The following is a 55,829-nucleotide window of genomic DNA, read 5'->3' on the forward strand; positions in this document are numbered from 1 at the left end:
TGGAGCGTCTGACTTATTGCTGCGATATTTTTGAGACGGGCAATGATTCTTACCGGATGAAACACCGCTCATAGGGTGGCTCAATTTTAGACCACAACTGTGGCTCAGTTTTGGAATGGAATTGACAGCCTGACAGAGTCCGGCAATATTGCACCGTTTGAAAAACAAAAGCGGCTATCCCGCAAAACACGCCGGTTTAGCGCATGCGGCTTCATGTATCAGGTATATATTTCTTTTGAATGAGTGATTGGATTTCACCATAAAAACGCCCCTCAAACCGGTTAAGCCCCCCGGTTGAGGGGAAATATTTTTCAGACGGCCTTTCTTCTCTTCTATCAGCGGATAATCCCGCGCGAAGAAGTGTCGAAAAAGTTTTTAAACACTGCCAGCTCGGGCGCGGTTTCGGCCATTTTCAACACTTCGGCCTTGGCTTCTTCCAAACCCAAGCCCTGGCGGTAGAGGATTTTATACACCTCTTTTACGCGGGCGATTTGTTCGGGCGAAAAACCGTTGCGGCGCATGCCTTCGCTGTTGAGACCGGCCGGCTCGGCGCGGTAGCCCGAAGCCATCACATAGGGCGGTACGTCTTTATGCACGCCGGCGGCGAAAGCAGTCATGGCATAATCGCCGATTTGGCAGAATTGGAACACCAGCGTGTAGCCGCCCAACACCACATAATCGCCGATGGTAACGTGCCCGGCCAGCGAGGCGTTGTTGGCGAAGATGGTGTGGCTGCCGATTACGCAGTCATGCGCCAGGTGCACATAGGCCATAATCCAGTTGTCGTCGCCGATGCGGGTTTCGCCGATGCCGGTAACGGTGCCGGTGTTGAAGGTGGTGAATTCGCGGATGGTGTTGCCGTTGCCGATAATCAGGCGGGTGGGTTCGCCGCGCCATTTTTTATCCTGCGGCTGGGCGCCGAGGCTGGCAAACTGGAAGATTTTGTTGTTTTCGCCGATGGTGGTGCAGCCTTCGATTACGGCATGCGGCCCGATTTCGGTGCCTGCGCCGATCTGCACATTCGCGCCGATAACGGTGTAGGCGCCGACTTTAACGCCGGAGTCGAGTTCGGCTTTGGGGTCGATGAGGGCGGTGGGGTGGATGAAGCTCATGCGGGCTTTCCTTTATTGCAGGCCGTCTGAAAACTGTTTTTCGGGTTTCAGACGGCCTTTTGGCGGATTACTTACCGACTACGCGTTTGGCGCACATAATCACGGCTTCAACGGCAACTTGACCATCGACTTTGGCCACGGCGTTGAATTTGCCGATGCCGCGTTTGTTGGCAATCAGCTCCACTTCAAACACGAGCCGGTCGCCCGGAACCACTTGGCGTTTGAAGCGGGCATTATCGATACCGGCGAAGAAAAAGAATTCGTCTTCTTTGCGGCCGCCTTCGCTCAAAATGGCCAATGTGCCGCAGGCCTGTGCCATCGCTTCGATAATCAGCACGCCCGGCATCACCGGCAGCTCGGGAAAGTGCCCCTGAAACTGCGGCTCGTTCATGGTAACGTTTTTAATCGCCGTGAGGCTTTTCATGCTCTCAAATGCAATGATGCGGTCTATCATCAGAAACGGATAGCGGTGCGGAATCAGTTTGTGGATGTCTTTGGCTTCGAGCGGGAGTCGGATTTCCATGATGCGTTATTCCTTATTGATTATCGGCAGGCTTGGGTTCCAAAGCCTTTTCAAGTTGTTTGATGCGTTGGTTCATTTCGCTCAAGCGGCGGATATGGACGGCGTTGCGCGCCCATTCTTTATGGGTCTGCATCGGATAGGGGCCGGCGATGTGTTGGCCGCTCTCTTTGATGCTGTGGGTGATGCTGCTGCCGCCGCCGATGGTGGTTTTGTCGGCGATTTCGATGTGGCCCACCGTGCCGACACCGCCGCCGATGATGCAGTAGCTGCCGATGGTTACGCTGCCGGAAATGCCGGTTTTGGCGGCAATCACGGTATGGCTGCCGATTTTGCAGTTGTGGCCGATTTGCACCTGGTTGTCGATTTTGGTGCCGTTGCCTACCACGGTGTCGCTCATCGCACCGCGGTCGATATTGCTGTTGGAGCCGATTTCCACATCATCGCCCAGCGTAACAGCGCCGGTTTGCGGAATCTTAAACCACGAATCGCCCGCAAACGCCAAGCCGAAGCCGTCGGCACCGATAACCGCGCCGGAATGGATTTCCACACGGTTTCCCAACGTGCAGCCGTGGTAGATAACGGCGTTGGGGTGGATAATCACTTCATCGCCCAGTTTGCAGTTGTGTTCGATTACGGCTCCGGCCAGAATGCGGCAACCTTGTCCGAGCACGGTATCGGCGCCGATATAGGCGTGCGCGCCGATTTCGCATCCGGCGGGAACGGTGGCACTTTCTTCGACAACGGCAGTCGGGTGGATGAGGCCGCTGGCTTTTTCAAGCGGCGAAAACAGCCGCGCCACTTTGGCAAAATAAAGATAAGGGTCTTGCGCCACAATCAGGTTGCGGCCTGCAAATTCATCGGCGGTTTGGGGCGACACAATCACAGCGCCCGCCGCGCTTTCGGTAACATCGGCTTTATATTTGGGGTTGGCCAAAAAGCTGATGTGCGCGGCAGACGCATCGGCCAGCGGTTTTACCGCACTGACTGAAACATCGCTGCCGCGCCATGCTCCGCCCAGCTCGGCGGTAATTTGTGACAAGGTGTAAGAAACGGTATCCATTCAGAGGGCTGCCTTTGCGGTTGAAAAAGCCGGAGTTCCGGCAAAACGGTTTTCAGACGGCCTCTTGCTGTGTTGCACATCCATGCCTTTGAAAAGAGGCTGCTGTATATATTGATGCCGGCGGCCGGGTTGGGTTGCCTGAGCCGTATCTGCATTCGGGCGTGGCGGGGTTTCGGCCGTCTGAAAGCATTAACGGGCGTTCATGGCTTTGATAACGCGGTCGGTGATGTCGTATTTGCTGTTCACATAGATAACATCTTTCAAAATCAGGTCGTAACCTTCTTTTTTGGCCAAATCGATAATCACGCGGTTGGCGTTTTGCTGCAAGGCGGCAAATTCTTCGTTGCGGCGCAGGTTGTATTCTTCGGCTAATTTTTCTTGCTGCAGGCGGAATTTCTGCACCAATTCGCCGAGCTGGCGCGCGGTTTTCTCGCGCTCGGCTTCGGTGAGTCTGTCTGAAGCAAGTTTTTTCTCCAAAGCCGCGCCTTCCTGTTGGATTTTTTGCAGGGTTTTATGTTTGCCGCTGAATTCTTTTTCCAGCGTTTTTTGAATTCCCTGAGCCTGTTTTGATTCTTGATACAGCCGTTCGGCATTGATAAAGCCGAGTTTCTGCACGCCTTCGGCGGCCGCGCTGCCCATCAGACCGAAGCCTAATACGGCAGCGGCACACCAGTATGCCCAATGTGGATTCCGGTTCATAATAAAGTCCTTTTTGCCCATCGCTTGAAGCTGAAAAGGCACCACCCGGCGGCCGGGGTGTTTCATGCTTCAGGCTTAGAATGTGGTGCCCAGTTGGAACTGGAAGCGTTGGATTTCGTCGCCCTGTTTTTTCTTAATCGGATAAGCATAGCTGAATTTCATCGGACCCAGGGGCGACAGCCAAGTCAGTGCCGCGCCGGCGGAATAACGCAGCTCTTCTTTAAAGGTGGATTTATGGGCGGCACCCGCACCGTAAACGTTTTGGGTGGCACCGTTGGTGTAATAGGCATCGCTGCTGCTATCGTTATAGGTTTTGCCGTCCCACACGCTGCCTGCATCGGCAAACAGGCTCAAGCGCACGGTGCGGGAATCTTTGATGCCGGGCATCGGAAACAGCAATTCGGCGCTGACATTGGCTTTTTTATTGCCGCCGTAGCTGATCATGTCGCCGTAGCGGTCATACACTTTCGGGCCGAGTGTGCCGCTTTCAAAGCCGCGAACCGAACCCAAACCGCCGCCGTAGAAGTTTTCAAAAAACGGCATTTCTTTGGTTTTGCCGTAACCGTTGCCGTAGCCCACTTCGCCGCCGAGCATCAGTGTGAGGTTTTTATTGAGCGGGAAAAACCAGGTTTGGTTGTGGGTTAGGGTGTAATATTGCAAATCGCTGCCGGGCAGGCCGATTTCGCCGTTTACGTTGGTGAGATAGCCCCGCGTGGGCCACAAGGCATTGTCGGTTTTGTTTCGGCCCCAGCCGATATTGCCTTTGTAGATCCAGCCTTTGAATTTGCCGATACCGTTGGTGCCTTCGCCGTGTTCGTTGATGAAGTCGCGATAGCGTTTGGGCGCGCCGTCATACGTATTTACCGTTAAATGCTCTGCCCCTAAGCCGAGATTGATCCGGTCGTATTCGGTAACCGGAATGCCCATGCGCACGCCGGTGCCGAGAGTCGTGGTTTTATATTGCTGGGCACTGGAAGAAGACTCGCGCGGGTCGTAAACCCGGCCATAAAGATCGTAGCCCATGCTTACGCCATCGGGCGTGAAATACGGTTCTGTAAACGACAGTGAGGCACTTTGAGTGGTTTTACTGCGCGATACGCGCGCTGAAACGGATTTTCCTGTGCCGAACAGGTTGTCTTGAGCTACGCCTGCCGACAATACCAAACCGGTATCCTGCACCCAGCCCGCACTCAAATCAAGCGAGCCGGTGGAGCGTTCTTTAACCGACATATCCAAATCCACTTGATCGGGCGTGCCTTCTACGGGCTTGGCTTCAAACTGCACATCATCGAAATAACCCAACAGCTCCACGCGCTCTTTGGAGCGCTGCAGCTTGGAAACGTCATAGGGTGCGGCTTCCATCTGGCGCAGTTCGCGGCGCACTACTTCATCGCGGGTTTTGTTGTTGCCGGAAATATTGATTTCGTTCACATAAACTTTGCGGCCGGGATCCACTGCAAGCACGAAATCCACTACGCCGGTTTCGGGATTGGGCACAGGCTGCACATTGATTTCGCTGAAAGCATAGCCTGCGCTGCCCATGGCCGTCTGCATCGCCTGCAGGCTCTCAACCATCTTCTGCCGCTCGTAGCGTTTTCCCTCTTTCATTTTCAGCATTTTATACAGATTTTCTTTCGGCACTTCGCGGGTGTCGCCTTCAATCTGCACTTTACCCCAACGGTAACGCGGGCCTTCATGCACCTTCACATGAATGGTTTGGCGGGTTTTGTCTTCGTTGGTTTGGATATAGGTGTCGATGACGCGGGCTTCAAAATAACCGTTGTTTTGGTAGAAATCGGTTACTTTTTCCATATCTTGAGCAAATTTCTGCTCGTTGAAACGGTTGTTGCGGGTGAGCCAGCTCATGGCGCCGGTTTCGCTCAGCGACATTTGGCGGCGCAGTTTGCGGTCGGAATATTGTTCGTTGCCTTCAAATTCGATATCGGTAATTTTTGTGGTGGCACCCTCATCGATTTTCACATCGATGGCCACGCGGTTGCGCGCCAGTTTGCTGACGGTAGGAGTGATTTGCACCGACTGCTTGCCGCGGGTGATGTATTCCTGTTTCAAACCGGCCAGTGCTTCGTTGAGCTTGGCTTGGTTGAAAGGTTGCGATTGAGCCAAACCGAAGGCATCGAAGTTTTTCTTGATGGCTTCGTTTTGCAGCATTTTTGCGCCGGTGATATTGACGCTGCTGATGGTCGGGCGCTCCACTACGGTGAGCAGCACCTGACTGCCTGAGGTTTCTACGCGCACATCGTCAAAAAAGCCCGTGGCATAGAGATTTTTGATGATTTCTTCACCTTTTGCATCGGTGAAGTTATCGCCGATTTTCACGGGCAGATAGTTGAATACCGTGCTCGGTTCGGTGCGTTGCAGGCCTTCTACACGAATATCCTGAATGGTAAAGTCGGCCATAGCCAGCGGCGAGAAGCCTATCAACATCAAGGTTGCAGCAATCTGTTTCAATTTCATAACATTATCCAAACAAACGGGTTATATCGTTAAAGAAAGCCACCATCATCAGCATCAGCATGAGGGCAAGACCGAAGCGCAGGCCGGCGGCCTGTATGCGCCCGCTCAGCGGTTTTCCGCGTATCCATTCGGCGGCATAATACACTAAATGCCCGCCGTCCAAAACCGGAATGGGCAATAAATTCATGATTCCTAAGCTGATACTGACCAGCGCGAGAAATTCGACATAACTTTGCAGGCCGTATGAAGCGGTTTTGCCCGCTACATCGGCAATGGTTATCGGGCCGGAAATATGGCTCAAAGATGCTTGTCCGGTCAATAATTTACCGAAGAATTTCACCATCATTGCCGAATAATCCGCAGTTTTCTGCCAGCCCATCCCAAAGGCTTGTGCTACCGTGGGGGTGTATTGGCGGCGGATTTTTTCTGTCCATGCTTCATCGCTTTGCGGCGCAACGCCTGCTTTGCCGATTAAGGTGTGGTCGGCCAATTCTTCCGAGTTGGGGCGCAGGCGGGTTTCAAATGTTTGGCCGTTGCGCAGATATTGTATGGTCAGGCTTTTGCCGGGGTTTTGGCGGAACAGCGCCGACCAGTCCGACCAGTAATGCAGCCGTTTACCCTCGGCAGCCACCAGCGTGTCGCCTTTTTTCAGCCCTGCGGCGGCGGCCGGGCTGCCCGGCAGCACTTCGGCCAGTGTGTTGGTGATTTTAAACGGCAAGAGGCCGATATGCCCCTGCTGTTTGACCACCTGCCCGGCATCTGCGGTGCCGGCAATGTTGATGGTGCGCACGGCGTTTCGACCGTTTTGGGTTTCCACTGCCACATTCACTTCGGCCGATTCGAGATTGAGCACGATTTCGTTGCGGGCGGCCGACCAATCGTTCACCGCCACGCCATTAACCGACACAATCTTGTCACCCGGAACGAAGCCCGCGCGGGCGGCGATGCTGGCCGGCTCCACTGTGCCCACATACGGGCGCAACTCGGTGATGCCCATCGAAAAACTCAGCCCGAACAACAATACTGCCAGCAGCAGATTGGTGAGCGGGCCGGCCGCTACGATGGCGATGCGTTTGGTGGGGTGTTGTTTGTCGAAAGCATAGGGCAGGTCGGCTTCGGCCACACCGCCTTCGCGGGTATCGACCATTTTCACATAGCCGCCCAGCGGTATCGGTGCGATGCACCATTCGGTGTCGCCACGCTTTTTCTTTAAAAAAGGTTTGCCGAAGCCGACCGAAAAGCGCAGCACTTTCACGCCGCACAAGCGCGCCACGATATAGTGGCCGAACTCGTGCAGGCTGACCAAAATCAGAATGGCAACGATAAAAGCAAGCAGTGTTTGCAAGAGAAACTCCCTGTTGATGGTGGTGTTTATGTTTTCAGACGGCCGGCCGTCTGAATATCTGCAGGCAGATTCCGTTTATTTCCGGCACGCCTCGCGCACGGCCCGTTTGGTTTTCGGCTCATCTCCCACTTCATAGAGCTTAATAAGCGGTCATACCTTCGGCATCGCTGTAGCCTCTGTAAATATCCGGGGGGTTGTTGCAAATCAGCAGTGCATAATCTGCGCCGGGCAGCGGCAGGCCGTGGCTGTCTCTAATAACGAACTGCTCGCCAAACGGGCCTGCTCCCGCGCGCGGTCTCAATACCCAGCCCTCTGCCGGCATTGGGTGGTCGAAAGCGAAAACCGCCGTGCGCCCTTCTGAATCGGTGATGCCTTGAAATACATTTTTCTCCTTTTTAACGAAAGGCAGTGTTTCGCTGCGGTGGGAAAGCGCATAAGCGGTATCCCCCATATGGGCGCCGTAAAAATGTTCCATTTGGAAACGGTAGCGGTATTTGCCCGAACCATACACTTCGGCATCTGAAAAGTCTTCGATGATACGGAAGCTCCGAGGGCTTTTGCTGCTTTCGGTGCCGGCAGGATCCGGTGTGTCTGCGGTTGTTGCTGTGCAGGCGGCAAGCATTGCCGGCATGAGGATAGAAGCCAATATTTTGAGTGTGGTCATGGTTTGCCTCTGCAGATAATTTCAGACGGCTTGTTTCAATCTGCCGATAAAATCCTGCGCTTGGGCGCGCGTTTGCGCATCTTGTGCCAGCAGGCTCTCTATATCGTTGAGGCCGTCTGAAAAGCCTTGTTCCAAACAATATGCCACGGTGCGGGCGATGTCGGTAAAACGGATTCTGCCTGCCAGAAAGGCGGCTACGGCTTCTTCGTTGGCGGCGTTCAACACGCACGGCGCGCCGCCGCCTGCGTGCAGGGCATCGTAAGCCAGCTTCAGGCAGGGGTAGCGGGCCAAATCGGGTTGGCAGAAAGTTAAGGCCGACAAGGTGGCAAAATCCAGCGCGCCTGCGCCCGATTCGATGCGTTCGGGCAGGCCCAGGCAATAGGCTATCGGCGTGCGCATATCGGGGTTGCCCATCTGCGCCAGCACCGAGCCGTCGCGGTAGCGCACCATGCTGTGAACCACGCTTTGCGGGTGTACCACCACTTCGAGTTTTTCGGGCGGGCAGTGAAACAGCCAATGCGCCTCAATCAGCTCCAGCCCTTTGTTCATCATGGTGGCAGAATCCACCGAAATTTTCTGCCCCATCACCCAATTGGGGTGTTTCACCGCCTGCGCGGGGGTGATGCGGTCGAATGCGGCCAAATCGGTATCGAGAAACGGCCCGCCCGAGGCGGTGAGGATAATCGATTCGATGCCGTGTGCGTTCAGACGGCCTGAATAATTCTGCGGCAACACTTGGTAAATGGCGTTGTGTTCGCTGTCTACCGGCAGGATTTTCGCACCGCCGGCACGGGCGGTTTCCATAAACAGCGCGCCCGAAACCACCAGCGTTTCTTTGTTGGCCAGATAAATGGTTTTGCCCCCGGCTGCGGCTGCCAGCGCAGAAGGCAGCCCTGCCGCGCCCACGATGGCGGCCATCACGCCGGTAACTTCGCCCGCACCGGCCACATCGATCAGAGCCTGCGCGCCGTAGAGCACTTTGGTGCGGCAGCGGGCGGATTTCAGCAACTGCTCCAGCAGGGCGGCGTGTTGGGCATCGGCCGCCACGGCAAACTGCGGGTTGAAACGTTGGCACTGCGCGGCCAGCTTGTGCACCTGTTTGTGCCCGGCCAGTGCGAAAATGCGGAATTTTTCAGGGTGGCGCGACACCACATCAAGCGTGCTTTCGCCTATGCTGCCGGTGCTGCCCAAAATGGTTAAAACTTGTTGTGTCATGGTTGGGTTCGTTTGGGCTGGCCGTCTGAACACGCGGTGCACCCCGCCCTGTGTTGGTTTCAGACGGCCTAAACCGTTCAAAATATCAAAATAACGGATTGCAACCGGCCGCCCGATTTTCAGGCGGCCCGGCGGCGGGTTTGCGCGTTGCGTGTCGGGTCGCAAACAGCACGGAGGCAGTATAGCGGGCGCAAGCCGCAGCAGGGCAGAGCCGTTGAGTGGATTTTTCATTTCCGGTGCCGGGCGGCAGGCAGCAGGCAATAGGAGCTGGTTTTGCTGCCGCTTGGTCGGCTTGCCCGGCCGTGCCCGCAGTCGGGGGTACAACGGAAATGAAAGGGTTTGCTGTATCCTGTTCAGCCGAACACGGCCATCATGGCGGCATACACGCCCAACACGGCAATCAGGCTGTCTATGCGGTCAAACACGCCGCCGTGGCCGGGCAGCAGGCTGCTGCTGTCTTTGATGCCCGCCGAGCGTTTGAACCAGCTTTCGAGCAGGTCGCCGATTATGCTCACGGCGGTCAGCAGCCAGCCGGTGAGCACGGCGCCGAACCATGAAACATCAAAAGCCAGCCAGCCGGCGCTGTTCACACAAATCATATAAACGGCCGCGCACAATGCGCCGCCGAGCGCGCCTTCCCAGCTTTTGCCGGGGCTGACGGCGGGGGCGAGCTTGTGTTTGCCGAAGGCCTTGCCGAAAAAATAAGCAGCGATATCGGCCACCCACACCAAGCCCATCACGGCCAGCAGCGACAGGGCGGATTCGGCATCCGGCCGCAGCGATACCAGCGCAAACCAAAAAGGCAGCATCAGCATCAGGCCGGCGGCGTAGGCTTTCCAATCGGCTTTAAGCGGCCATTTTTTATACAGCCACAGCGGCACCAGCAGCAGCCAGAATGCCAGCACCGCCAGCCACGAAATCACGGGAAGCTGCCAGCCGCCGGCATAGGCTGTGGTGCCGAACACGGAGGCAGCGGCGAGATAGTGGTGGTTTTGCGCTTTTGCCATGCCGCTCATGCGGGCGTATTCCCACAGCGCCAGCAGGGCAATCAGGCCGCTGAAAGCCGCCCACAGGCCGTCTGAAGCCCAAAACAGCATGCCCAGCATCAAGGGCAGCAGGATCAAAGCCGTGATCACACGTTGTTTCAGCATTATTCGCTCCGTTGTTGTTCGGGGGGAAGCTGCTCGCTGGTGCGGCCGAAACGCCTTTCGCGGGTTTGGAAGGAGCGTATGGCGGCATCGAGCGCGGCATCATCGAAATCCGGCCACAGGGTGTCGGTAAAATACAGCTCGGCATAGGCCATCTGCCACAGCAGAAAATTGCTGATGCGGGTTTCGCCGCCGGTGCGGATAAACAGATCCGGCTCGGGCGCTTCAGAGAGCATCAGGTGTCGGGCCAAGTCTGCTTCGGTTGCTTCGGCCGCCCCCCCGCTTATCAGCTTGTTTACCGCCTGCAGAATATCCCAGCGGCCGCCGTAGTCGGCTGCCACGGTGAGGGTGAGCCCGGTGTTGCCTGCAGTTAAGGTTTCGGCTGCCGCGATTCCCTGCTGTATGGCTTTGCTGAAGCGGCTGCGGTTGCCGATAATTTTCACGCGCATATTGTTTTCGTGCAGGCGCTGCCCCTGTTTTTGCAGTGTCTGCAGAAACAGCCCCATCAGAAACGACACTTCGTCTTCGGGGCGGCGCCAGTTTTCGGTGGAAAACGCAAACACGGTGAGATATTGCACGCCCGATTCTGCACACCGCTTCACCATGTTTTCCAACGCATTAAGACCGCGTTTGTGCCCCATCACGCGGGGCAGTAAGCGTTTTTTCGCCCAGCGGCCGTTGCCGTCCATAATCACGGCGATATGGCGCGGGATGCGGGTGTGCTCCAAAACCGTTTGCGTGCTGCTTTTCATATGTGCATTCCTTACGGAAGAATCGAGGCGGGCAAGGCCGTCTGAAAAACAAAAACGCTAAAGAATGCCGGTGGTTTTCAGACGGCCTTCGGGTTAAATCGCCATCAAGTCTTCTTCTTTAGCCGCCAGCATTTTATCGACTTCGGCGATATATTTGTCGGTGAGCTTCTGAATCTGCTCTTCGCCGCGGCGGGCGTCGTCTTCGGAAATTTCTTTGTCTTTGAGCAGGCGTTTGAAATCGTTGTTGGCATCGCGGCGCACGTTGCGGATGGCTACGCGGCCTTCTTCGGCTTCGGCGCGCACCACTTTGATCAGGTCTTTACGGCGCTCTTCGGTGAGCATGGGCATGGGCACGCGGATAACATCGCCCATGGCAGCGGGGTTCAACCCCAAATTGGAATCGCGGATGGCTTTTTCCACCGCAGCGGCCATATTGCTTTCATAAACTTTTACGCCGATAGTGCGCGCATCGAGCAGGGTAACGTTGGCCACCTGGCTCACCGGCACGGGGCTGCCGTAATATTCCACCTCCACCTGGTCGAGCAGGCCGGTGTGGGCGCGGCCGGTGCGCACTTTGGTTAGATTTTCGCGCAAAACTTCAAGCGAACGCTGCATTTTGGAGTCGGCTGTTTTTTGAATATCGTTAATCATTGTTTTACTTTCAAGTCCAATAAAATCAGTCAGATGAGTGTAAAGTCCGTTGGCAGCCCGCAGCCGGGGCGGCCTTTGTCGGAGAATAACGGGTGATGGTACCGCGCTTGACCGCTTACGACAAGTTTGTCGGGCGGAAGGAGAGCGCAGATTGGCTTTCAGGTGGCCTGAAACCTTTGTAAACTCAAAATCTTGATAACCTAAAAAATCATTTCAAAGGTTTATTTGCCGTTTGGGTGGTGTTTTGCACCTTTTGCAAAGGCTTCTGCCGTTGCCTCCAAGATTTCGCCCCTTGCAGCTTTCAGGCAGAATTGAATTATAGTGAATCTGCTTTATTTTCGCTGAAAGACAATAGGTTGCAGACAGCACCGATAGCAATGAAATGGGCAGCAATCGGTTTTAAACGTTGTTCAGATGGCAGGGCTCCGGCTGATATGTTGGCAGTCTGTTCGTCTAAAATATTTGGGGAGCTCAATTTGCCTCAGCCCCAATATTTTCAGACAGCCTTTATCGGTTATTTATCATAAACCACACGGAGTCGTTCAGCGGTTTGCAAAGCAATTCTTCTTGAACTAAAGCTTAGTATTCTATTCTATAACGGAAATAAAGCAGGTTCACTATATTTCAGAGAAACTGATTCTATTGCAGCTTCGGTGGTTTGCCAAACTGCTTTTTATTTTGGGCCGGCCGGGGTGGGGCAATGCTGCATTGTTTGGTGTTGGGGTATTCGGAAAACCGTTCCGGGTCTGCTGTTTCAGCGGAACACTTGCTCATATTCGGTCGTTTGAAACCCTGCATAACAGCGTCCGTTATGGCAGAGAACGGGCCTTTTGATGATGCTGGGGTGGGCCGTCATCAGCCGCACGGCACCCTCTGGTGAGTCTGCTTCTGCCTGCTCGGCGGTGCTGAGTTTGCGCCAGGTGGTGCCGCGCTTGTTCAGCAGGGTTGCAAGCGGGATATCCCGCAGCCAGCTTTCTATCAGTGCTGCATCGGGCGGTGTTTTTTTGAAGTCGGAAAATTCATAGTCCACACCGTTTCCGGCCAGCCATGCGCGGGCTTTTTTCACGGTGTCGCAATTGGGGATGCCGTAAACTATAGTCATGGGTTTTCCTTAAAGAGTGTTCAGACGGCCTGATTGTAAAACCACTGCGGGGGTTTGTCATGCGGCAGAAAACAGGCTATGCTTTTCGAACCGGATAATCAATAGGAGCCACGCTATGTATAAAACCGCTTTTGCCGCTTCTGCCGTGCTGTTGTTGGCCGCTTGTTCGGAACCGCAGCCCGACAAGGCAACCTTTGAAAAAGCCATCAACCGGTATTCGGCGGCGCAAGGTATGTGTATGCCTTTGGTTTTGAATGTGGAAAACGGCATTTTAACGGGTGCGGCCGCAGTGGGCGAACCGCTGGTGAAAATTGCCGAACGCGATTCGGAAGGCCGTAAAATCAATGAATCGGCCTTCAGGCAGATGCGCCTGCTCGATAAAGAGGGCTTTTATAAACAGGGGCGGGCCGAAACCGTGCCTTCTCCCGAAAACGGCCGTGAGATTAAAGTGCAGGTTTATGAATTGACCGACAAGGGCAGGGCGCAGGCGCGCCCCGGCCCGGACGGCGTACACTTCTGCATCGGCGCGCTGAAAGTGGTGAAGGTGAATTGGTTCACCGAGCCGACGCCTGCCGATGGTGTAACTGTGTCGAAAGTGTCTTATGAAGCGCGGCTGGAAACTGCCAAATGGGCCGAGCGGTTTATGCGCGAAGGCGGCAGTGGCTGGAAACACCCCGACACTACGCGAAATTTGGCGGCCACTATGGTAAAAACCAACGATGGCTGGCGCGACATCCGCGAGCTGCGCTGAAACACGCTCTTTCGCGGTCGGCAGCGGCGGGCTTCGGGCTGCGGGAAAGTGCGTATTGGCGAAGGCCGAGGTTCTGCAAAAACACCTTAGGCCGTCTGAAAGGTTTAAGGGCTGAAACATGATTCCTGCACAGGCGGGAATCCGATAAAAATATCGAAGGATTGACTCAACAAATACTTGAATGCCGAATGCCGCCACTCCTGCCTGAACGGGAATGGCGGCAAATAAATTTCTTATGATGTTTTTTTGAATTTTGAAAAGTTTTTAGGCCGTCTGAAAACAGCGTTGTGCAGTTTTTCAGACGGCCTTCAACCGTTTTTTCGGCACAGGGCAGCAAGCCGGAGAATACGGAGACAGCAGGAAACGGGTTTGCCGCTTGGGCCGGCCAAACTGTTTTTTGAGCTGTGGCGCAGCAACGCCGTAACGGAAATAAAGTGGCTTCGCCATGCCGGTTTGCGCCGAAAAAGCCGTCAAGGATGCCGCCCGCAAACAAAAAAAGCTGCTCTGAATGATTCAGGGCAGCTCCGAAACACATGGCGGGCATACGGAATATTCGCTTTTTGTCAGATATATTTCAGCAAATCTAAAGGCTTGTCGATGGTCATATCATACGGCCACAGAGCGGTGTCGTCATCGGCGGCGATATAGCCCCAGTTGGCCAACACGGTTTTCATGCCGGCGTTTCGGCCTGCCTGCATATCGCGCTCGGCATCGCCCACATAGATGCAGTTGCCGGGATTCACGCCGATTTGTTGGCAGGCATACAACATGGGCAGCGTGCTGGGTTTGGCTTCGGCACAGGTGTCGCCGCTCACTACCACGGCGGGCGCAACGGTGAAACCGAGCTTGGGCACAAGGCGGCAGGTGAAGGTGTGCGGTTTGTTGGTGATGATGCCCCAACGGATGTCGCGCTCGTTGAGTTTGCTAATCAACTCGTTGATTCCTTTGAATAAAACGGTTTCTTTGTCGAAGCAGCGTTCGTATTCGGCCAGGTATTCCTGCCGCCAGAAGCCGTGTTCGGGGTGGGTTTTGCTGATGCCTGCCCCCATCAGAATCAGGCCACCGGCACCGTGGCCGGCAACGGGGCGGATTTCGGCCATGCTTTTTTCGGGCAGGCCGCGCCGGCGCAGCAGGGTGTTGAGTGCGCCGCCCAAATCGAGCGCGGTGTCGGCAAGCGTGCCGTCCAAATCAAATAATACTGCTTCGGTTGTCATGGTGTTTTCCTGTTTGGGGTGGTGTGCGGACGCTGCGTAGGCTTGTGCGGCAGTTCGCCGCCTGAGGCAGGCCGTCTGAAAACATGCGGCCGGCGGCCTGTTTTTTCAGCTAATCGGCGCAGCCGCCGCTGCACGGGTATGCAGTCAGGCCGAACAACCCTCATTTTTCAGACGGCTTGAGCCGTTATCCGCCCCGGTTGAACTGCCCGCCGTTCCCGCAGATAAAAGCATTTTGGCTGTCGGAACTGCCGTTGTGCGGGTGCGGCCGGGCCGAACCGTCCTGCATTGTTCAGACGGCCTGAATCTGTGGCTTATTGCGCCTGATGCTGTTCTGCCAAAACAGCGCGAATCAGTTCTGCCGCGCCATCGTCGGCCAGTTTTTTGGCAACGGCGCGGCCGAGGGCATCGGCATAGGCCGCAGGTGCTTCGGCTTCGGCCTGCAAAATCACCGAGCCGTTGGGGTGGCCGACCAGCGCGCGCAGGCTCAGCAGGCCGTCTGCTTCGGTGCAGTAGGCGGCAAGCGGCACTTGGCAGCTGCCGTCCAACGCGCGGGCGAGTGCGCGCTCGGCAGTAACGCAGGCGTGGGTAACGGGGTGGTTGAGCGGGCGGAGCACTTCGAGCAGGTCGCGGCGGTGTGCGGCAATTTCTATGCCCAATGCGCCCTGGCCGGCAGCGGGCAGGCTTTCGGAAGGCGGCAGAATCAGGCGGATGCGTTCGTTTAACCCCAAGCGCTGCAAGCCGGCGGCGGCAAGGATAACGGCATCGTATTCGCCGTTATCCAGCTTGGCCAAACGGGTTTGCACGTTGCCGCGCAGGGGTTTGACGGTTAAATGCGGAAAACGGGCGCGCAGTTGCGCTTCGCGGCGCAGGCTCGATGTGCCGACAACCGCACCCGCGGGCAGGTCTTCCAATCGCCCGAAGCGGTTGGAAACAAACGCATCAAACGGGTTGGCGCGCTCGCCGATGGCCGCCAGCGCAAAACCGGGCGGCAGCTCCATCGGCACGTCTTTAATCGAATGCACGGCCAAATCGGCGCGGCCGTCTTGCAGAGCCTGCTCCAACTCTTTGATAAACAGCCCTTTGCCGCCGATTTTCGACAGGGTTTTATCGAGAATCTGGTCGCCGCGCGTGGTCATGCCGAGAATTTCCACTTCGCAATCGGGATAAAGCTGTTTCAGACGGCCTTGGATATGCTCGGCCTGCCACATGGCCAGCACACTTTCGCGGCTGGCGATAACGAGTTTTTTCGGGGTCATGGTTTGCTTTGAAAAACGGGTGAAACGGGGCGCATAAGTCTAACACAAACTCTCCACCGCCACCGCCTGATTGTAGCGCCCCAACGGCCCGAAACCGTTGCCGTTGTTTTGGGCTTTGGTGAGGATGCGGCCGTTGATGCACACATCGTTCAGGGTAACGTTATACGCACCCGAATGTTCGCGTTTAGTCTCCACATTCTTAATCAAACTGTAACCGCTGATAATAAAATAAGTTTTTTCGGAAGTAACAAATTCTGCCTGCTCGAATGAAAAATGAACTGTTCCCGTCATTTTTACTGCGTTATCGCTGTTGCTTGCTGCTTGGTACGGCGTTACAGCCGTCGCAGACGAAGAAGCGGTTGCGGCATTTGTTTGTTGCCTTACTGTTGGCTTGCTGCCTTCCTCAGCTTCTGTTTGATCGTACCCACTACAGGCAGACAAGAAAATCAGCACAGAATAAAGAAATTTTTTCATGTTCAATTGTTGTTAGTGATTTATAAAAAATATCCCGCCGCAAATCAATAAATCGGTTTATTTGATTTTCGGCGGGCTAAACCTTGAAGTTATCATTTGCAGCAAATTCTCTTACTCCGCTATGAGACTTATTGCCCTATGGATGTAGAGGGATGTGCTATAATTATTGATAAATCAGGACAGATCTCACCAACCGGCCCCAATTCCCCAAAACAAACCTCTTCCCAATCCTCTTCTGTCTTCTACATTAGAGCTTACCGGTCTCATGCGATAAATATAACCGCCTGAAATTTTTTCATATCAAAAATATTTAATTCTTTCATAACTATGAATCCTTTATCTAAAGTGAAATTTATTTCAAAAACAAAAATATCATGAAAAATACATAACATTTTATATTTCATATGATTTACCCAGTTAAATCATACTTAACATAAGGACAAATCCAAGTGTTCAAAGTTTCAAAAAAAATTAAAATACCAAATAATTATTGCCGATTTTTTTATCAACCATCATGAAACGCGCCAAAAAATATCCTTTTCTCAAATTGCAGCGGCAGCGCTTCTCACTGCATTTCAGCAACCAAAGCGGCATCGCCGCCCTACCGGCCGAACACGATTTCTACCGCTGGATCTGGCACGCGCTGAAACACCGCTTCCGCCGCGCCGAAATCGGCCTGATCCTGCTCGACAAAGAAGCCGCCCGCACCTACAACCGCGACTACCGCGGCAAAGACTACGCCACCAATGTGTTGAGCTTTGCCTTCAACGAAGGCGAAATCTTTCCCGAACAGCTTTCAGACGGCCTTTACGGCGATTTGGTGATTTGCCCACAAGTGGTGCTGAAAGAGGCCGCGGAACAAGGCAAAACGCCCGGACAGCATTTCGCCCACCTCACCCTGCACGGCACGCTGCACCTGATGGGCTACGACCACATTGACGAAGCCGAAGCCGAAATCATGGAAACACTTGAAACCCGCCTGCTGAATCAGTTAGGATATCCCAACCCGTATGTTTGATTAGGATTGAACACTAAAATGGACGACAGCCAGTCGAAGCCTTCTTTTTTCGAACGCATCATCTCCCGCATTTCGGGCGATGCCCCCGATTCCGCCGAAGACGTCGTCAGCCTGCTTCGCCAGGCGCACGAGCAGCAGGTGTTTGACAGCGAAACCCTGCAACACCTTGAAAAAATGCTGGATTTTTCCGAGCTCGAAGTGCGCGATGCCATGATTACCCGCAGCCGCATGGATGTGATTAAGGCCGGCGAAAGCATGGAGCGCATCATCGCCTACATTATCGAAACCGCCCATTCGCGCTTTCCCGTTATCGGCGAAGACAAAGACAACGTATTGGGCATTCTGCACGCCAAAGATCTGCTGAAATATGCCTTGAATCCCGAGCAGTTCAACCTGCAAAGCATCTTGCGCCCCCCTGTGTTTGTGCCCGAAAGCAAACCGCTCAACACCCTGTTGAGGGAGTTTCGCGAGCAGCGCAACCATATGGCGGTGGTGGTGGACGAATACGGCGGCATTTCCGGCCTGGTAACGCTTGAAGACATCATCGAACAGATTATCGGCGACATCGAAGACGAATTTGATGACGATGAAAGTGCCGACAATATCTTCCCCGTTTCTGCCGAACGCTTCCGCATCAACGCCGTTACCGAAATCGAAGACATCAATGAATATTTCGGCACTGCCTACAGCAGCGAAGAAGCCGACACCATCGGCGGGCTGGTGATTCAGGAAATCGGCCACCTGCCTGTGCGCGGCGAAAAAGTGGTGATAGGCTCCCTGCAGTTTACCGTTGCCCGCGCCGACAACCGCAGGCTGCACACGCTGATGGCAACTCGGGTGAAAGAATAGCCTGTTTGAATTTTCCGTTGGTATGAAAGGCCGTCTGAAACGCTGTTCAGACGGCCTTTATGCGTGCGCGGCGGCCGCTTTGCTTCAGATTAAGCCGGAAAATCCCCCCCCTCGACCGCAACACCGCCGTTGCTGCCTGAGCGGGAATACGGTCGGGCAGGCGTTTCAGACGGCTTAAGCGAACGCGGCGGCAATCCACGGCGTTGGAAAAGACTCTGCACCAATGAAAAGCGTGCCTCGCGACAAGTATGGCCGATGCAGGGAAAGCCCCCGCATTTTCTCAAGCCGTGGTTGGGCAACATTCAAAAACACCAAAGGAACACCAAAGGAACACCAAAGGAACACAAGGCTTGCTGCCGTTATTGCTGCCGGCGCGGGAATACGGAAAGGATGGTGATGATGGCGTTGAAGCCTTTCAGACGGCCTCAAAGTGTTTTATAAAGGGCTTCGGCCGTCTGAAAATGTTGAAACGGTGAGATACATATTTTTTGGATACCGCGCGGTACGGCGGGGTTGGGAAACAGGGCGTTTCGGGCGGCCGGGGCAGGTTTGCCGTTCGGTTCAGACCCGTGATAACGGCAAAGGCGTGATAACGGGGCAAGACGTGAATGGAAAAGGGCGCAATCCTGCGCAATACAGGATTGCGCCCTTGAAAACCGTTTGGTCAAACCGCCCGGTTTTAGGGTTCAGACGGCCTTGTGCCGGCAGGAGTGTATCAGCCGCCCAACAGCGCGATATCGGCCACCGCGTTCATTTGAGAGGCCAGCTGGTTGAGCAGGTTGAGGCGGTTTTGTTTCACGGCGGCATCATCGGCCATCACCATCACGCTGTCGAAAAAGGCATCGACCTGCGGTTTGATGGCGGCCAACCCGGTTAAGGCCGTCTGAAAATCCTGCGCGGCCAGCGCGGCATCGATTTTCGGCTGCAAGGCTTGCGAAGCGGCAAACAAGGCCTGCTCTTCGGCCTGCTGCAACAAGCTTTCGTTTACTGCACCCGGTTGGGCATCGGCTTTTTTCAGCAGGTTTTGCACACGCTTGTTGGCAGCGGTGAGCGCGGCGGCTTCGGGCAGTTTTTTAAATGCTTCCACCGCTTGCAGTTTGGCGGGAAGATCGTTGAGGCGGTCGGGTTGCTTGGCCAGCACAGCGGCCGCCACGTCTTGCGGATAGTCGTTTTGCAGCAGCACCGCCAGCCGCGCCTGCATAAATTCGGCCACTTCGGCGAGCGTGTTACCGGCCAGCCTGCCGGCGGGGAAGGCGGCATAAGCGGCTTGCAGCACATCGCTGATGCTCAAATCGCTGTTCATCAGCATACGCAGAATGCCCAGGGCGGAGCGGCGCAGCGCGTAGGGGTCTTTATCGCCGGTGGGAATCAGGCCGATGCCCCAAATGCCGACCAGCGTTTCCAGCTTGTCGGCCAGCGCGGCGGCGGTGGCAATTTTGCCTTCCGGCAGTTGGTCGCCGGCAAAGCGTGGCCGGTAATGCTGCTCGATGGCGTTGGCGGTTTCTTCGGTTTCGCCGTCCGAAAGGGCGTAGTATTTGCCCATTGTGCCTTGCAGTTCGGGAAACTCGCCCACCATTTCGGTGACCAAATCGGCTTTGGATAGGCAGGTGGCGCGCTCGGCGGCATCGACATCGGCGCCCAGGGCGGCGGCAATATGGCGGCTGACGGCGGCGAGCCGTTCGATGCGTTCGGCCTGGCTGCCCAGTTTGTTGTGGTACACCACTTGCGACAATTTCGGCAAACGGCTTTCGAGCGTGGTTTTTTGGTCTTGCCTGTAGAAAAACTCGGCATCGGCCAGCCGCGCGCGCAACACGCGCTCGTTGCCGCGAACGATATGCGAAGGGTCTTCGGCCTGCAGGTTGGAAACCAGCAGAAAGCGGTTGATTAGTCTGCCATTTTTATCCAGCAGCGGAAAATATTTCTGGTTTTGCTGCATGGTGAGAATCAGGCATTCCTGCGGCACGGCGAGAAAATGTTCTTCAAAACCGGCTTCCAGCACCACCGGCCATTCCACCAGCGCGGTAACTTCTTCCAACAAGGCATCATCGGCGGCCACGGTGGCGTTCAAGCGGACTGCCTGCCGGGTTAAGGCCGTCTGAATGGCGGTTTTGCGCTCGGCAAACGAAGCCATCACCCTGCCTTCGTTTTTCAGTTGCACGGCGTAGCTGTCGGCATCGGCCAGCACAATCGGGCCGTCTGAAAGAAAACGGTGGCCGAGGGTGAAGTTGCGGCTCTGCAACCCCAACACCGATACGGGCACGGTGTCTGCGCCGTGCATGGCCACCAGCCCGTGCACGGGGCGCACGAAGGTGTGTGTGCTGCTGCCCCAGCGCATCACTTTGGGAATCGGCAGCTTTTTCACCGCTTGGCTGAGAATGTCTTCCAGCAGTTCGCCCAAAGGTTTGCCCGCTTGGGTAAACTCGTGGGCATAAACATTTTGTTTGCCGTCATGGATGATTTTCAAGTCGGCAATTTCCACGCCGGCCGAGCGGGCGAATCCTGCCAGGGCGGGGGTGGGGTTGCCGTCTTTCACGGCGTGGGCGGCGGCGGGGCCTTTTTTTACCACCAGCCGGTCGGCCTGCACGGTTTTCACGTTTTCTACCTGCACGGCCAGGCGGCGCGGTGAGGCATAGGCGGTGTAGCCGGCGCTGCCGTCTGTTAATTGCGCTTTTTCCAGCCCTTCGGCAACGGAGGCGGCAAAGTGGTTGCCGAGATTATCGAGGGCTTTGGGAGGAAGCTCTTCGGTTAAGAGTTCGATTAACAGGGTTTGGGTCATTGTTGTTGCTTTCTTTTTGTGTTTGTTCGGTTAAGGGTTTCAACAGGCTTTCAGACGGCTTGATTCAGCATGTGCATCATCAGGCGGATTAAAGTTTCTTTTTGTTTGGGGTTGGATTCTGCCACCAGCAGCGTTAAAGCTGCCAGCTCGGTGTCGTTAATCACGGGGTTGCCGTGTTTGTCCGCAACCTGCCGTTGCGGTGCAGAAAATCGGCAAATCAAAAGGCATTACTGCGCTTGTTGCTGTCTGCAAACGGGTGGTTTTTCACAACAAAATACAATAAATGCGCGGCCTTGCCCTCCATGCCGGGACAGGCTGCTTTGCCGAAAACGGTTTGTGCCGGATTGCCCAACAGGGCTTCCAGGCCGTTGCCGCGTTCGCGGGCGAACAATTCGGTGGCTTCGCCCCGCTGTATCAATTGCATTTTTAACCTGCCACAGCATGCTGCGTCCGGCTGCGGTCGGCAGAGTGCCGCCATTTTCGCCGAGCCGCTTGCTCAGCAGCCCTTCATCATATTGCTGCAACCACAAAAACATTTGCGTGTAGCGGCTGACAATATCCACCAGCCCGCGCCCGCTTTGTATGGTTGTCGGGCGATGCGGCGGTTTTCTGAATCAGCGCCAAAGCCTGATGCAGCTCACCGGCATTCTGCTGCAAACGCTTTTGGTTGAGCGTGTAGCCCTTGGGCAGATAGTCTTTCAGACGGCCGGTTGCCCAACGGCGGAACGCAACGCCGTGCGGGGACTTGATGCGGTAGCCCGCCGAAATAATGGTTTCAAGGTCATAAAAGGTAACCGGCCGGTCGGCAGAAGCAATATGCATTTTTTGCATATTGCTTTTTCACTGATTTCACCTTTGTCAACCGCATTGTTGATATGGCGGGAAATCACAGATTGGTCTCTGCCGAACAGTTGCACCATCTGCGTCTGCGACAGCCAAACGGTTTCCTGCCCGAAGCGCACTTCCACATGGGTGTGGCCATCGGGGGTTTGGTAGATTTCGATGGGGTTGTTCATAAGCGTTTTTATAGTTTGCGGATGTGTTTTTCAGACGGCCTTAAGGTATGTTTTGGTCTCGGCCTATGCGGCCGGTTATGATGCAGGCCGTCTGAAAATGCCGTTAGCTCACTCGCTGTTTTCTAAACAGTTTTCTCACCGACTGCTCCAAACAATACAGGGGGCTAAACAGCAGCCAAGCCGGTGAAAATATTATTTTGAATAATTCTGCCTCTGCTCCTGCTGTTGGGGGAATAATGTTGCGTTTTTTCGGCCTGCCGCGCATTGCCCAATTGATTTTTTTACCGAAGCGGATGATTTTCCAAGTGTGGGAACGGTAAATATCGACCAGGTGTTGCGAGGCCGGCAAACTGTTTGCCGGGCTGCCGTTGAAAATAGGATTGACTGCAATGGTGTCGATTTCTTTTACCCACCAGCCGAAGTGTTTTACTTTTAGCCGGTACAATTGGCGGTCGGCTTCATGCCATGCTTCTCTTTTCTGCATGGCTTCGTGTGAAGTTACGGCACCGCCCGATAAGATCGTATTGCTGCCGTCTGAGCGTATGCAGTATTCCGCACTGTGCCCCGGAACACGCAGCGGTTCATGCCTAAAGGCCAGGCGCAGTAGAAATTCATAGTCTTCATTTTTGCACAGCTGCTCATTTACTGTGCCGAGACCGCCGGCCCTTTCCCTATCCAACACAAAAGAGTGAATTGGGATAAAGTTGTTTTTCATATGTTCGTGAAACGAATACTCTCCTTGATAGAAAGGATAGCTGCGTGATATCAGTTGCCCGTCTTTGTTGAAATCTGCCCTGACAATGCCGCTGTAAGCCCAAGCAAATTTGCTTTTTTGCAATGCCTGAACCAGCTGTTGGTAATGATGGGGATAAACTTTGTCGTCATCGTCCAAAAAGGCCAGATATCTTCCGGTAGCGGCTTCCATGCCCATGTTTAAACTGAGCGAGCGTGCATCGGCTTCCGATACATGGTGTAAAAAGCGGATATTGGGGTAGTATTTTTGCCATTTCTCAATCAGCAGCCGGGTTTTTTCCAACGAATCTGTTCGGGTTTTGCATTGGGAAACAATAATGGGTTCTAAATCATGATGTTGCTGGCCGGATAAAATAAACAGGCATTTATCTAAAAAATGCTCGCGCCCGGGCATGGTGCGGATAACGACAGAAACGGTTTGATTCATGTTCAGCTCCACATAGGCTGCGCGAAATGCAAGCCGTTATTGAAATCGGGATTGGCTTTCAACACTTCTTCAACCGAGTGTTGCGGGATTTTTTCAAGCTGCTGCAACAAATCTTTTTTGCTCAAATCCACATATTTCATCCATATATTCAAGGCTGTGTTTTGAAATTTTTCGGCACGCCATTTATGTGCGAGACAAGTGGCGGCACGCCAGATTTCCGACTCTCTCGACTGCCTTTCCATGGCATAGTGGAAAAACAGCGCATCGGCGCAGGTGTAGCAGTGGAAACCTGCCGCTTTTGCCCGCCACGATAAATCCACATCTTCGCAATATAAAAAGAAATCTTCGTCAAAACCATGTATTTTTTTATAGATTTCATTGGGAATCAGCACACATGCGCCCGAACACCAGCCGGTCAGCCCGGTTGCAGGGTTGAATGTTTTCGGGTGCATGATCGGCTCCTGTATGGCTTCGACCAAGCCGTGCCAATCGGTTTTGCAGGCAAAGGCAACCAGTTTTTCCAAGCCTTGATCGTGCAGAAAACCATCGGGGTTCATGCAGAGATAGGCGGTAGAGTGGGGGGATGTTTCTGCAAAAATGCGGTTGTGGCCGCCGCCGAAGCCAAGATTTTCGCCTTCGTAAATTTTAACCGGCCACCCTTTGGCGGCAGCCAGGGTTTCCATCTCTGCCACGAGCTTTCTGCTGCCTTGGTTGCGGATAAGCACCTCGAAATTTTCTGCGCCGTAGGTTTGGCTGAAAACCGCTTCCAAACAGCGGGAAATTTCGGAAACGGGGTTGTTGTAGGCCAATATGCCTATGCTGATAAACGGCTTCATTTGATTCTCTCCTGATGCTGAAAGCCAATGTTGCAAAACGCAGGCCAACATATCGTGCTGTTCTGCAGATCTTTTATTCCCGGCCTTTGAATAATACCGATGCAAACCTGCCCGGTGTTTGAATGAGCAGCCGCAAACCCGAGGCCGTCTGAAACGCATGGTGTTAAGGGTTGCCGGCTTGTTTGGGCATATTGCTCAATGCGGCGTAATAGCCGCCTTTTTTCATTAACTCTTGATGCGAACCTTGCTCGATGATGCGGCCTTCGTCCATCACAATGATGCGGTCGGCCTGTTCGATGGTGCTCAGGCGGTGGGCAACGATGATGCTGGTGCGGCCGTGCATCAGGCGCTCGAGGGCTTGCTGCACGAGGCGTTCGGATTCGTTGTCCAGCGCGCTGGTGGCTTCGTCAAGCAGCAGTATCGGGGCGTTTTTCAAGATGGCGCGGGCAATGGATACGCGCTGGCGTTGGCCGCCTGAAAGCTGGTTGCCGTTGGCGCCGATGGGTTGGTGCAGGCCGTGCGGCGAGAGGTTTACCAAGTCTTGCAGGTTGGCGGCGTTCAGCGCGGCCAGCACTTCTTCTTCGCTTGCTTCGGGGCGGCCGTAGCGCACGTTGGCCAAGAGGGTGTCGTCAAACAGAAACACGTCTTGCGACACCAGGGCGAATTGCGCGCGCAGGTTGGCCAGGGTGAGGTCGGCGATATTGGCACCGTCCAGCCAAACCGCGCCTGCGCTCGGCTCCACAAAACGCGGCAGCAGGTTGACCACGGTGGTTTTGCCGCTGCCGGAGCGGCCGACCAGCGCCACGCGCTCGCCGGGGCGGATGTCGAGATTGAAGTTGTCGAGCGCTTTTTTGCCGTCTGCGCGGTAGCGCACATCGATGTTTTCGAATTTCAGACGGCCGGTAACGTTGTGCAGGGTTTGGGTGCCGGTGTCTTTTTCGGGTTCGTTGTCTAAAAACTGGCACACGCCGTCTGAAGCCAGAAACATGGTCTGCATGGGAATGCTGATGTTGGCAAGGTTTTTAATCGGACCGAGCATTTGCAGCATGGCCACGATAAAGGCCATAAATTCGCCGATGGTGGTGTAGCCGTTTTGGCTCTGCCACAGGGCGATGAAAATCACCACTGACAAGGCGAAAGAAGCGATTAATTCGCTGAACGGCGAGCGGGCGGCGGTGGCCTGGGTGATTTTTTTGCCCAGCCTCACGATGGTGTTGTTTACTTCGGCAAAACGGCCGGCGGCCTGCTCTTGACCGCCGAAGAGTTTTACCACGCTGTGCCCCTGGTGTACTTCGTTTACCACGTTGTTGAGTGTGCCGATGCTTTGCTGGGCGGAGGCGATGATGTGTTTGAGGCGGTTGCGGTAGTAGCGCGAGAGCAGCGAGAGCAGCGGGAACATCAGCGCCACAATCAGGCTGAGCTGCCAGTTGAGATAGAGCAGCACACACACCAGGCCGATAACGATTAACGTGTCGCGGGTGAGGGTGATAAACACATTGCTGGCGTTGCTGATGGATTGTTCGGCCATCTGAACCATGTTCATCAACACATGGCCGGAAGGTGTTTCTTGATGGAATTTCGGCGAGAGCAGCAGCATTTTGGCAAACATGTCGCGGCGCACATGGCTGATGGCCATCACCGAAACCCAAGTCATCAGATAAGTGCTGGCGAAGCGGCAGATGCCGCGTATCATCACCAAAACGATAAAAAACACCGGCACGACCCACACTTTGTCGGGCGTGCCCCAAATCATATAGGTGAACTGCATTCTCCAGTTTTGCAGGGCGGCGATGATGCCGGTGGCGGTGGAGGGTTCGGGTGGGGCGGTGGGCGGTGCGAAGCCCTGATTGACCAAAGGCGCGATAAAGGCGGCCAGATAGCTTTCGGTGGCGGCCACACCGAAAATGGCGGCCAAAGCCCAAATGATGCGGCCTTTATAGGGGCGCACATATTTCATCAGCCGCATAAAGTTATGCGAATCTTCTTTGGTGAAGAGGCCGAAGGTGAGTTTTTCTATCATAAAGTCCGGGCCGTTTGAAAAATGTTGCAAGGCGTTTTCAGACGGCCTGTAAGCCTTGCGGCCGTCTGAAAACCCTGTTTTAAGCGGCTTGCCGTTTCAGCAGCGGAAAGCCCAGCTTCTCGCGGCTTTCCACAAATTTCTGCGCCGCAGTGCGGCTTAAGGCGCGGATGCGGCCGATATAGGCGGCGCGCTCGGTTACCGAAATCGCGCCGCGCGCATCGAGCAGGTTGAACGTGTGGCCGGCCTTGAGCACCAACTCGTAGGCGGGCAGTGCCAGGCCTGCGTCTGTTTCAAGCAAACGTTTGGCTTGGGCTTCGTAGCCGTTAAACTGCTCCAGCAGCCACCGGGCATCGCTGTATTCGAAGTTATAGGCCGACTGCTCCACTTCGTTTTGGTGGTACACATCGCCGTAGGTAACGGTTTGGCCGCCGGGCGTGAGGCTCCACACCAAGTCATACACGTTTTCCACGCCTTGCAGATACATGGCCAAACGCTCGATGCCGTAGGTGATTTCGCCCAACACGGGCGAGCAGTCGATGCCGCCCACCTGCTGGAAATAGGTAAACTGGGTAACTTCCATGCCGTTGAGCCATACTTCCCAGCCCAAGCCCCATGCGCCGAGGGTGGGGTTTTCCCAATCGTCTTCCACAAAGCGGATATCGTGCACTTTGGGGTCGATGCCCAGTTCGCGCAGCGAATCCAGATATAAATCCTGAATATCGGCCGGCGCGGGCTTTAAGGCTACCTGAAACTGGTAATAGTGTTGCAGACGGTTGGGATTGTTGCCGTAGCGGCCGTCTTTGGGGCGGCGGCTCGGCTGCACATAAGCGGCAAACCACGGCTCGGGGCCGAGTGCGCGCAGGCAGGTGGCCGGGTGGCTGGTGCCCGCGCCCACTTCCATATCGAAAGGTTGGATGATGGTGCAGCCTTTGCCGGCCCAAAACGTTTGCAGTTTGAAAATGATTTGTTGGAAGGTGAGCATGATGTTTGCCGAGGTTCGGATGATCGCAAAAGCGGGCATTTTACTGTGTCGGCAGGGTTTTGTGTAGGCTTGCGGCGGTGGCTGCTTTACACGGATTTTCAGATACCTGGCGGAAGTTGGGCTGCGGCGCGGCGGTGCCGTTTCTAACCGGGCGGCACCACCCCTGCGGTTTGCAGCCCTGTGCCAACCATAAATTTTTCCGCTATAATGCCGCAGGTTTTATAGCTATTCATATTTAAAGGAAAAGCAAATGTCGGACAACAACGGCCACAAAGAACAGCGCATCGGTTTATGGATTGCAGGCAGTGCGGCGGCACTGTCGGTATTGTCGGTTCTTTTTTACGCTGTTTGGGGTTGGGAGAACGGCAGAATCGAAGGCTCGCCGGGCTACGGACAAGAGGCCTCGGCGGTGGTGGTTGAAGAAACCGTTGCGGCAGCTTCCGCGCCCGAAATGCAGGATTTTGAAACTTCTGAAGTTTTGGCCGCCGAACCTGCCGGTGAAGCCGAAAGCGGGGCTGCCGCATCCGGCACCGCTGCGGAGCAGATTTTGGCCGATACCCAAACCGCTGCGGCAGGAGAAGGCGCGCAGGCCGTGGTTGAAAACGGTGTGGTGAAATTCTACTTTGCCACCGGCAAGGCCGATTTGGCGGCCAATGCCGAAGAAGCCCTGAAAGATGTGCTGGACGGCGCGAAAGAGGGCAAAAAAGCCGTTATTTCAGGCTTTCACGATGCCACCGGCAACCGCGCAAAAAATGAAGAACTGTCTAAAAAACGCGCTTTCGCCGTGCGCGATGCGCTGCTGGGCTTGGGCGTGCCCGAGTCACAAATCGAGATGCGCAAACCCGAAAACGCCACCGGCAGCGGCAACAATGCCGAAGCCCGCCGTGTGGAAGTGGTGCTGGAATAAGCCGTTGTTTCTTTTTGAAAGCCTGGGTTTAAAAAGCCCGGGCTTTTGCTTTTTGGTTTTCTTTTCGGTTTTTCAGACGGCCACTGTTTATTTGTCCGGCTTGGCGGGCAGGGTTTCCCTTTGGGATAGTCGGTCGGGGCACGTTTGCCGCCGCCACAGACGGTGCAACAGGCATCGCAGGCGGCGGGGTGGATTTATATGCCCGTTTCAGACGGCCTTTTGTGCTGCGGTTGCATATTCTGCATCCTGTCTGTTTTTTGCGAAGCTGCGGATGATAAAAGCACCCGCCATGCCAAACTGACGGCAGGGCTGTTTTCAGACGGCCGGGTCTGCTGTTTTTTGATGTTTCACACATTCGGCGGCATATTGCTGCCCCCAGCGGTGCATGGCTTCGATAACGGGCATTAATGTGAGGCCGAACTCGGTGAGGGAGTATTCCACTTTCGGCGGCACTTGCGGATACACCTCGCGGTGTACGATGCCGTCACTTTCCAGCTCGCGCAACTGCAGTGTGAGCATACGCTGGGTAACGGCAGGCATCAGCCGCTGCAATTCGTTGAAACGGCGGGTTTGGGTGTTTAAGTGATACAGAATCAACACTTTCCATTTTCCGCCGACAATATCGAGCGTGGCCACCACGGGGCAGCAGGTTTCGTGTTCGGGCGCAGGTTGTTTCATATTGCTTCCTTTGGAGGGTGGGTTTTACAGTATAAAAAATGTGCGTACTTGTATGAAAAATTGTATTTCGTATAATACGCCTAACGAAACAAAAAGCCTATAAAAATTTATGGGCATGAATGAAAAACCCAAAGGCCGTCTGAAACGGTTTCAGACGGCCAAACCAAACGAAAGGAGCGCATTATGCGTATCGCCGAATTAGACCGCATCAACGAATTGGCCCGCAAAGCCAAAACCGCCGGCTTAACCGAAGCGGAGCTGGTCGAACGCGCAGCGTTGCGCCGGGCCTATATCGATAAAGTGTGCGGCCAGCTCACCAATATGCTCTCCACGCTGACCGTTATCGACACCGAGGGCAACGATGTTACCCCCGCCAAGCTGCGCGAAGCACAGGCTGCGGGAATGCAGGTTCAGTAACAATCGAATAAATGATGATTTAACCTACCGAAAGGAAACCGAAATGCGTAATGTGAAACAAATCTACCGTGCCGACAGCCAACACTGGGTGGGAGACGGCTTTCTGGTGCAGCCCCTGTTTTCCCACATGGGCGAAGACCGCGGCACCGACCCGTTTCTGATGCTCGATTATGCCGCCCCGCGCGTGTTCGAGCCGGGCAGGATTTCCAGCCCGCGCGGTGTCGGCCAACACCCGCACAAAGGTTTTGAAACCGTAACCATCGCCTATCAGGGCGAGGTGGCGCACCGCGATTCCAGCGGCGGCGGCGGTGTGATTAAAGAAGGCGACGTGCAGTGGATGACTGCCGGCGCGGGCATTATCCACGAAGAGTTCCACTCAGAAGCGTTCAGCAAAAACGGCGGAATGTTTGAAATGGTACAGTTGTGGGTGAATCTGCCCGCCAAAGATAAAAACACCCCCGCCCGCTACCAGCATCTGGCCAAAGACAATATCCCCGTGGTGCAGCTTCCCGATCAGGCCGGCCACCTGCGCCTGATTGCCGGCGAGCATGAAAACGTGAAAGGCGCGGCCGAAACGTTTACCGAAATGAACGTGTGGGATGTGGTGGTGAATGCCGGCAAAGAAGCCGTTATCAACGTGCCTGCAAGCCACAGCCTCTCGCTGGTGGTGTTGCGCGGCAACGCAACCTTCAACAGCAAAGAGCAGGCGGGTGCAGGCCGGTTGGTGAGCTTTGAAAAAGACGGCGGCGAAGTGCGCATTGCCGCAGGCAGTGAAGAAGTGAAAATCCTGCTGCTCTCCGGCGTGCCGATTGCCGAGCCGGTGGTGGGTTACGGCCCGTTTGTGATGAACACCGCCGAAGAAATCCGCCAAGCCGTGAGTGATTTCAACAGCGGCCGCTTCGGCAGCATTCATTAATATCCGGCCATCAAGAATATTCAGTAATTAAGAATATCCGGTAATCTAGGCCGTCTGAAAACCGTATCACCGTTTTCAGACGGCCTTTTTATGGCAAAACCGCACAGAACGTTATCGGGCATCAGGGCGCAGGCCGGGCGGTTCAAACGGCACAAGCTGCTGCTTTTCTGTGTAAACAGTTGCTTTGTTTTCGGGGGTATGGGTGGGCCATTGCGTGAAAGTATAGGTTGCCTGCCATTGATAATAGGGTTTGCCGGTGTTCCGATAGGAAGTTTTCAGTATCTGGGTTTCTTCATCCTCCTGAAAACAGGCCTTTACCGTCAAACTGTAATAAAAGGGAATATCTTTTAAGGCAACTTGATGGCTGCCGTCTGAATTGAGTTGGACGAAATCTGCTTTCTCTTCTGTGGCGGAGCCGCCCGAAAACCAGTCGGAAGCCCCTTTGATAAGCGCAACCGCCCATTGCCCTCTGCCCAGCGGATAAAGCGCGGGGTGGATAGACAGGCGGGATCGCTTGCTGCCCGGGTAATTTCACTGCCGTGAACATAATCGGCAAAATCCCACCGTTGTTTGAGTTGGTAAGCCGAGCCTTTCGTGAAGCGGGCAAGCTGCGGGGTGTGGTCGATAAAATAGTATGCTTCCGGCGATTTTCGTTTGAATAACCCACCTGAATCTTTATCGCATTTGGGCAGTTGCCGGCAAACTTCAGCCAGCTCGGCGGGTGAAACCGCCATTTTGCTTAAAATTTCTGCTTTTATTTCTTGTGCCGCAAGCGGTGGAGAAAGCAGCAATGCGGCGGCAAACCAAGATTTAAACGCCATATACATTCCGATGCTTTCATTTTAGGTAAAAGTGGCGCGTATTGCGGCAGTTTTCATGGAACTGCGCCCAATCGATCAAAAGCGGCAATCCAAAACACCGGCAGCCGCAGGCAGGTTCCGCTTCTTTTGGACAGCAGAATACTGCTTTTGCCCTGTTCTTTGTCGTTCGGCGCAATCGGTACGCCGGCGCACATACAGTCCGGCCGCTTTGCCATACTGCCGAGGTTCGCCGCTTTACATTTATTTTTCAAGCAGCTGCCGTGCGGCAAAATGCATCGGCGTTTTATCGTTTTCTTTGGAAAACCGGCTTGGTTTCAGCCCGGCAAACCCATTGCGTGTTTGATTAAGCGGCGTTTCAGCGGCGGCGCGGCATTCACCAGGTTCAGCCCCGCATTGCGCAGCAGGGGCAGGGCGGGGAAGGTTTGCGTGCCGAACAGGCGCAGCAGGGCATCGCAGCCGAGCTGAATGGTGCGCACCGGCTCCAAACGGTTTTGCGCATAGCGTTTCAGCAGCTGGTGTGCGCCTGCATCAGGCGCGTGGCGGCTGATGCGCGCAAACTCGACCACATCGCCGAAGCCCAGATTCACGCCCTGCCCCGCCAACGGGTGCACGGTGTGGGCGGCATCGCCGATCAGCATCACGCGCTGCGCCACGGTGGTTTCGGGGCGGCGCATCACCAAATGAAAGGTAAACGCGGGCGAGGGTGCGGTGAGTTTGCCGAGCACGCCGCCGCCTTTTTCGGTTGCGGCGGCGGCCAATTCTTCGGGCGGGAGCGCAGTCAGCCGCTCAGGTTTGCTTGTGCTCCAAACCATAGAAATATTACGGCCGGGCAGCGGCAGATAGGCCAGCACATCGCCGCCCGCAAACCATTGGAAGGCAGTGCCGCCGTGGTCGAGCTCGGTGTGGAAGTTTGCCACCACGCCGTGTTGGCCGTAAGGCGTTTCTTTAACGGCAATCCCAACCTGCGCGCGCACCCAGGAATTTGCCCCATCGGCGCCGACAATCAGCTGCGCGGTGAGTGTTTTGCCGCTTTGCAGGGTGAGCGAGGCCGTCTGAACACCGGCAGACAGCGATGCGGCGGCTTCGGTAACCACGGGGATGCCGAGCGCGCGCACCTGCCGCCACAGCGCGGCCTGCAGCCCGCGGTTTTCAATAATCGAAGCAAGCTGCGGCACGCCGGCTTCGGCGGCCGAAAATTCGATGCGCCCGCTGTTGTCGCCGCGCACGTCCATACACCGCACCGCCTGCACGCGCTCTTCAGACGGCCACGCGCCGAGCGACTGCAAAAAGGCGCGGTTGGCAGGGTTGACGGCATAGATGCGCGCATCCCAGCCGCTTTTGGCGGCATCATCATCAACAGCGGGCGGACGGGTTTCCAGCAGGGCAACGCCGCGCCCCTGCTGTTTGAGCGCAACCGCTGCCGCCGCGCCGACCAAGCCGCCGCCGATAATCACAATTTCGTAGTCCATAACAGATTGATGCAGATAGTGGGGTTGTCCGATTATACCCGTTTCAGACGGCCGCAGGCTTGTGCAGCCATACCTTGAACCGTCTGAAAACCTTTTCAGACGGCCTGAAGTGTGGAAAAAGCCGGCTTGTTTGCACCTGCGCCGAACGGCTTTTGTTTTGCCGTAACGATGGTTTCGTGATTTTCGATGGCGGCCGGAAGCCGCGCGGCGTTGCCGTGCCTTTGGTCGTTTCAGACGGCCCTCAAAGCCCTAAAGCGGGTTTTCAGAAAAAAATGAAAAATGCAAACAACGCGGGGGGCTACCCTTGGGGCTTTTGAAAAACAGCCCTAAAGCCGTCTTGCGGAGAAATGGCTGCGCGGTGCCTGCCCGTTTGGCGCGGCTCTGTCTGCCGTGCGGCGGTGCGGATACCGCCGGGCTGCTTTATCGAAGCATTCGGCCGTCTGAAAGCCTTATCGGCGTTGTGTGATGATTTCGACAAACAGTTTTTTAAACAGCGGCTGCATGTCTTCGGGAAGCTGCATAAACAGAAGCCCGGCCGGCATTTTCTGCCAGTCGGGATCGGGCGGGTTGTTTTGTTTGGCCAACTCTTCGGCCGGCAAAAAGATTTGCGAAACGGGGCAGCCGAAAGCCTGCGCCAGATATTGGAGCATGGCGGGGCTGTAGCCCTGGTTGCCGTTTTCAAGGTTGGAAAATTGCTTTTCGAGGTGTGGGCAAAATCGGCAAGCTGTTGTTGCGTCCAGCCTTTTTTCTTGCGCAGAAAACGGATTGCATAGCGGATGCCCATGCCGGTTATGGTATTCAAACCGCCGTTTTTTGGATTGTATTGCTGTTTAATTTGATTAAATAAAATTGTAATGCAATACTTTGTTTTGCTTTACTGTATTTTTATCCATTAATCAACCAATTTGGGAGTGTGATATACGTTATTTACCGGCTGTATTGGCAGCGCTGTTGCTGGCCGCCTGCTCGGGCGAATCTTACGACCGTTATGTAGGCTTGTGGAAACGTGAAAACGGAGGATCTCCTGCAGTATTGGCGATCACTAAAGAATACGGCAAAACTTATCTGCTTAATGAAAATATATTGCAAGAAACGGATTTTTTGGAAACAAGAAACAAGGCCGTGTGCTGGATTTGGGTGAGAAAGGGGAGATGGGGGTGAATATAGGCATTGGTGTGATTCCGGTAGTGCTGTCGGAAGATGGCAAAACTCTGAGAATTGACAACCGGTCATACAGTAAAATTTCCGAATCTGATTTTACCGCTTTCAAAACCGAGCTGGAGCAAAACGAGAAACTGTGCAAACAATTGGAAGAAGAATACCGAAATAAAAGAAACAGCCTGAAAGACCCCGCTTGGGGTGCCCCGCTCGAAGAACGTAAAGCCGCCGAAGCACAGCGTGAAAAATTGGTGAACGAATACAAGCTGAAAAAAGAAAAAATCGCTTATTGCCGGGCAAGCATATATTAGAGAATATACCGGCAGGGGCAACCGGCAGGCCGTCTGAAAAAAGTTTCAGACGGCCTTGTATTATATTTCTGAAAAATAGACACTTAGCTAGGCAATCGGTAAAATTCACGCCGTCTGAAAACAAGGTTGATTATGAACATTTTGATTTGCAACGACGACGGCTATCTCGCGCCCGGCATTGCCGTGCTGGCGCGGGTGGCGGCAGAGTTTGCCAATGTGCGCGTGGTGGCGCCCGAGCGCGACCGCAGCGGCGTGAGCAATTCGCTCACGCTCGACCGCCCGCTGCACATACGCGAAGCCGCCAACGGCTTTTATTATGTGAGCGGCACCCCCACCGACTGCATCCACCTTGCCCTGCACGCGCTGCCCGAGTTCAAGCCCGATTTGGTTTTATCGGGCATCAACAACGGCGCCAACATGGGCGACGACACCCTTTATTCGGGCACGGTGGCTGCAGCCACCGAAGCCTATCTGCTGGGCATTCCCGCCGTGGCCTTTTCGCTGAACGACTCTGGCGGCCGTTATTGGGAAACCGCCGAAAAAGCCGCCTGGACGATGTTGTCGCACCTGCTGAAAAACCCGCCCCGGCAGCCGGTTTTGTGGAATGTAAACATTCCCGCCGTTGCGCCCGAAGATATCCAGGGCTGCAAAATTACCCGCCTGGGCCGCCGCCACCATGTGCAGAGCGTGGTGCCCGCGCGCAACCCGCGCGGCGAAGCGGTTTATTGGATAGGCCCGGCCGGCAGTGTTTCCGACCGTGAAAACGGCACCGATTTCGCCGAGAGCGAAGCGGGCTATATCACGGTTACGCCGCTGCAAATCGACTTGACCGACTATCACACCACGGCCGGCGTGGCAGCATTCTGGCAGGGAGTGATGCCCTGATGCACACCAACTGGACAGGCTTTGAAAACCGCCGCCGCCGCATGACCGACCGCCTCTCGCAGATGGGCATCGGGCCGTTGGTATTGCAGGCAGTGGGAAGGGTGCCGCGCCATCTTTTCGTGGAAGAAGCCCTGCAAACCCGTGCCTATGATGAGATGTCGCTGCCGCTGGGATTGGGGCAAACCATTTCCCAGCCCTACACGGTTGCCAGAATGACGGAGCTTTTATTGGGAGATGCCCCGCAAAATATGCGGCGCGTGCTGGAAATCGGCACCGGCTGCGGTTATCAGACGGCCGTGCTGTTGGCGCTGGCGTTGCCGGAAATTTTCTCGGTGGAGCGTTTGCGCCCGCTGCACGAGCGTGCCAAACAGCATTTGCGTGCGGCCGGTTTGCTGGCCAAAGCGCGGCTGGTGTGCGGCGACGGTTATTTGGGGCTGCCCGAAGTGGCGCCGTTTGACGGCATTCTCGTTACTGCCGCGCCCACCGAAATACCGCTGGCACTGCTGCAGCAGCTTGCCATCGGCGGGCGCATGGTGTTGCCGCTTGATGAGGGCGGTATACAATATTTGTGGCTGATTGAAAAAACACCGCAAGGCTACCGCGAAACCTGTGTGCAGGAAGCCAATTTCGTGCCGTTGGTGAGCGGGGCGGGGGAGTGAATGCCCGTGAGGCCGTCTGAATGCCGCCGGCGCGCCGAGCCTGCATTCTCCACGCTTCTTAACACGTAAAAACTTGTAGAAAGAGGCATAATTTGATTATGATATGCCCCGATTCCACACTTAAACCAAACAAAACAGAAGGTCATCTAAATATGTTGAAAAAAACCGCATTCCGCACCGGCACGGCAGTTTTGGTATTGATGCTGGGCGCGTGTTCATGGTTCCAGCAGCCTGCTGCTCCCGTAACCGTAGGAGCGGCATCGGGTGCTTCCGGCACATCGGCGCAGAGCAACCCCTACGGTGCCGCGCCTTACGATCCGAATGCGGCGGGCGCCGTTGCCGCCCCCGAGCCTTACACGCCGCCTGCAACTGCGGCGGCGGCCGCTCCATCGGGCGGCGGTGCCTATATTCCTTCCAATGCGCCGGTCGATATCCATGCCGCCACACACACCGTGGTGCGGGGCGACACGGTTTACAATATTGCCAAACGCTACAACATCACCCAAGACAATGTGCGCGAGTGGAACAATCTTAGTGCCGACAACACCATCAGCGTAGGCCAAAACCTGCGCGTGAAACCGGCCGGCTATTCCGCGCCGGCGGCAACGGCAGCGTCCAAACCCGCCGCGCCGCCTTCTTCGGCTTCTGCCGCCACCACCCCTGCACCTTCCAATGCCGATTACGCGCGGAGCCCGCAGGCCGCAAGCCCCGCCAAAACCCCCACGGTATCCACCGGCGGCGTGCGCACGGTGTCCGGCATCGTTTGGCAGCGCCCGACTGCGGGCAATATCATTGTTCCCTTCGGCGGCAGCAGCAAAGGCGTTGATATTGCCGGCCAGGCGGGCCAGGCGGTGGTTTCCGCCGCAGACGGCAAAGTGGTGTATGCCGGCTCGGGTTTGCGCGGCTACGGCAACTTGGTGATTGTGCAGCACAATCCAACCTTTTTAACGGCTTACGGCCATAACCAAAACCTGCTGGTGAAAGAAGGGCAAACCGTCAAGCGCGGCCAAACCATCGCCCGTATGGGCAGCAGCGATGCCGACCGCACCAAACTGCATTTTGAAGTGCGCCAAAACGGCAAGCCTGTTAATCCGACCCAATTCGTTGCATTTTAAACCTTGCCGGCACAGGCGGCCGTCTGAAAATTTCAGACGGCCTTTTGTTTGCTTATGTTAAAATGCCGCGATGAAATGTATGTGATGCATTCGCATTCCCGGCAAAACGGCAAGCCGCATAAGGTATATACGGCATGGAGCCGATTTCCACCGTCCGGCCGGCAAAACCGTTTTTTGAGTTTGGTTTTTGAGTTAAGGCGCGGAATGGCTGCAAAAGAAACGCAGTGGGCCGGCCATCGTGGGCTTCCTGATTTTCGATACCGTTCAGACGGCCCGTAATGATGCGGAAATTTAGGCTTTGTTTCATCCGCCCCCTGTCTTTTCGCCCATGTGCGGCACGCAGGGGCGGTGTGGCATATTGTGAAAATGGTGCGGGGCTGTTTATCGGTTGATTGGGTGTGGGAAGCGTGCGGCAGCCGGTTTGCCCCGCCGCCGCCGCAGCCAAAGGCGGTGATGCCCGGCAGAGGCGGTTTGTGCGCTGTGCCGCAGTGTGTTCAGACGGCCTTGTCTGCCGCAACCGCCGGAATGGCAGGCGTTGTGCCGCAGGCCGTCTGAAAAAGAGAGGGTTTGTGCGCGGCTCGGGAGAAGTGGGAAGAATATGAAAAAAGTAAACAACCATCAGGTGAAATGGATGCTGGCCGCCGCAGCGCTGTCGGTGCTGGCATACAGTTTCTGGTACAGCGCGCCGTGGCTGAAGCTGTGTTACGGCCTGGCGCTGTTTCTGTTCGGTATGCAGTGTATCGAAGAAGGCCTGCGCAACGCGGCGGGCGGCACATTGGAGCGGCTGATGGAGAAAAGCACGTCCACGCCTGCCAAAGGCTTGCTGTTCGGCATCGGCGCAACCTTTATTTTGCAGTCGAGCACTTTGGTTTCGCTGCTGACCATTGCTTTTTTGAGCACCGGGCTGATTACGCTGGCGGGCGGCATTGCGGTGATTTTGGGCACCAATCTGGGTGCGACCAGCGGCATTTGGCTGCTGGCGGCAGCGGGGCAGAGCATCAGCTTGAGCCCCGTGGCCGTGCCGATGTTGGTGTTTGGCATTCTGGCCGGGCTGATCAACAGCAAAGGCAAAACCATAGGCCGCGTTTTGGTGGGCATTGCCTTGATTTTTTTGGGTGTCGATGCGATTAAAGACGGCTTTCAGACCCTGGGCGGGCAGGTGGATTTTTCGTCTGTAAACGCGGGCGGGGTGGCGGAAATCGCCATTTTCAGCGCCATCGGCCTGTTTTTAACCATTGTTTTGCAGTCTTCGCATGCCACTTTGATTTTAACATTGGCGGCGTTGGCGGCGGGGCAGATAAGCGTGGCGCAGGGGTTTGCCGTTGCCATCGGCTCCAATGTGGGCAGCAGCATTTCCACTGCGTTTGTGGGTATGCTCGGCAGCGACCGCAGCGGCCAGCGGCTGGCATTGGCGCATTTATTGTTTAACGCGGTAACGGCGGTATTGTCGCTGCTGCTGTGGCTGCCGCTCACCAAACTGGTAATGTTTACGGCGAAACTGACCGGCATGGGCGGCCTGTTGCAACTGGCTTTGTTCCACACCTTGTTCAACGGCTTGGGTTTGGCGGTGTTTTGGAAGCTGCAAAACAGGCTGGCGGCGCAGTTAATCAAATGGCTGCCGGAAAAAGAAGAGCGCGCGCACCTGCTGCCGGAGGGGCACGAGCCGGTGCGCGCGCTGCATTTAAACCACAATATGCTGCGCTCGGGCGAAACGGCAATCCGCTCGGTGTTTAAAGAAATAGGCCATCTGAACGCGGTGAGTTTAGAGGCCATCTGCCACGTTTTGTTTATTCCGGTGGAGAAACTTTATGAAGAGCAAACCGATGCCGATGAAGCGCTGCAGCCGCCCAAACCTCCGCTGAACCTGGATGCGCAGGCGCTGTATGAAAGCCAGATTAAGCCGCTCTATAGCGAAGTGTTGGATTTCGCCAGCAAAATAGACATGGAAGGCGAAGAGCAGCAGCAACAGCTTTCTACTGCTTATACAGCGGCGTTTCAAATGGTAGAAATCGTTAAAGAAAGCAAACACCTGCAGAAAAATATGCAGCTGCACCTGCAACAGCCCGACTCACCCGCATTCCGCGACTATATGCGCCTGCGCCGCCATTTGTTTAAAACGCTGGTGCTGTTCCGCCGCATCAGCGCGCTGGCGGCCTATTCGGAAGAATGGTTCGGGCAGGCAGCATTGCTGTCGAAACATATCGACACATTGGAAAATTTCCGCGCCCGCACGCTGGTAAAACTGCGCAAAAAAGAAATCGGCGGTTGGGAAACTTCATCGCTGATGAACGACATCAACTACGCCCGCCGCATCGGCTTGGGCGTGCAGGAAATCATCAATCTTACAGGCGCGCAGCCCGCCCGCAAAGAGCAAGAGCGGCAGGAAGCCGCATTTGTGTAAAATACCGGCCGTCTGAAACGTTCAGACGGCCTTTTTTACTTTGTCGTCCCCAATCTATGAACACTGCCCTGCATCCGTTACAGCAACGCCTGGCTGCCGCCTGGCCGCATGATTTTCCTGCCGGCACCCGTATCGAAGCGGGTTTGAGCGGCGGCTTGGACTCGGTGGTGCTGCTGCACCTTCTCGCCGCCCTGCAACCGCGCTTCGGTTTTGCGTTGAGTGCCGTGCATGTGCATCACGGTTTGAATGCCTGTGCCGATGAATGGGCAGATTTCTGCCGCAACCTGTGCCGGGAATGGGGCATTGCGCTGCGTCTGGAAAAAGTAACCGTGGCGGATAACAGCCGTTTGGGCATCGAAGCAGAAGCGCGCAGGCAGCGTTACCGGGTGTTTTCAGACGGCCGCTGCGATGTGCTGGCATTGGCACACCACCAAAACGACCAAGTGGAAACCTTTATGTTGGCCGCGCTGCGGGGCGGCGGCCTGCGCGCGCTCTCGGCCATGCCGCAGCGGCGGCCGCTGGGCGGGCGCATCGAGCTTTGGCGGCCGCTGCTGGAGGAGTCGCGCGAAACCCTCGAAAGCTATGCAGCCGAACAGGGCTTGGCTTATGTGGAAGACGGCAGCAACGGCGATTCGGCATTTCTGCGCAACTGGCTGCGGCACGAAGCGCTGCCGCAATGGCGCAACCGCGTGCCGCATTTAGACCGCCATATCGTCCGCAGCATCGGTTCGCTGCAAAACGAGCTGACCCTGCTCAACGAAATTGTGGAGCAGGATTACGCTTATATCTGCGCAGCCGGCGCATTCAGTATTGCGCGCTGGAAAACCCTGAGCGGAGCGCGCCGCCGCCAACAGCTGCTGTATTTTGCCAAACTGCACGGGCTGGGTGTGCCTGCCGCAGAAAGCACCGCCGACTTTGCGCGGGTGTTGGGCACGATGAAAACGGTATCGGCAGAGTGGCCGCTGCCGCATGGAAAAATCCATGCCTACCGCGATACCTTGTTTGCCCAAAAAACAGGCTGGCAAGACACGCTGCCCTGGGTTGCGGGCGGCGCGGTTTTAACAGGCCGTCTGAAAAATATACTGCCTGAAAACGGTTTTACCCTTAAACCGCATTCGTTCGGAATGTGTGAGAAATTGTTAAATGAAGAGTGCGTGATTCGGGCGGCAAATGCCGAAGATGTGATTCAAACGACCATTGGTCGTAAAAATGTTTGGAAAGTTTTACAAGAAAGCAAAGTGCCGCCGTTTGCAAGGCGCTATTGGCCGGTGGTGGCCGACAGCGGCAACCGCTGCGCGGCTATTGCCAATATCCGGGTTAGCGTTCATCATAGCAGCCCGAACGGGGCTATCCCTGTTTTTGATAAATTTAATTGCTTTATTTTGGAACCAAAGTAAAGGTAAAGTGTCAGAAAGCCATAGACGAACGCTTTACCTTTTCTGTCTTTGTCATCTGGCTATTTAAGGGTTGAGCATGAATGATCGTAAAATCGATCAGGCATTGGTAGAGCGGGCGCAGAAAGGCGAACATAAAGCATTCGAGCTTCTTGTGTCGAAATACCAGCGCCGCCTTACCCGTTTGTTGTCGCGCTTTATTAAAGACGAGCACGAAGTAAACGATGTTGTGCAGGAAGCTCTGATAAAAGCCTACCGGGCATTGCCGAACTTCCGAGGCGAGAGTGCCTTTTACACCTGGCTCTACCGTATCGGCATGAACACCGCTAAAAACTACTTGGCTACTTCGGGCAAACGGCTTTTCGTGAGTGCCGATGTGGCCAACGATGAAGGAAATATTCTCGATTTGGCCGACCAGCTTGCCGATGATCATACGCCGGAAGCCGAGATGCTGAACCGGGAAATATTGGAAACCGTGGAAGCGGCCATCGCCAAACTGCCCGATGATTTACACAAAGCCATTTCCCTGAGGGAAATGGAGGGTTTGTCTTACGAGGAAATTGCTCAGATTATGGACTGTCCCATCGGCACCGTGCGTTCGCGGATTTTCAGGGCGCGCGAGGTCATTGCTAAAGATTTAAGGCCGCTGTTGGACACGTCTGAAAACCAAAGGTGGTAAAGTGAACCAAAATAAAGACTATGAATTTGTTTCTGCCGCCATGGACGATGATGGTTTGTCGGAAGAAATATTAGATAAATTATTGTCTGACAGCGAAGCACGACAAAAATGGCGCGAATACCATTTCATACGCGATTGCCTGCAATGCTCAAAACCTGCCGCGCGTGAAGAAACGGTATCCGTTTCCCGGGAAAGCATAACGGCGGTGGTGCAGACGGTTGCCGTGAAACAATCCGGCCGCAGCGAAAGCAGGGCGGTTCCCCCAGCAGCCAACAACCACGCCTTTAGAGGTTTTGCCGTTGCGGCCAGTGTGCTGGCGGTAGCGGTAGGCGGGTGGCAGTTTTTGCCGCAAAGCGGCAGCGGCGGTTCGGCAGTAGCCGGGAAGGCCGCCCCTTCGGATCGGTCGGAGATTGTTTCGGTGGGCGGTAAAGCCGCTCCGGCCAAGAGTGATGCGGTAGCCAATGCAGAAGCGCAGGGAACGGTGGTGCCCAATGCCGCCCGCGCCAACCAGACCGGTGCTGCCGAAAAGCAAAGTGCTGTGAGGGTGGAAAAACTGCCCGAAGCCGGAGCAGCCAGCGCGGCGGAATAATTTGTGCTGTTTGGCAATAGGCAGGAGAGAGGCCGTCTGAAAAAGTTTTCAGACGGCCTGTTTGTTTTGTAATCATGCCTAATCGTTTTTCTCAATTGTTTTTGCAGCAAAAAGATATTGGGCCAAGCCAGGGTATCTGTTGTGGGCGCGGCAGAATACGGCCGGGCCGGTGTTTGACGGGCTCAATCTGCTTTGTGTTTTTGAAAGAAACAAAGGCTCTGACGGAAAAAAACGGCTGACACGGGTGCTGTTAAACGTGGAAGCTTTCGCCGCAGCCGCATTCGTCTTTCACATTGGGGTTTTGGAACTTAAAGCCTTCCTGCAAGCCTTCTTTGGTGTAGTCCAATTCCGTGCCGTCAAGATAAATATGGCTTTTCGGATCAACGAATATTTTTACGCCGAAACCTTCAAACACCAAATCTTCGGGCTGCACGGTGTCTGCAAATTCCAAAGTATAGGCCATGCCGGAGCAGCCGCTGGTTTTCACACCCAAGCGGATGCCTTCGCCTTTGCCGCGTTTGGTTAAAAAGGTTTGGATATGGTCGGCAGCTTTTTTGGTTAGGGTAATCATGGTTTTATCCTTGTGATGCCAAAATATTGCAGGTTGTGCGTCAGCCGGGTAACGGTTTAAACGGGCGGGTATATAGCAAGCCTTAGGGTCTGCCGACAATTGGCCGGCGAAGCGGTTTTTTGAGGCAAAAAACGCGTATGCAAGGCAAAAAGCACAACAAGGTTGAACACCTTGCGAGCATTTTTAACGCCGCAGACGGGGGGAATTTGACCAAAAATACCGCCGTTGCGTTAATTGTCGACAGCCCCTAGGCTTGGGTTTGCCGTTTCGCCCAAGCTACTGCGGCGGCGACGGCGGTTTTGGCCTGCGGGCTGTTTTTCCGGCAGATCGAGCCGGTTAGGGCCGCGCCTTGTTGCAAAATATCGTTAACGGCGGCGCGGACGAGCTTGGCGGCATCGTCCAAACCCATTTGCTGCAAACGCTGCAACACGGTTTTGCCTATGCCTTTTTCGGCCAATAGGGATTGGGTTTCCGCTTCGGTAAAAGGCATGGCGATTCCTTTCTGAAATGCGTTTTCAGACGGCCTTGCGTGTTTTTAACCGTTGCAGGCCGTCTGAGCGGTTAAACGCCGTTTTTCTTTTTATAGTCGGAAACGGCGGCTTTAATCGCGTCTTCGGCCAAAATCGAGCAGTGTACTTTCACCGGGGGCAGCTCCAGCTCTTCGGCGATTTCACTGTTTTTGATGGCCAGCGCTTCATCGAGGCTTTTGCCTTTCACCCATTCGGTGATCAATGAAGAAGAGGCGATGGCCGAGCCGCAGCCGTAGGTTTTGAACTTGGCGTCTTCAATCACACCCTGTCCGTTTACTTTGATTTGCAGCTTCATCACATCGCCGCAGGCGGGTGCGCCGACCATGCCGGTGCCGACCGATTCATCGTTTTTGTCGAACGAGCCGACATTGCGGGGGTTTTCGTAGTGGTCGATTACTTTGCTGCTGTATGCCATGATGTGTTTCCTTGTGGTTTGGTTTATAAGATTATTTAAGGCCGTCTGAAAAGAAATTCAAGGCGGCTGGGGGCTTGCTGTGTGGTTTGAAAGGTTTGCTTAAAAGGGTTGGGGGTTGCCGGTTTTTTCAAACCAACCCGCGTTTATTCGATATGGAAAACGGCTTCGGGGGCATGCGCGGCTTCGCCGTAATCTTCATCGCGCCCGAACAGTGCCGGTTTGTCGGGCAGACTGTTGGCGGGATATTCCGCTTGGGGGCGGATAAGCGTCAAGCCGGGCGGATGTTCAAGGCCGGTGCAGTGTTTGCGGATTTCGTTTACTTCTTTTGCGCTTAGGGGGTCGGGTTTGCCCATGCTGGTATGGTTGCCGTACATTTCGCTGCCGATCATCAGCAGTTTGCCGTTTTGGAAGCGGCCTTCCCAAGATTGTTGATCCTGCATGGCTTCTTCACTCATATTAATCCACACATGGCCGCGCGGTTTGCCGATGTCGAAACGGGTAATCTGCCAGCCACCTTCCCGGCGCGGGTAGCCGAAAAACAGGTAGCGGTGTTTCAAAGGCAGCGTTTCATGCGCGCTGAAACCATTTTGTTGGGGCGAGAAAAACGGAGCCATATTGGCCGGTGTTTGCGGGCTGTTGCTGCTGCCGAACACAACATCGCGCTGCAATGCGCTGAAGGCTGCGGTGTTGATGCGCAGCTCGGGTTTGAGCGTTTTTTTGCCCGTTGAATGGTCGGGCTTTCCGGCATAGACAACGAAACGGCTGGGAAACCGTGAAGTGCGGGTAAATTTGAGCCGGATGCTGTTTCGGTCTTTGCCCGATTGCTCCCATTTGCCGGGGGAGTGGATATCCATGGCTCCGGCAATGGAGCTCAGGCAGAAAGTGTGATCGGGCAATATTGCCAAAGAGGCCACGCTGTCTACGGAGTGGTGGCTGTACACGCCGATAAAACCGGCCTGCGGTGTTTGCGCCCACACGGCAGCGCAGGGCAGGCAAAACAGCATACCCAATAAAGCGGCGGCAGGGTGTTTCATTTGTTTTGGCTCGTGTTTGATGGTTATGGATAGGGTTTCCGGCCGTCTGAAAACCGTTTTGCCGGATTCGCAAACCCGGCCTGCCGTTTCAGACGGCCTCATGCATCAATCTTAATGCTCTGCCCATTCAACGGTGTTCAAATCGATGCCTTCTTTAAACATTTCCCATAATGGCGAGAGTTCGCGCAGTTTGCCGATTTTTGATTTAATCAGCCCGGCGGCGAATGCCACTTCTTCTTCGGTGGTCATGCGGCCGAAGGTGATGCGTAGGGAGGAGTGGGCGAGCTCATCGTTGCGGCCGAGTGCGCGCAAAACATAGCTGGGCTCCAACGAGGCGGAAGTGCAGGCGGAGCCGCTGGATACGGCCAATTCTTTTACCGCCATAATCAGGCTTTCGCCTTCAACGAAGTTGAAGCTCACGTTGAGGTTGGTGGGCACGCGCTGCTGCAAATCGCCGTTGATATACACTTCTTCGATGCCTTCGATGCCTTTGAGAAACACTTCGCGCAGTTTCAGGGCGTGGGCGCGGTCTTGCTCCAATTCTTCGCGCGCCAGGCGGAAAGCCTCGCCCATGCCGACAATTTGGTGGGTCGGGAGCGTGCCTGAGCGGAAGCCGCGTTCGTGGCCGCCGCCGTGGATTTGCGCTTCGAGGCGCACGCGCGGTTTGCGGCGCACATAGAGCGCGCCTATGCCTTTGGGGCCGTAGATTTTGTGGGCGGAAAGGCTCAGCAGGTCCACTTTGGCCGTTTCTACGTCTATCGGGGTTTTGCCGGCGGCTTGGGCGGCATCAATGTGGAAGATGATTTTGTGTTCGCGGCAGATTGCGCCGATGGCGGGAATATCTTGAACCACGCCGATTTCGTTGTTTACCCACATCACGGAAATCAGGATGGTGTCGGGGCGGATGGCGGCTTTGAGCGTTTCCAAATCAATCAGGCCGTTTTCCTGCACACCCAGATAGGTAACTTCAAAGCCCTGGCGTTCGAGCTCGCGCATGGTGTCGAGCACGGCTTTATGCTCGGTTTTGACGGTGATGAGGTGTTTGCCTTTGTTTTTGTAGAACTGCGCCGCGCCTTTGATGGCAAGGTTGTTGGATTCGGTGGCGCCGCTGGTAAACACGATTTCTTTGGCATCGGCATGAATCAGTTTGGCGATTTCGGCGCGGGCGTTTTCTACGGCTTCTTCTGCGCTCCAGCCAAAGCTGTGGCTGTTGGAGGCGGGGTTGCCGAACTGCTCGGTGAGGTAGGGAATCATTTTGGCCGCCACGCGCGGATCAACAGGAGTGGTGGCGGCATAGTCGAGATAAATCGGAGTTTTGATGGTCATGGCTGTGTTCTTTCTTGATATGGTGTTAATGGATATGGGTTTGGTTGAATTCGATTATTTTATCGTGGCCGGGGTGGTTGTTTTTATGGTCGATAATGTGTTGCAGGGTAACGCTGCTGAGATAATTGTGGATGGTTTTGTTGAGGTTTGCCCACAAATCGTGGGTGAGACAGGGTGAGCCTTTGCGGCAGTCGGCCCTGCTGTTGCACTGGGTGGCATCCAAAGAATCTTCGGCGGCAGCGATGATTTGGGCGATGTTGATTTCGGCGGCAGGAGAGGCCAGGATATAGCCGCCGCCGGGGCCGCGCAGGCTCTCTACCAACTCTGCGCGCCGCAGTTTGCTGAAAAGCTGTTCTAAATAGGAAAGGGAAATATGCTGCCGCTCGCTGATGGCGCTGAGTTTGACGGCGCCGTTTTGGGCGTTGAGTGCCAAATCTATCATGGCGGTAACGGCAAACCGCCCTTTTGTGGTGAGTCGCATGGCAGTATTGTTTAGTGTTATGGCTGTTATCGGCTGGATTGTCTAGTATCTGAGTGTTTTAGTCAAGTATATCCGCTTTCAGACGGCCGCACCGGGTGGGAAAGCGTTTGATATATCTGTATGCTTGGTGTAAATTGATAAAGGTTCTCAAACAGCCTGTTTTAGGTTTCTTGAAAACATAAATTAAAATTAATTGGTTACTAAGGTGGATTAAAGCATGAAACATGATTTGAGCAAGATAACCTGCATTGAAGACCTGCGCCGGGTTGCCAAGCGCAAAGTGCCGAAAATGTTTTACGACTATGCCGACTCCGGCTCGTGGTCGGAAGCCACTTACCGCGAAAACACTTCGGATTTCAAAAACATCAAATTCCGCCAGCGGGTGTTGGTGGATATGGAAGGCCGAAGCCTTGCCGCCAAGATGATCGGGCACGATGTGAAAATGCCGGCGGCCATCGCGCCAACGGGCTTCACCGGCATGCAGCATGCAGACGGCGAAATTTTAGCCGCCCGCGCCGCCGAAAAATTCGGCATACCGTTTTCACTTTCCACCATGTCGATTTGTTCGATTGAAGATGTGGCCGAAAACACCAGCGCGCCTTTTTGGTTTCAGCTTTATGTGATGCGCGACCGTGAGTTTATGGAAAACCTGATTAAGCGCGCGCAGGCGGCGAACTGTTCGGCGTTGATTCTTACCGCCGATTTGCAGGTGCTCGGCCAGCGCCACAAAGACATCAAAAACGGCCTTTCCGCGCCGCCGAAGCCCACTCTTGCCAATCTGATTAATTTGGCCACCAAGCCCGAATGGTGCCTGAAGATGCTCAATACCGAGCGGCGCACGTTCCGCAATATCGTGGGCCATGCTAAAAATGTTGGCGATTTGTCATCACTTTCTTCGTGGACTTCCGAACAGTTCGACCCGCGCCTGAGTTGGGACGATGTTGCCCGCATCAAAGATTTGTGGGGCGGAAAGCTGATTATCAAAGGGATTATGGAGCCTGAAGATGCCGAGCTGGCCGTGAAAAGCGGAGCAGATGCCATTGTGGTTTCCAACCACGGCGGCCGCCAGCTCGATGATACCGTTTCCACCATCAAAGCCCTGCCCGCTATTGTGGGTGCAGTGGGCAGCAGCATCGAAGTGTGGCTCGACAGCGGCATCCGCAGCGGCCAGGATATTCTCAAAGCGTGGGCGCTGGGCGCGCGCGGCACCATGATAGGGCGTGCTTTCCTTTACGGACTGGGTGCATACGGCGAAGAGGGAGTAACCCGTGCGCTGGAAATTCTCTATAAAGAAATGGATATTTCGATGGCGTTTACCGGCCACCGCGATATTCATGATGTGGGCAAAGAGATTTTGGTGAAAGGCACTTATCCCGAAGCAGATTGAAGAGGCTGAAACGAAGCCGTTTTATTTCTGCCGGCGGGTTAGGGCTGCACTCCGGCTCAAAGAGAAAGGTTTTGCCGGCAGTCCGGGCGGTAGCAGAGCCGGCCGGGTATGGTTTGCGGCTGTGCGCCGGAAATAAAGCAGATTCACCCAATTCAAGCCCCCAGGCCGTCTGAAAGATTTTTCAGACGGCCTGATTGTTTTGAAAAGGTGGCAAACAGAGTGAAACCCGGCCTCACGTTATTTATGCAGTTGTTTTTTACATTGGAAAACTTGTATTTTTGGCAGGTTAGATATATAAATAAAAACGATTATCAATTTATTTATTAAGAAGATTGTCTGAAGCGTTTCAGACGGCCGGCAAGAAAGCCCTGCTTTCCTGCCAAATAAAACGGATAATTTTCCCGCAAACGGATAACTTTTCCTGATGAAAAACATGAAGCTCAAACCCAGTGTCTGCGCCGTGGTGCTGGCTTTTGCCGCGCCTGCGCTTTATGCCGAAACCTTGCGCCCCGAAACCGCCGAGCTGGAAACCATCACTGTAACCGCCGACCGCAACGCGCAAAAACTCGACCGCTCTGCGCCGAATGTGGCAGTGGTGCCGCGCCAAACGCTTAATCAGGCGGCCGCCGCCAATCTCGATGATATATTTTTATACGAACCGGGCGTGTGGGTGCCTTCCGACCACAGCCGCAGGGGCAATGCCGGTGTAAATATACGGGGCATAGACGGCAACCGTATTCTGATGATGGTAGACGGCGTGCGCCTGCCCGAATCTTATGCGGGCGGCGGCAGCAACGGTGCCATTTCCGGCCGCGATTTGGTGGAGTCCGACACGCTCAGGCAGGCCGATATTGTGAAAGGGCCGTATTCCGCGCTCTACGGCAGCGATGCGCTGGGCGGAGTGGTCAACCTGACCACCTATTCGCCCGCCGATTTTGTCGATGCCGGCAAACCCACCCACTTCGGCCTGAAATACGGCTACCGCAGCCGCGACCGAAGCCACGGCATCACCGCCACGGCGGCGGGTTATACGGAACACGCCGAGGGTTTGCTGATGCTCACCCGCAGACAGGGGCATGAAATCAAAAACAAAGGCAGCATCGACACGCACGACAGCAGCCGCACCCGCAACAATCCGCAACACAACAACGGCTACAATATTCTGGCCAAAGGCAGCGCGGGTAACGAAATCCACCGTATCGAAGCCGTGTTTGAGCAGTTTTACCGCAAAAACACAACCGATCTGCTCAACACGCTGGGCAGCAGCACCGTGGTGCGCGGCCCCGTTGCAGTAACCACCGAGCAAACACAGGCCCAAGCCGATGATTCCGCCCGCCGCCGGCGTTTCGGCCTGGGCTACCGCTATAGCGGCGGCGGCCGTCTGAAAGAGGCAGAACTGTCCGCCTACCGCCAGCAGCTCAAAGCGCAGGACGATGCGGTAAACGTGAGCGTAACGGCGGTTAACGGCCGCGCCGCCGGCAGCGGCACCCGCTATTCCGACTACGGCTTTGATCAAACCATCAGCGGCATCAACAGCCGCGCTGTAGCAGAGTGGGATACAGGCCGTCTGAAACACACCATAGTGGCAGGCGCGGAATTCAAACATGCCGACACCGGGCGCAGCCGCGACAGCATCACCGTTTATTCAGACGGCCGCCGCAGCAAAACCTATGCAGGCAGCCTTTATCCCAACAAAACCTTTCCCGACAGCAAACGGCGCACTTTCAGCATTTATGCGCAAGACAGCATCGCCTTCGGCGATAGCGGCGTGATGCTCACTCCCGCACTGCGCTACGAATACGAAAAACTCAAGCCGCAAATCGATCAAGCCTATCTCAACGGCAACCCCGAGAGCCTGCCGCAGAATTTCAGCGACAGCGCACTCACTCCCAGCCTGCGCCTGATTTGGCCGCTGGGCGGCGCGTTCACCGGTTTTGCCACCTATTCGCAGGGTTTCCGCACGCCGCCTTTCGATTCGGCCACCATGTCGTTTTCCAACACTCAGCACGGCTACCAAATCGTGCCCAACAACAACCTGAAATCAGAGCGTTCCAACAGCTTTGAGTTGGGCATGAAATACAAAGGCACCAACAGCAAAGCGCAGGTAACTGCGTTTTACAACCGCTACCGCAACTTTATCTCACGGCAATTTGCCGGCATGGAAAACGGCATGCAGATATTCCGCTTCGAAAACTTCGATAAAGTGAAAACCTACGGCATCGAAGCTGCCGCATCCCACCGTTTGGACGGCGCATGGCATCTTAACGGCAGCATCGCCTGGATGCGCGGCCGAGAAGGCAGCGGCAGGCCGCTCGATACCGCCTACCCGCCAAACGGCGTGCTCGGTGTGGATTATGTGCAGGAAAAATGGGGCGCGGGCACCAAGCTGCGCTGGGCGGTCAGGCAGAAACGCGTGAGCAGCGAAAACCATTTCAAAACGCCGGGCTACGGCGTGTGGGATGCCGGCGCATGGTACAAACCCGCGAAAAACATCGAATTGGGCGTAAACGTGTATAACCTCGGCAACAAAAAATACTGGCAGCACGCCGATGTGGCCGGCATGGCCGACTCCGGCGTGATGGATCTGTACAGCATGAGCGGGCGCAACATTGCTGCCACAGTGCAGGTGAAGTTTTAACGGAAAACTGTTTTTCAGACGGCCTTCACGGTATGGGTCAGGCCGTCTGAAAACATGAAAGGAAGCAGTGATGAATCTCTGGCAGCAATACCAAACCAACAAGGCTTCAAAACAGGGGCTTTATTTTCCGCGCGAAGGCGCGGCCGAGTTGGGCGTGAGCGAGGGCAGGCTGATGGCCGATGCGCCCGAAAGCGTTTATCTCGGCGGCAAAGAAAATATCCGCAACATCGTGTTGGAACTGCGCACTTTGGGGCAGGTGCAGTGTGTGGTGCGCAACAGCCTGTGCGTGCACGAAAAACAAGGCGTGTATGAAAACGTGAGCTTTGCGCCCGCCTCGGGCATCGCCTTGAATATCGGCGGCATCGACCTGCGCATTTTCACCGCCCGCTGGCATCATGCGCTGGCCGTTACCGTCCGCGAAGGCGGCAAGGTTTCGCGCTCGGTGCAGTTTTACGATGAATTCGGCGTGGCGGTGCAGAAAGTGTTTTTAAAAGAAGAGGGCAGAGAAGCACAATGGCAGGCGTTATCGGCCGCTTTCGGCAAGAACCGGAAACCCGAATTCCAAAGCGCAGCCATGCCGCCGCCGGTCGAACCCGCGCCGTTGCCTGCCGAAAAAACCGCTGCTTTTCAGGAACGCTGGAACGAGTTGAAAGACATCCACCATTTCGGCGCTCTACTCGAAACCTTCGGCCTCGACCGCCGGGCTGCCTACCGCCACGCACCCGTCGGTTTGACGCGCCGGCTGGAGCAGGGCGCGTAGCAGCAAGTGTTGGAGCAGGCCAGAGATCAGGGCTTGGAAATCATGATTTTTTCAGGCAACCGGGGAGTGGTGCAGATTCAGACCGGGCGGGTGCACAATCTCGTGCGCGCCCGAGGCTGGCTGAATATTCTCGATGCAAAAGAAGAAGGCTTCAGCCTGCACCTGAAAGACGATGAAATCGCCGAAACCTGGGTGGTGCGCCGCCCGATACGCGAAGGCTTCGTTATCTGCCTGGAAGGGTTTGACAACTGCCGCAAAACCGTGATTCAGATCTTCGGCAGGCGGCAGGAGGGCGAAACCGAGCCGGCCGCCTGGCACAGCCTCACCGGCGCGCTGCTTGCCGGCTGAGCGGTATTCCTGCTCCGTTTGCGTGAAACAACGGAGTTTTCCCGCCGCCGAGTCCGCAGATTTTTCAGACGGCCTGAACACTGCATTTCTAACAGGCCGTCTGAAACCAAACGGCAGGCCGTTTTTATACCACAGCCCCGCGGTACCGCAGTGTCAGGCAGGGTTGCGGCCAAAAAGAGGCAGGCTTTGCCCCGCCCGCTTATGCCGTAGCGGCGATGCTGGCAGGTTTGCTGTTGCTGCTGGGGGCGGGCAGAAAGCTGGATATTCTGATGCTGGGCGAAGACACCGCTGTGAGCATGGGCATTTCGGTGCCGCGCGTGCGCCTGCAAACGGTGGCCGGTGCGGCGCTGCTCACCGGGGCTGCAGTGTCGCTTTCCGGCATTATCGGCTTTCTCGGCATGATGATTCCCAATGTGCTGGCACAAACGGCGGGCGGCGCAGCAGGCTGATTGTGCTGTCGGCCTGGTTCGGCGCGGTATTCTTGTTGGCGGTAGACAGTGCCGCCCGCTGGCTTGCCTATCCGGTGGATTTGCCGGTGGGCATTGTGATTGCGCTGTTGGGCGGGCCGTTTTTCATATGGTTGTTTTTGCGGCCGGCGCGCAGCAGCTGAGGCCGTCTGAAAAGATTCAGAACACCCGTCATACTCGGGCTTTACCCAAGTATCTGTCTGTTTTTTATAAAAAACCTATCGTTGTTTATTCCCAAACCCAACCGATTATGGACAACCTCTCTTTTTCTATCCGCAATTTAACCGTTTCCGCCTGCAGTAAAATTCTGCTGCGGGTGGAGGCTTTGGATATTCCGCACGGCTGCCACACCGCCGTAATCGGCCCCAACGGCGCGGGCAAATCCACCCTGCTCAAAGCCTTAATCGGGCAGGCGGGGCAAGGAGAAATTACTTTGTTCGAGCAGGCCGTCGCCCCGCGGCTGAAACAGAGCAAGGTGGCTTGGGTGGGGCAGCACGGCAGCTACCGGATGCCGCTGAGTGTGCATGAATACATCACATTTGGGCAGAAAAGCAGCGGTAAGCTGTTTCAGACGGCCGCACCACTGCCGCTTGCGGCACAAGAGCTGCTTGAAGTGTTCGACTTGGCCGGTTTGCCGCACAAACGCGTCTATGATCTTTCCGGCGGCGAGCAACAGCGCGCCAACATTGCGCGCGCCCTGCTGCAAAACACCCCCGTGCTGCTGCTCGACGAGCCGTGCAACCACCTCGATATCCGCCACCAACACAGCCTGATTCGCTCCCTCAACCGCCAAACGCAGCGTTTCAGCGCGCTGATGGTGCTGCACGATTTGAACCTGGCCGCGCAATACGCGCAGCATATTGTATTGCTCAACCAGGGCAGGGTTATCGCCGCAGGCGCGCCCGAAGCCGTGATGCGGCCGGAATTGCTCGCCGAAGTGTACCAATGGCCGATACGGCGCGTGTGCGGCGGCGGGCAGGTTTATTTCAGCAGTTGAGCAAACGGGAAAACCGGCCAAACCCAAGGCCGTCTGAAACATTCAGACGGCCTTGGGTTTTTTAGCCGCTATCGCGAGCCCGCTTTATTTTCCCGGCACCGGTCGGTGTAGACCGCCGATGGCAAAGGAAGGCATAGAACCGGCCCTGCCGCCGCCCGCGGCCTGCAAAACCATTTCAACACCGCAGAAACCGCTTTCCTTTTGGAAATTGGGTTTCACTGCCCGAGTATCCACAACCGGCTCAAATTAAGCAATCATACTCTAAAGCCGTTTGAAGCCATGTTGAACCGTTTCAGACGGCCTTATTGCCCCCTGTGAAAGGGGGCGTTTTTACATTTTGTTTCTTAGCAAATCTTTGGGTGTCGGGAAGGGGTGTTGCACTTTTATGTTGAAACAATGGGTTGGTGATTTTTTGTGTGTTTGGGAGTTTTGCGGTTTTCCTCTTTCGGCACTTTTGGCAACTCAAACATTCCCAAACGGCTTTTCGGGCAAAAAGCGAAAAGTGTAAATAAGCACCGGATTTTTCTACTCTCGGGGTTTGGGCAAAAATTTTTTGAAAGGCAGTTTGAAATGAAGGCTGTTTGAACTGTTTGAAGATTTTGTTTCTGCGCAGTTTGGGCGGCCAAACGTTTGGTATTCGGGCACGGGTTTAATCAATACTTCAATATTTTTATCTGTTTCCCACCTGCGCGGGAATGGCGGCATTGGTGTCTTTCAGATGGCCTTAAGGTGTTTTGGCAACGGCTGCGGCCTTTTTCAGCAATGCGAAGCCTTCTGTTTTGTTGCGCGGGCGTGCGCCCTCCCACAGTAGATGCCAGCCTTCGGGGGCGGGGCTGCCTTTGGGCTGCTGTACCAGCCGGTAAGCGCATGAAGTGTCGTTTACGTGCAGTTGCAGGGTGCCGTATTGCTGCCATACGATGCGGGCGGTGGCGGCTCCGGCATCTATGCCCACGCAGCTTGTGCCTTCGGCGAGGGCGGTTTTCACTTCGGCGGACAGCGCAGCTTCCATCTGCCGCACCACGGGGGCGTGGCTTTTGGCGGCATCGAGCCAGGGTAGAAACAGGGTCATCATTAATGCCCACACCAGCGTTACTCCGGCCGCCCAGTTGGTAACGGCCTGCCGCCCGCGGATGTGTTTGCGGGTAATCGCCCACAGCCACACGGGTGTGAACGATACGGCTACCAGCATGGGTATGGTGTCGATGTCGGGAATGTAGTGGGGGCTGAAATAATGGGAGCGTTCGGCCAGTTTGGCCGGCCAGCCGTAGTTCATGGCGAAGAAGCCCAGCCATAAAAATACGGCAAACAGGCCGAAAGCCATGATGCCGAACCAGTTGATGAATGCTGCCGCGCCGCGCCGCAGGCCGTCAAGCTGCGCTGCGCCGAGCAGGGCGAGAGGGGGCAGCAGCCAAACCAGGTGGTCGGGGTGGCGGTGGGGGGTGAGTGTGAGCAGCAGGGTTGCTGTGGTGAGCCAAAATACGGCGAGTACGCCCCAGCGTTGTTGCAGCAGGCGGGTGCGGGAGGCTGTCCAGGCGGCCAGCGGCCAGGCGGGAAAGGCAAACCACAGCAGGTTTTTCAGGTAATAGGGCAGCGAAAAGGCCGTCTGAAAACTTTGTGTGCCGCCGAATGCGCCGAAGGCGTGGTGGTGCAGCCAGATGTGGAAGGCGGCTTCGTTGGTTTTCAGCAGCGCGAAGGGGTAAACCGGCAGCAGCGGCAGGGCAACGGCAAATGCGCCCACCAGCGTGAGAGAGTAGCGTTTGAACTGCCAGCAGGGATGGGCTGCCAATGCGGCGGCGGCCAGCATCAGCGCGGCAGGCAGCAGCAGCCCGGCCGACACCGACAGCAACACCCAGCCGCCGCCCAGCATCAGTGCGGCCATAATCACGTGTGTCTGCGCCAGCGAGAATCCGTACAGACACATGGCGAGCGCGGCAAATACCACCGATTGGCTGCCGAGAAAGTGTGCCATGGTAATCAGGCCGGTGCAGCCGATTAAAATCAGCGCCACGCTGCGCCCCTGATGGCGGCCGAGCAGACGGAATCCCGCGCTGCCGCAGCAAAACAGGCCGAGTGCGGTGAACAATACGCTGGCGAAACGGGCGGCGGAATAGGCATCGGCCGCCCAGGGTGAGAGCAGCCGCTCAAACCATGCGGCAACCCACAGATACACGGGCGACACGTTGAAATAGGGCTGCCCGAGCACGGTGGGCAGCCATGCGGAGCCGCCGTCTGAAAAGGCTTCTATGGCGGTGAACACGGCGGGCTCGGCGGGGTTCCACAGGTTGCGTGAAAAAATGCCCGGCCACAGCCATGCAAAAGCCAGCAGCAGCAACAGCCAGGGTTTTTCACCTGTTGGGGCGGGAGATTGGGATTCGGGCAGGGTGTAGGTCAGCATGGGGCGGCAGATGGAGGGTGAAACGGGTTTAAGTGTAGCAAATAACTAACGGCACGGGTAACTAACGGCACGGGATAGTGAGCCGTTGCAGGGATAAGGCTTGCCGTGCCTGTAATTTCCGGCGGGGGCGCAGCAATACCGTAATGGAAACGGGGGCGGGGTCACCATGACGGCATGGTGGCAGGAGCGGCAGTTTGTGCTGCTTGCGGGCTGTGAAAGGCCGGAATTTTGCAAAAATAAGCCGGCCGGCTTAAATAACGGCAGCGTTGGTTTGCTTTTCGGCGCAGTCTGCGGCCTGCCGCTTTGTGTTTGATTTTATTGGATTGGTTTGTAATTTAAGGCCGTCTGAAAAAACAGCGGCCTGTATCGGATTGGGGAGCGGATATTGTGCAGAACCGGAAAACGGTATCCGCACAATATGCAGCGCCGGCACCGCACATTGAAACCTTATTGGGCAAGGTGCAGGCAATATCCGCGCCACGCGATGCGGCAGTGGACACAGGGAGCGGGCAAACACGGGTTTCAGACGGCCCCGGCTTTATTGGCAAACCCACCTCGGTTCGACTTCGCCCGCGACACGCTGCTAAACCGTTTTGGAATATTGCGCCGTGGTTTCTTTATGGCGCAAGTGGTAGTCGAACACCATGGCAATGTTGCGGATTAAGAACCGTCCTTTGGGCGTAATCTGCAGGCCGTGCGGTTTGACTGCCAGCAGGCCGAGTTCGGCCAACTGCCGCAAATCTGCCAGCTCGGTTTGGAAATAATGGGCAAACGAGATGCCGAACATATGTTCATACACTCGGAAATCTAAGGTGAAACGGCACATCAGATCTTGAATGATGTTGCGCCGCAATAAGTCGTCCCGGTTGAGGCGGTAGCCGCGCATCACGGGCAGGCGGCCGGCATCGATGGCGGCATAGTAAGCATCGATATCGCGCTCGTTCTGCACATAAGTGTTGGCGG

The 55,829-nt window shown here is 55.4% G+C and carries 59 protein-coding genes and 1 pseudogene (1 of these 60 running past the window's edge); 24 read left to right on the forward strand and 36 right to left on the reverse strand.

What is annotated here, in order from left to right; all coding sequences use genetic code 11:
- Positions 1-335 precede the first annotated feature (335 nt).
- The 12 genes from lpxA to IR141_RS02510 all read right to left on the reverse strand — a co-directional run bounded on the left by lpxA (position 336) and on the right by IR141_RS02510 (position 12,746).
- Positions 336-1,112, reverse strand: coding sequence for an acyl-ACP--UDP-N-acetylglucosamine O-acyltransferase (gene lpxA, locus IR141_RS02455; protein ID WP_135034102.1), 777 nt, complete (start codon positions 1,110-1,112; stop codon positions 336-338).
- A 67-nt stretch (positions 1,113-1,179) separates the two neighbouring features.
- Positions 1,180-1,635 (reverse strand): 3-hydroxyacyl-ACP dehydratase FabZ, encoded by a 456-nt coding sequence (fabZ, locus tag IR141_RS02460; protein WP_135034103.1) that lies wholly within the window; start codon positions 1,633-1,635, stop codon positions 1,180-1,182.
- Between the two features lie 13 nt (positions 1,636-1,648).
- Positions 1,649-2,695 carry a UDP-3-O-(3-hydroxymyristoyl)glucosamine N-acyltransferase gene (gene lpxD, locus IR141_RS02465; protein WP_135034104.1) on the reverse strand — a complete coding sequence of 349 codons (1,047 nt, stop codon included), beginning with the start codon at positions 2,693-2,695 and terminating at the stop codon, positions 1,649-1,651.
- Positions 2,696-2,884: 189 nt separating this feature from the next.
- Positions 2,885-3,394, reverse strand: a complete 510-nt coding sequence (locus IR141_RS02470) for an OmpH family outer membrane protein (RefSeq protein ID WP_135034105.1) — start codon at positions 3,392-3,394, stop codon at positions 2,885-2,887.
- 75 nt (positions 3,395-3,469) lie between these two features.
- On the reverse strand, positions 3,470-5,869 hold the full coding sequence (gene bamA / locus IR141_RS02475) for an outer membrane protein assembly factor BamA (RefSeq protein ID WP_135034106.1): 2,400 nt from the start codon (positions 5,867-5,869) through the stop codon (positions 3,470-3,472).
- A gap of 4 nt (positions 5,870-5,873) precedes the next feature.
- Complete coding sequence (gene rseP / locus IR141_RS02480) at positions 5,874-7,214, reverse strand: RIP metalloprotease RseP (RefSeq protein WP_135034107.1); 1,341 nt, start codon at positions 7,212-7,214, stop codon at positions 5,874-5,876.
- A 139-nt stretch (positions 7,215-7,353) separates the two neighbouring features.
- Positions 7,354-7,878 (reverse strand): hypothetical protein, encoded by a 525-nt coding sequence (locus IR141_RS02485; RefSeq protein WP_135034108.1) that lies wholly within the window; start codon positions 7,876-7,878, stop codon positions 7,354-7,356.
- A gap of 21 nt (positions 7,879-7,899) precedes the next feature.
- Positions 7,900-9,093, reverse strand: a complete 1,194-nt coding sequence (ispC, locus tag IR141_RS02490; protein WP_135034109.1) for a 1-deoxy-D-xylulose-5-phosphate reductoisomerase — start codon at positions 9,091-9,093, stop codon at positions 7,900-7,902.
- A gap of 353 nt (positions 9,094-9,446) precedes the next feature.
- Positions 9,447-10,244: a phosphatidate cytidylyltransferase gene (locus IR141_RS02495; protein WP_135034110.1), complete on the reverse strand. Its 798-nt coding sequence runs from the start codon at positions 10,242-10,244 to the stop codon at positions 9,447-9,449.
- A complete protein-coding gene (locus IR141_RS02500; RefSeq protein WP_135034111.1) occupies positions 10,244-10,993 on the reverse strand; it encodes an isoprenyl transferase in 750 nt (249 codons plus the stop codon). Before IR141_RS02500 ends, IR141_RS02495 begins: the two co-directional genes overlap by 1 nt.
- A 93-nt stretch (positions 10,994-11,086) precedes the next feature.
- Entirely contained in the window at positions 11,087-11,644 is a 558-nt protein-coding gene (gene frr, locus IR141_RS02505; protein ID WP_135034112.1) for a ribosome recycling factor, read from the reverse strand.
- Positions 11,645-12,398: 754 nt separating this feature from the next.
- Positions 12,399-12,746, reverse strand: a complete 348-nt coding sequence (locus tag IR141_RS02510; RefSeq protein WP_135034113.1) for an arsenate reductase — start codon at positions 12,744-12,746, stop codon at positions 12,399-12,401.
- Between the two features lie 115 nt (positions 12,747-12,861).
- Here IR141_RS02510 and IR141_RS02515 point away from each other — a divergent pair, with 115 nt between their 5' ends.
- Positions 12,862-13,497, forward strand: coding sequence for a hypothetical protein (locus IR141_RS02515; RefSeq protein WP_135034114.1), 636 nt, complete (start codon positions 12,862-12,864; stop codon positions 13,495-13,497).
- A 563-nt stretch (positions 13,498-14,060) separates the two neighbouring features.
- On the opposite strand, the gene IR141_RS02520 is transcribed toward IR141_RS02515, so the two are convergent.
- The 3 genes from IR141_RS02520 to IR141_RS13320 form a co-directional block, all read right to left on the reverse strand.
- On the reverse strand, positions 14,061-14,711 hold the full coding sequence (locus tag IR141_RS02520; protein ID WP_135034115.1) for an HAD family hydrolase: 651 nt from the start codon (positions 14,709-14,711) through the stop codon (positions 14,061-14,063).
- 311 nt (positions 14,712-15,022) lie between these two features.
- On the reverse strand, positions 15,023-15,967 hold the full coding sequence (gene hemC / locus IR141_RS02525; RefSeq protein WP_135034116.1) for a hydroxymethylbilane synthase: 945 nt from the start codon (positions 15,965-15,967) through the stop codon (positions 15,023-15,025).
- Between the two features lie 39 nt (positions 15,968-16,006).
- Entirely contained in the window at positions 16,007-16,258 is a 252-nt protein-coding gene (locus IR141_RS13320) for a hypothetical protein (RefSeq protein WP_228068132.1), read from the reverse strand.
- A 697-nt stretch (positions 16,259-16,955) separates the two neighbouring features.
- On the opposite strand from IR141_RS13320, the gene ybeY reads away from it, so the two are divergent.
- Together ybeY and IR141_RS02540 are read left to right on the forward strand one after the other, a co-directional pair.
- Entirely contained in the window at positions 16,956-17,459 is a 504-nt protein-coding gene (ybeY, locus tag IR141_RS02535; protein WP_135034118.1) for an rRNA maturation RNase YbeY, read from the forward strand.
- An 18-nt stretch (positions 17,460-17,477) separates the two neighbouring features.
- Entirely contained in the window at positions 17,478-18,308 is an 831-nt protein-coding gene (locus IR141_RS02540; RefSeq protein WP_135034119.1) for an HlyC/CorC family transporter, read from the forward strand.
- Positions 18,309-19,023: 715 nt separating this feature from the next.
- On the opposite strand, the gene glyS is transcribed toward IR141_RS02540, so the two are convergent.
- From glyS to glyQ, 8 genes are all read right to left on the reverse strand, one after another.
- Positions 19,024-21,084: a glycine--tRNA ligase subunit beta gene (glyS, locus tag IR141_RS02545; protein WP_135034120.1), complete on the reverse strand. Its 2,061-nt coding sequence runs from the start codon at positions 21,082-21,084 to the stop codon at positions 19,024-19,026.
- Positions 21,085-21,134: 50 nt separating this feature from the next.
- Positions 21,135-21,305: a hypothetical protein gene (locus IR141_RS13325; RefSeq protein ID WP_228068133.1), complete on the reverse strand. Its 171-nt coding sequence runs from the start codon at positions 21,303-21,305 to the stop codon at positions 21,135-21,137.
- A complete protein-coding gene (locus tag IR141_RS13330; protein WP_228068134.1) occupies positions 21,302-21,508 on the reverse strand; it encodes a Fic family protein in 207 nt (68 codons plus the stop codon). Before IR141_RS13330 ends, IR141_RS13325 begins: the two co-directional genes overlap by 4 nt.
- Positions 21,509-21,594: 86 nt before the next feature.
- A complete protein-coding gene (gene rhuM / locus IR141_RS02555) occupies positions 21,595-21,915 on the reverse strand; it encodes a RhuM family protein (RefSeq protein ID WP_167742995.1) in 321 nt (106 codons plus the stop codon).
- 288 nt (positions 21,916-22,203) lie between these two features.
- Positions 22,204-23,280, reverse strand: a complete 1,077-nt coding sequence (locus tag IR141_RS02560; protein ID WP_135034121.1) for a glycosyltransferase family 2 protein — start codon at positions 23,278-23,280, stop codon at positions 22,204-22,206.
- Positions 23,281-23,282: 2 nt separating this feature from the next.
- Positions 23,283-24,116, reverse strand: a complete 834-nt coding sequence (locus IR141_RS02565) for a glycosyltransferase family 2 protein (protein WP_135034122.1) — start codon at positions 24,114-24,116, stop codon at positions 23,283-23,285.
- A gap of 163 nt (positions 24,117-24,279) precedes the next feature.
- Positions 24,280-26,136: a lipid A export permease/ATP-binding protein MsbA gene (gene msbA / locus IR141_RS02570; protein WP_135034123.1), complete on the reverse strand. Its 1,857-nt coding sequence runs from the start codon at positions 26,134-26,136 to the stop codon at positions 24,280-24,282.
- Between the two features lie 79 nt (positions 26,137-26,215).
- Positions 26,216-27,118 carry a glycine--tRNA ligase subunit alpha gene (gene glyQ / locus IR141_RS02575; protein WP_135034124.1) on the reverse strand — a complete coding sequence of 301 codons (903 nt, stop codon included), beginning with the start codon at positions 27,116-27,118 and terminating at the stop codon, positions 26,216-26,218.
- A 250-nt stretch (positions 27,119-27,368) separates the two neighbouring features.
- On the opposite strand from glyQ, the gene IR141_RS02580 reads away from it, so the two are divergent.
- Complete coding sequence (locus IR141_RS02580; RefSeq protein WP_135034125.1) at positions 27,369-28,025, forward strand: OmpA family protein; 657 nt, start codon at positions 27,369-27,371, stop codon at positions 28,023-28,025.
- Positions 28,026-28,340: 315 nt separating this feature from the next.
- On the opposite strand, the gene IR141_RS02585 is transcribed toward IR141_RS02580, so the two are convergent.
- Positions 28,341-28,703 (reverse strand): helix-turn-helix domain-containing protein, encoded by a 363-nt coding sequence (locus IR141_RS02585; protein ID WP_135034126.1) that lies wholly within the window; start codon positions 28,701-28,703, stop codon positions 28,341-28,343.
- A gap of 183 nt (positions 28,704-28,886) precedes the next feature.
- Between IR141_RS02585 and IR141_RS02590 the strand changes: the two genes are divergently transcribed.
- Both IR141_RS02590 and IR141_RS02595 read left to right on the forward strand, forming a co-directional pair.
- Positions 28,887-29,120 carry a DUF896 domain-containing protein gene (locus tag IR141_RS02590; RefSeq protein WP_135034127.1) on the forward strand — a complete coding sequence of 78 codons (234 nt, stop codon included), beginning with the start codon at positions 28,887-28,889 and terminating at the stop codon, positions 29,118-29,120.
- 43 nt (positions 29,121-29,163) lie between these two features.
- Positions 29,164-30,036, forward strand: coding sequence for a pirin family protein (locus IR141_RS02595; RefSeq protein ID WP_135034128.1), 873 nt, complete (start codon positions 29,164-29,166; stop codon positions 30,034-30,036).
- 347 nt (positions 30,037-30,383) lie between these two features.
- Here the strand turns inward: IR141_RS02595 and IR141_RS02600 are convergent, their stop codons facing one another.
- The gene (locus IR141_RS02600) at positions 30,384-30,857 is read right to left on the reverse strand and encodes a hypothetical protein (protein ID WP_135034129.1); all 474 of its coding nucleotides are present in this window, start codon (positions 30,855-30,857) and stop codon (positions 30,384-30,386) included.
- 41 nt (positions 30,858-30,898) lie between these two features.
- Between IR141_RS02600 and IR141_RS02605 the strand changes: the two genes are divergently transcribed.
- Positions 30,899-31,204: a hypothetical protein gene (locus tag IR141_RS02605; RefSeq protein ID WP_135034130.1), complete on the forward strand. Its 306-nt coding sequence runs from the start codon at positions 30,899-30,901 to the stop codon at positions 31,202-31,204.
- Here IR141_RS02605 and IR141_RS02610 read toward each other — a convergent pair.
- Complete coding sequence (locus tag IR141_RS02610; RefSeq protein ID WP_135034131.1) at positions 31,172-32,326, reverse strand: FAD-dependent monooxygenase; 1,155 nt, start codon at positions 32,324-32,326, stop codon at positions 31,172-31,174. The two genes, IR141_RS02605 and IR141_RS02610, sit on opposite strands and share 33 nt — an antisense overlap.
- Positions 32,327-32,385: 59 nt before the next feature.
- Between IR141_RS02610 and IR141_RS02615 the strand changes: the two genes are divergently transcribed.
- Complete coding sequence (locus tag IR141_RS02615; RefSeq protein ID WP_135034132.1) at positions 32,386-32,643, forward strand: hypothetical protein; 258 nt, start codon at positions 32,386-32,388, stop codon at positions 32,641-32,643.
- A gap of 132 nt (positions 32,644-32,775) precedes the next feature.
- Here IR141_RS02615 and IR141_RS13335 read toward each other — a convergent pair whose 3' ends face one another.
- A complete protein-coding gene (locus IR141_RS13335) occupies positions 32,776-32,976 on the reverse strand; it encodes a hypothetical protein (protein ID WP_228068135.1) in 201 nt (66 codons plus the stop codon).
- A gap of 214 nt (positions 32,977-33,190) precedes the next feature.
- Between IR141_RS13335 and IR141_RS02625 the strand changes: the two genes are divergently transcribed.
- From IR141_RS02625 to IR141_RS02645, 5 genes are all read left to right on the forward strand, one after another.
- Positions 33,191-33,487: a hypothetical protein gene (locus IR141_RS02625; protein ID WP_135034133.1), complete on the forward strand. Its 297-nt coding sequence runs from the start codon at positions 33,191-33,193 to the stop codon at positions 33,485-33,487.
- Entirely contained in the window at positions 33,451-33,795 is a 345-nt protein-coding gene (locus IR141_RS02630) for a hypothetical protein (RefSeq protein ID WP_135034134.1), read from the forward strand. Before IR141_RS02625 ends, IR141_RS02630 begins: the two co-directional genes overlap by 37 nt.
- Positions 33,796-33,927: 132 nt before the next feature.
- Complete coding sequence (surE, locus tag IR141_RS02635; protein ID WP_135034135.1) at positions 33,928-34,680, forward strand: 5'/3'-nucleotidase SurE; 753 nt, start codon at positions 33,928-33,930, stop codon at positions 34,678-34,680.
- Complete coding sequence (locus IR141_RS02640; RefSeq protein ID WP_135034136.1) at positions 34,680-35,339, forward strand: protein-L-isoaspartate(D-aspartate) O-methyltransferase; 660 nt, start codon at positions 34,680-34,682, stop codon at positions 35,337-35,339. The genes surE and IR141_RS02640 overlap by 1 nt, the downstream gene beginning before the upstream one ends.
- Positions 35,340-35,491: 152 nt before the next feature.
- Positions 35,492-36,454 carry a peptidoglycan DD-metalloendopeptidase family protein gene (locus IR141_RS02645; protein WP_135034137.1) on the forward strand — a complete coding sequence of 321 codons (963 nt, stop codon included), beginning with the start codon at positions 35,492-35,494 and terminating at the stop codon, positions 36,452-36,454.
- A gap of 52 nt (positions 36,455-36,506) precedes the next feature.
- Here the strand turns inward: IR141_RS02645 and IR141_RS02650 are convergent, their stop codons facing one another.
- Positions 36,507-36,761 carry a hypothetical protein gene (locus tag IR141_RS02650; RefSeq protein WP_135034138.1) on the reverse strand — a complete coding sequence of 85 codons (255 nt, stop codon included), beginning with the start codon at positions 36,759-36,761 and terminating at the stop codon, positions 36,507-36,509.
- Positions 36,762-36,852: 91 nt separating this feature from the next.
- Between IR141_RS02650 and IR141_RS02655 the strand changes: the two genes are divergently transcribed.
- The 5 genes from IR141_RS02655 to IR141_RS02675 all read left to right on the forward strand — a co-directional run bounded on the left by IR141_RS02655 (position 36,853) and on the right by IR141_RS02675 (position 41,517).
- Positions 36,853-37,056: a hypothetical protein gene (locus IR141_RS02655; protein WP_135034139.1), complete on the forward strand. Its 204-nt coding sequence runs from the start codon at positions 36,853-36,855 to the stop codon at positions 37,054-37,056.
- Positions 37,053-38,855 carry a Na/Pi cotransporter family protein gene (locus IR141_RS02660; RefSeq protein ID WP_135034140.1) on the forward strand — a complete coding sequence of 601 codons (1,803 nt, stop codon included), beginning with the start codon at positions 37,053-37,055 and terminating at the stop codon, positions 38,853-38,855. The genes IR141_RS02655 and IR141_RS02660 overlap by 4 nt, the downstream gene beginning before the upstream one ends.
- A gap of 56 nt (positions 38,856-38,911) precedes the next feature.
- Positions 38,912-40,252 (forward strand): tRNA lysidine(34) synthetase TilS, encoded by a 1,341-nt coding sequence (gene tilS / locus IR141_RS02665; RefSeq protein ID WP_135034141.1) that lies wholly within the window; start codon positions 38,912-38,914, stop codon positions 40,250-40,252.
- 76 nt (positions 40,253-40,328) lie between these two features.
- Positions 40,329-40,928, forward strand: a complete 600-nt coding sequence (gene rpoE / locus IR141_RS02670; RefSeq protein WP_135034142.1) for an RNA polymerase sigma factor RpoE — start codon at positions 40,329-40,331, stop codon at positions 40,926-40,928.
- A gap of 1 nt (position 40,929) precedes the next feature.
- The gene (locus IR141_RS02675) at positions 40,930-41,517 is read left to right on the forward strand and encodes an RseA family anti-sigma factor (RefSeq protein WP_135034143.1); all 588 of its coding nucleotides are present in this window, start codon (positions 40,930-40,932) and stop codon (positions 41,515-41,517) included.
- Positions 41,518-41,767: 250 nt separating this feature from the next.
- On the opposite strand, the gene iscA is transcribed toward IR141_RS02675, so the two are convergent.
- From iscA to iscR, 6 genes are all read right to left on the reverse strand, one after another.
- Positions 41,768-42,088: an iron-sulfur cluster assembly protein IscA gene (gene iscA, locus IR141_RS02680; RefSeq protein ID WP_135034144.1), complete on the reverse strand. Its 321-nt coding sequence runs from the start codon at positions 42,086-42,088 to the stop codon at positions 41,768-41,770.
- 247 nt (positions 42,089-42,335) lie between these two features.
- The gene (locus IR141_RS02685; RefSeq protein WP_135034145.1) at positions 42,336-42,578 is read right to left on the reverse strand and encodes a recombinase RecA; all 243 of its coding nucleotides are present in this window, start codon (positions 42,576-42,578) and stop codon (positions 42,336-42,338) included.
- Between the two features lie 71 nt (positions 42,579-42,649).
- Positions 42,650-43,033 (reverse strand): Fe-S cluster assembly scaffold IscU, encoded by a 384-nt coding sequence (iscU, locus tag IR141_RS02690; RefSeq protein ID WP_135034146.1) that lies wholly within the window; start codon positions 43,031-43,033, stop codon positions 42,650-42,652.
- 143 nt (positions 43,034-43,176) lie between these two features.
- A complete protein-coding gene (locus IR141_RS02695) occupies positions 43,177-44,169 on the reverse strand; it encodes a hypothetical protein (protein ID WP_135034147.1) in 993 nt (330 codons plus the stop codon).
- Between the two features lie 9 nt (positions 44,170-44,178).
- On the reverse strand, positions 44,179-45,393 hold the full coding sequence (locus tag IR141_RS02700; protein WP_135034148.1) for an IscS subfamily cysteine desulfurase: 1,215 nt from the start codon (positions 45,391-45,393) through the stop codon (positions 44,179-44,181).
- A gap of 25 nt (positions 45,394-45,418) precedes the next feature.
- Positions 45,419-45,874, reverse strand: coding sequence for a Fe-S cluster assembly transcriptional regulator IscR (iscR, locus tag IR141_RS02705; protein WP_135034149.1), 456 nt, complete (start codon positions 45,872-45,874; stop codon positions 45,419-45,421).
- Positions 45,875-46,091: 217 nt separating this feature from the next.
- Between iscR and IR141_RS02710 the strand changes: the two genes are divergently transcribed.
- The 6 genes and pseudogenes from IR141_RS02710 (at position 46,092) to IR141_RS02730 (ending at position 52,471) form a co-directional block, all read left to right on the forward strand.
- Positions 46,092-47,261, forward strand: a complete 1,170-nt coding sequence (locus IR141_RS02710; RefSeq protein WP_135034150.1) for an alpha-hydroxy acid oxidase — start codon at positions 46,092-46,094, stop codon at positions 47,259-47,261.
- A gap of 424 nt (positions 47,262-47,685) precedes the next feature.
- Positions 47,686-49,899: a TonB-dependent hemoglobin/transferrin/lactoferrin family receptor gene (locus tag IR141_RS02715; protein ID WP_228068136.1), complete on the forward strand. Its 2,214-nt coding sequence runs from the start codon at positions 47,686-47,688 to the stop codon at positions 49,897-49,899.
- A 70-nt stretch (positions 49,900-49,969) separates the two neighbouring features.
- A complete protein-coding gene (locus IR141_RS02720; protein ID WP_228068137.1) occupies positions 49,970-50,659 on the forward strand; it encodes a ChuX/HutX family heme-like substrate-binding protein in 690 nt (229 codons plus the stop codon).
- 9 nt (positions 50,660-50,668) lie between these two features.
- Positions 50,669-51,007: a ChuX/HutX family heme-like substrate-binding protein gene (locus IR141_RS13340; RefSeq protein ID WP_228068138.1), complete on the forward strand. Its 339-nt coding sequence runs from the start codon at positions 50,669-50,671 to the stop codon at positions 51,005-51,007.
- Positions 51,008-51,183: 176 nt separating this feature from the next.
- Positions 51,184-51,617, forward strand: a pseudogene (locus IR141_RS02725) (iron chelate uptake ABC transporter family permease subunit); the annotation flags it as partial.
- A gap of 107 nt (positions 51,618-51,724) precedes the next feature.
- Positions 51,725-52,471, forward strand: a complete 747-nt coding sequence (locus IR141_RS02730; protein WP_135034151.1) for an ABC transporter ATP-binding protein — start codon at positions 51,725-51,727, stop codon at positions 52,469-52,471.
- A gap of 724 nt (positions 52,472-53,195) precedes the next feature.
- On the opposite strand, the gene IR141_RS02735 is transcribed toward IR141_RS02730, so the two are convergent.
- On the reverse strand, positions 53,196-54,866 hold the full coding sequence (locus tag IR141_RS02735; protein ID WP_135034152.1) for a glycosyltransferase family 39 protein: 1,671 nt from the start codon (positions 54,864-54,866) through the stop codon (positions 53,196-53,198).
- 583 nt (positions 54,867-55,449) lie between these two features.
- On the reverse strand, positions 55,450-55,829 hold the 3' end of the coding sequence (hemN, locus tag IR141_RS02740; RefSeq protein WP_135034153.1) for an oxygen-independent coproporphyrinogen III oxidase. The gene runs 1,027 nt beyond the window's last position; the window shows 380 of its 1,407 coding nt (coding positions 1,028-1,407); the start codon falls outside the window, past its right edge — the gene reads right to left on this strand; it ends in the stop codon at positions 55,450-55,452.

It is taken from the genome of Neisseria sp. 19428wB4_WF04 (assembly GCF_015235335.1).
Lineage (GTDB): Bacteria > Pseudomonadota > Gammaproteobacteria > Burkholderiales > Neisseriaceae > Neisseria > Neisseria musculi.

Coding starts and splice junctions, on each gene's coding strand:
- IR141_RS02715 (WP_228068136.1), top strand. CDS start 47,686: ATGAAAAACATGAAGCTCAAACCCAGTGTCTGCGCCGTGGTGCTGGCT.
- msbA (WP_135034123.1), bottom strand. CDS start 26,136: ATGATAGAAAAACTCACCTTCGGCCTCTTCACCAAAGAAGATTCGCAT.
- iscR (WP_135034149.1), bottom strand. CDS start 45,874: ATGCGACTCACCACAAAAGGGCGGTTTGCCGTTACCGCCATGATAGAT.
- IR141_RS02510 (WP_135034113.1), bottom strand. CDS start 12,746: ATGACTATAGTTTACGGCATCCCCAATTGCGACACCGTGAAAAAAGCC.
- IR141_RS02645 (WP_135034137.1), top strand. CDS start 35,492: ATGTTGAAAAAAACCGCATTCCGCACCGGCACGGCAGTTTTGGTATTG.
- ispC (WP_135034109.1), bottom strand. CDS start 9,093: ATGACACAACAAGTTTTAACCATTTTGGGCAGCACCGGCAGCATAGGC.
- fabZ (WP_135034103.1), bottom strand. CDS start 1,635: ATGGAAATCCGACTCCCGCTCGAAGCCAAAGACATCCACAAACTGATT.
- IR141_RS02580 (WP_135034125.1), top strand. CDS start 27,369: ATGTCGGACAACAACGGCCACAAAGAACAGCGCATCGGTTTATGGATT.
- lpxD (WP_135034104.1), bottom strand. CDS start 2,695: ATGGATACCGTTTCTTACACCTTGTCACAAATTACCGCCGAGCTGGGC.
- IR141_RS02700 (WP_135034148.1), bottom strand. CDS start 45,393: ATGACCATCAAAACTCCGATTTATCTCGACTATGCCGCCACCACTCCT.
- iscA (WP_135034144.1), bottom strand. CDS start 42,088: ATGATTACCCTAACCAAAAAAGCTGCCGACCATATCCAAACCTTTTTA.
- rhuM (WP_167742995.1), bottom strand. CDS start 21,915: ATGCAAAAAATGCATATTGCTTCTGCCGACCGGCCGGTTACCTTTTAT.
- IR141_RS02650 (WP_135034138.1), bottom strand. CDS start 36,761: ATGAAACAAAGCCTAAATTTCCGCATCATTACGGGCCGTCTGAACGGT.
- IR141_RS02540 (WP_135034119.1), top strand. CDS start 17,478: ATGGACGACAGCCAGTCGAAGCCTTCTTTTTTCGAACGCATCATCTCC.
- IR141_RS02520 (WP_135034115.1), bottom strand. CDS start 14,711: ATGACAACCGAAGCAGTATTATTTGATTTGGACGGCACGCTTGCCGAC.
- IR141_RS13335 (WP_228068135.1), bottom strand. CDS start 32,976: ATGCTCCAATATCTGGCGCAGGCTTTCGGCTGCCCCGTTTCGCAAATC.
- iscU (WP_135034146.1), bottom strand. CDS start 43,033: ATGGCATACAGCAGCAAAGTAATCGACCACTACGAAAACCCCCGCAAT.
- lpxA (WP_135034102.1), bottom strand. CDS start 1,112: ATGAGCTTCATCCACCCCACCGCCCTCATCGACCCCAAAGCCGAACTC.
- tilS (WP_135034141.1), top strand. CDS start 38,912: ATGAACACTGCCCTGCATCCGTTACAGCAACGCCTGGCTGCCGCCTGG.
- glyS (WP_135034120.1), bottom strand. CDS start 21,084: ATGACCCAAACCCTGTTAATCGAACTCTTAACCGAAGAGCTTCCTCCC.
- surE (WP_135034135.1), top strand. CDS start 33,928: ATGAACATTTTGATTTGCAACGACGACGGCTATCTCGCGCCCGGCATT.
- IR141_RS02560 (WP_135034121.1), bottom strand. CDS start 23,280: ATGAATCAAACCGTTTCTGTCGTTATCCGCACCATGCCCGGGCGCGAG.
- IR141_RS02735 (WP_135034152.1), bottom strand. CDS start 54,866: ATGCTGACCTACACCCTGCCCGAATCCCAATCTCCCGCCCCAACAGGT.
- bamA (WP_135034106.1), bottom strand. CDS start 5,869: ATGAAATTGAAACAGATTGCTGCAACCTTGATGTTGATAGGCTTCTCG.
- IR141_RS02720 (WP_228068137.1), top strand. CDS start 49,970: ATGAATCTCTGGCAGCAATACCAAACCAACAAGGCTTCAAAACAGGGG.
- ybeY (WP_135034118.1), top strand. CDS start 16,956: ATGAAACGCGCCAAAAAATATCCTTTTCTCAAATTGCAGCGGCAGCGC.
- IR141_RS02600 (WP_135034129.1), bottom strand. CDS start 30,857: ATGGCGTTTAAATCTTGGTTTGCCGCCGCATTGCTGCTTTCTCCACCG.
- IR141_RS02470 (WP_135034105.1), bottom strand. CDS start 3,394: ATGAACCGGAATCCACATTGGGCATACTGGTGTGCCGCTGCCGTATTA.
- IR141_RS13330 (WP_228068134.1), bottom strand. CDS start 21,508: ATGCAATTGATACAGCGGGGCGAAGCCACCGAATTGTTCGCCCGCGAA.
- IR141_RS02485 (WP_135034108.1), bottom strand. CDS start 7,878: ATGACCACACTCAAAATATTGGCTTCTATCCTCATGCCGGCAATGCTT.
- IR141_RS13320 (WP_228068132.1), bottom strand. CDS start 16,258: ATGACGGGAACAGTTCATTTTTCATTCGAGCAGGCAGAATTTGTTACT.
- IR141_RS02685 (WP_135034145.1), bottom strand. CDS start 42,578: ATGCCTTTTACCGAAGCGGAAACCCAATCCCTATTGGCCGAAAAAGGC.
- IR141_RS02500 (WP_135034111.1), bottom strand. CDS start 10,993: ATGAAAAGCAGCACGCAAACGGTTTTGGAGCACACCCGCATCCCGCGC.
- IR141_RS02565 (WP_135034122.1), bottom strand. CDS start 24,116: ATGAAGCCGTTTATCAGCATAGGCATATTGGCCTACAACAACCCCGTT.
- IR141_RS02585 (WP_135034126.1), bottom strand. CDS start 28,703: ATGAAACAACCTGCGCCCGAACACGAAACCTGCTGCCCCGTGGTGGCC.
- rpoE (WP_135034142.1), top strand. CDS start 40,329: ATGAATGATCGTAAAATCGATCAGGCATTGGTAGAGCGGGCGCAGAAA.
- IR141_RS02695 (WP_135034147.1), bottom strand. CDS start 44,169: ATGAGGCCGTCTGAAACGGCAGGCCGGGTTTGCGAATCCGGCAAAACG.
- IR141_RS02590 (WP_135034127.1), top strand. CDS start 28,887: ATGCGTATCGCCGAATTAGACCGCATCAACGAATTGGCCCGCAAAGCC.
- IR141_RS02610 (WP_135034131.1), bottom strand. CDS start 32,326: ATGGACTACGAAATTGTGATTATCGGCGGCGGCTTGGTCGGCGCGGCG.
- IR141_RS02730 (WP_135034151.1), top strand. CDS start 51,725: ATGGACAACCTCTCTTTTTCTATCCGCAATTTAACCGTTTCCGCCTGC.
- IR141_RS02495 (WP_135034110.1), bottom strand. CDS start 10,244: ATGCTGAAACAACGTGTGATCACGGCTTTGATCCTGCTGCCCTTGATG.
- IR141_RS02710 (WP_135034150.1), top strand. CDS start 46,092: ATGAAACATGATTTGAGCAAGATAACCTGCATTGAAGACCTGCGCCGG.
- IR141_RS02515 (WP_135034114.1), top strand. CDS start 12,862: ATGTATAAAACCGCTTTTGCCGCTTCTGCCGTGCTGTTGTTGGCCGCT.
- glyQ (WP_135034124.1), bottom strand. CDS start 27,118: ATGCTCACCTTCCAACAAATCATTTTCAAACTGCAAACGTTTTGGGCC.
- IR141_RS02660 (WP_135034140.1), top strand. CDS start 37,053: ATGAAAAAAGTAAACAACCATCAGGTGAAATGGATGCTGGCCGCCGCA.
- IR141_RS02595 (WP_135034128.1), top strand. CDS start 29,164: ATGCGTAATGTGAAACAAATCTACCGTGCCGACAGCCAACACTGGGTG.
- frr (WP_135034112.1), bottom strand. CDS start 11,644: ATGATTAACGATATTCAAAAAACAGCCGACTCCAAAATGCAGCGTTCG.
- hemC (WP_135034116.1), bottom strand. CDS start 15,967: ATGACCCCGAAAAAACTCGTTATCGCCAGCCGCGAAAGTGTGCTGGCC.
- IR141_RS02640 (WP_135034136.1), top strand. CDS start 34,680: ATGCACACCAACTGGACAGGCTTTGAAAACCGCCGCCGCCGCATGACC.